General features: G+C 67.8%; 56 protein-coding genes and 1 riboswitch (1 of these 57 running past the window's edge). Of the genes, 49 read left to right on the plus strand and 7 right to left on the minus strand.

Annotation, left to right across the window (positions count from 1 at the left end; translation table 11 throughout):
• Positions 1–81 precede the first annotated feature (81 nt).
• Positions 82–2469 carry a penicillin-binding protein 1A gene (locus ACSHSS_RS18320; protein WP_439954756.1) on the minus strand — a complete coding sequence of 796 codons (2388 nt, stop codon included), beginning with the start codon at positions 2467–2469 and terminating at the stop codon, positions 82–84.
• Positions 2470–2690: 221 nt separating this feature from the next.
• Between ACSHSS_RS18320 and ACSHSS_RS18325 the strand changes: the two genes are divergently transcribed.
• From ACSHSS_RS18325 to ugpQ, 12 genes are all read left to right on the plus strand, one after another.
• A complete protein-coding gene (locus tag ACSHSS_RS18325) occupies positions 2691–3614 on the plus strand; it encodes a hypothetical protein (protein ID WP_043279568.1) in 924 nt (307 codons plus the stop codon).
• On the plus strand, positions 3611–4237 hold the full coding sequence (locus ACSHSS_RS18330) for a fimbrial protein (protein WP_261513212.1): 627 nt from the start codon (positions 3611–3613) through the stop codon (positions 4235–4237). The genes ACSHSS_RS18325 and ACSHSS_RS18330 overlap by 4 nt, the downstream gene beginning before the upstream one ends.
• Positions 4234–5091, plus strand: coding sequence for a pilus assembly protein (locus tag ACSHSS_RS18335; protein WP_261513213.1), 858 nt, complete (start codon positions 4234–4236; stop codon positions 5089–5091). Before ACSHSS_RS18330 ends, ACSHSS_RS18335 begins: the two co-directional genes overlap by 4 nt.
• Positions 5088–6809 (plus strand): type IV pilus secretin PilQ, encoded by a 1722-nt coding sequence (locus tag ACSHSS_RS18340; protein ID WP_261513214.1) that lies wholly within the window; start codon positions 5088–5090, stop codon positions 6807–6809. The genes ACSHSS_RS18335 and ACSHSS_RS18340 overlap by 4 nt, the downstream gene beginning before the upstream one ends.
• Before the next feature lie 40 nt (positions 6810–6849).
• Positions 6850–7404, plus strand: coding sequence for a shikimate kinase (locus ACSHSS_RS18345; protein ID WP_012467729.1), 555 nt, complete (start codon positions 6850–6852; stop codon positions 7402–7404).
• Positions 7401–8480, plus strand: coding sequence for a 3-dehydroquinate synthase (gene aroB, locus ACSHSS_RS18350; RefSeq protein WP_261513215.1), 1080 nt, complete (start codon positions 7401–7403; stop codon positions 8478–8480). Before ACSHSS_RS18345 ends, aroB begins: the two co-directional genes overlap by 4 nt.
• 64 nt (positions 8481–8544) lie before the next feature.
• Entirely contained in the window at positions 8545–9732 is a 1188-nt protein-coding gene (locus ACSHSS_RS18355; RefSeq protein WP_261513250.1) for a deoxyguanosinetriphosphate triphosphohydrolase, read from the plus strand.
• Positions 9733–9820: 88 nt separating this feature from the next.
• Entirely contained in the window at positions 9821–11155 is a 1335-nt protein-coding gene (gene ugpB, locus ACSHSS_RS18360) for a sn-glycerol-3-phosphate ABC transporter substrate-binding protein UgpB (RefSeq protein WP_105841631.1), read from the plus strand.
• A gap of 86 nt (positions 11156–11241) precedes the next feature.
• Complete coding sequence (ugpA, locus tag ACSHSS_RS18365) at positions 11242–12126, plus strand: sn-glycerol-3-phosphate ABC transporter permease UgpA (RefSeq protein ID WP_261513216.1); 885 nt, start codon at positions 11242–11244, stop codon at positions 12124–12126.
• On the plus strand, positions 12123–12968 hold the full coding sequence (gene ugpE / locus ACSHSS_RS18370) for a sn-glycerol-3-phosphate ABC transporter permease UgpE (RefSeq protein WP_006407001.1): 846 nt from the start codon (positions 12123–12125) through the stop codon (positions 12966–12968). The genes ugpA and ugpE overlap by 4 nt, the downstream gene beginning before the upstream one ends.
• Positions 12969–12999: 31 nt before the next feature.
• The gene (locus tag ACSHSS_RS18375) at positions 13000–14085 is read left to right on the plus strand and encodes a sn-glycerol-3-phosphate import ATP-binding protein UgpC (RefSeq protein WP_261513217.1); all 1086 of its coding nucleotides are present in this window, start codon (positions 13000–13002) and stop codon (positions 14083–14085) included.
• A gap of 19 nt (positions 14086–14104) precedes the next feature.
• Entirely contained in the window at positions 14105–14881 is a 777-nt protein-coding gene (gene ugpQ / locus ACSHSS_RS18380) for a glycerophosphodiester phosphodiesterase (RefSeq protein WP_261513218.1), read from the plus strand.
• Positions 14882–15021: 140 nt separating this feature from the next.
• Here the strand turns inward: ugpQ and ACSHSS_RS18385 are convergent, their stop codons facing one another.
• Complete coding sequence (locus ACSHSS_RS18385; protein ID WP_006406998.1) at positions 15022–15753, minus strand: OmpW/AlkL family protein; 732 nt, start codon at positions 15751–15753, stop codon at positions 15022–15024.
• Between the two features lie 192 nt (positions 15754–15945).
• Here ACSHSS_RS18385 and ACSHSS_RS18390 point away from each other — a divergent pair, with 192 nt between their 5' ends.
• From ACSHSS_RS18390 to thpR, 5 genes are all read left to right on the plus strand, one after another.
• Positions 15946–16659, plus strand: a complete 714-nt coding sequence (locus tag ACSHSS_RS18390; protein ID WP_006400610.1) for a transposase — start codon at positions 15946–15948, stop codon at positions 16657–16659.
• Between the two features lie 289 nt (positions 16660–16948).
• Positions 16949–21652 (plus strand): glutamate synthase-related protein, encoded by a 4704-nt coding sequence (locus ACSHSS_RS18395; protein ID WP_445545340.1) that lies wholly within the window; start codon positions 16949–16951, stop codon positions 21650–21652.
• A gap of 85 nt (positions 21653–21737) precedes the next feature.
• Positions 21738–23204 carry a glutamate synthase subunit beta gene (locus ACSHSS_RS18400; RefSeq protein ID WP_006400608.1) on the plus strand — a complete coding sequence of 489 codons (1467 nt, stop codon included), beginning with the start codon at positions 21738–21740 and terminating at the stop codon, positions 23202–23204.
• Between the two features lie 322 nt (positions 23205–23526).
• Complete coding sequence (locus tag ACSHSS_RS18405; protein ID WP_261513220.1) at positions 23527–25014, plus strand: alanine/glycine:cation symporter family protein; 1488 nt, start codon at positions 23527–23529, stop codon at positions 25012–25014.
• Positions 25011–25595 (plus strand): RNA 2',3'-cyclic phosphodiesterase, encoded by a 585-nt coding sequence (gene thpR, locus ACSHSS_RS18410; RefSeq protein ID WP_261513221.1) that lies wholly within the window; start codon positions 25011–25013, stop codon positions 25593–25595. The genes ACSHSS_RS18405 and thpR overlap by 4 nt, the downstream gene beginning before the upstream one ends.
• On the opposite strand, the gene ACSHSS_RS18415 is transcribed toward thpR, so the two are convergent.
• The 4 genes from ACSHSS_RS18415 to ACSHSS_RS18430 form a co-directional block, all read right to left on the minus strand.
• Complete coding sequence (locus ACSHSS_RS18415; protein WP_261513222.1) at positions 25592–26884, minus strand: D-amino acid dehydrogenase; 1293 nt, start codon at positions 26882–26884, stop codon at positions 25592–25594. The genes thpR and ACSHSS_RS18415 overlap by 4 nt on opposite strands.
• Positions 26885–26909: 25 nt before the next feature.
• Positions 26910–28172 carry an MFS transporter gene (locus ACSHSS_RS18420; protein ID WP_006400603.1) on the minus strand — a complete coding sequence of 421 codons (1263 nt, stop codon included), beginning with the start codon at positions 28170–28172 and terminating at the stop codon, positions 26910–26912.
• Positions 28173–28341: 169 nt separating this feature from the next.
• Complete coding sequence (locus tag ACSHSS_RS18425; protein WP_261513223.1) at positions 28342–29109, minus strand: SDR family NAD(P)-dependent oxidoreductase; 768 nt, start codon at positions 29107–29109, stop codon at positions 28342–28344.
• Positions 29106–30875, minus strand: a complete 1770-nt coding sequence (locus ACSHSS_RS18430) for an ABC transporter ATP-binding protein/permease (RefSeq protein WP_006400601.1) — start codon at positions 30873–30875, stop codon at positions 29106–29108. The genes ACSHSS_RS18425 and ACSHSS_RS18430 overlap by 4 nt, the downstream gene beginning before the upstream one ends.
• A gap of 268 nt (positions 30876–31143) precedes the next feature.
• Positions 31144–31265: riboswitch (TPP riboswitch) on the plus strand.
• 221 nt (positions 31266–31486) lie between these two features.
• On the opposite strand from ACSHSS_RS18430, the gene ACSHSS_RS18435 reads away from it, so the two are divergent.
• The 29 genes from ACSHSS_RS18435 to tatC all read left to right on the plus strand — a co-directional run bounded on the left by ACSHSS_RS18435 (position 31487) and on the right by tatC (position 53015).
• A complete protein-coding gene (locus ACSHSS_RS18435) occupies positions 31487–32623 on the plus strand; it encodes an FAD-dependent oxidoreductase (protein ID WP_261513224.1) in 1137 nt (378 codons plus the stop codon).
• A gap of 32 nt (positions 32624–32655) precedes the next feature.
• Entirely contained in the window at positions 32656–32853 is a 198-nt protein-coding gene (thiS, locus tag ACSHSS_RS18440) for a sulfur carrier protein ThiS (protein WP_006400598.1), read from the plus strand.
• Between the two features lie 37 nt (positions 32854–32890).
• Complete coding sequence (locus tag ACSHSS_RS18445) at positions 32891–33706, plus strand: thiazole synthase (RefSeq protein ID WP_105841640.1); 816 nt, start codon at positions 32891–32893, stop codon at positions 33704–33706.
• Positions 33703–34818, plus strand: a complete 1116-nt coding sequence (gene thiE / locus ACSHSS_RS18450) for a thiamine phosphate synthase (protein ID WP_261513225.1) — start codon at positions 33703–33705, stop codon at positions 34816–34818. Before ACSHSS_RS18445 ends, thiE begins: the two co-directional genes overlap by 4 nt.
• A 94-nt stretch (positions 34819–34912) precedes the next feature.
• Positions 34913–35734, plus strand: a complete 822-nt coding sequence (locus ACSHSS_RS18455) for an ABC transporter ATP-binding protein (protein ID WP_006400595.1) — start codon at positions 34913–34915, stop codon at positions 35732–35734.
• Positions 35731–36498, plus strand: coding sequence for a lipid asymmetry maintenance ABC transporter permease subunit MlaE (gene mlaE, locus ACSHSS_RS18460; RefSeq protein ID WP_217262297.1), 768 nt, complete (start codon positions 35731–35733; stop codon positions 36496–36498). Before ACSHSS_RS18455 ends, mlaE begins: the two co-directional genes overlap by 4 nt.
• 24 nt (positions 36499–36522) lie before the next feature.
• The gene (gene mlaD / locus ACSHSS_RS18465) at positions 36523–37092 is read left to right on the plus strand and encodes an outer membrane lipid asymmetry maintenance protein MlaD (RefSeq protein ID WP_006400593.1); all 570 of its coding nucleotides are present in this window, start codon (positions 36523–36525) and stop codon (positions 37090–37092) included.
• A gap of 30 nt (positions 37093–37122) precedes the next feature.
• Entirely contained in the window at positions 37123–38100 is a 978-nt protein-coding gene (locus ACSHSS_RS18470) for an MlaA family lipoprotein (protein WP_006400592.1), read from the plus strand.
• Between the two features lie 111 nt (positions 38101–38211).
• Positions 38212–38841 carry an MlaC/ttg2D family ABC transporter substrate-binding protein gene (locus ACSHSS_RS18475; protein ID WP_012467727.1) on the plus strand — a complete coding sequence of 210 codons (630 nt, stop codon included), beginning with the start codon at positions 38212–38214 and terminating at the stop codon, positions 38839–38841.
• On the plus strand, positions 38838–39113 hold the full coding sequence (locus tag ACSHSS_RS18480; protein WP_006400590.1) for an STAS domain-containing protein: 276 nt from the start codon (positions 38838–38840) through the stop codon (positions 39111–39113). The genes ACSHSS_RS18475 and ACSHSS_RS18480 overlap by 4 nt, the downstream gene beginning before the upstream one ends.
• A gap of 192 nt (positions 39114–39305) precedes the next feature.
• Positions 39306–40232 (plus strand): ABC transporter ATP-binding protein, encoded by a 927-nt coding sequence (locus tag ACSHSS_RS18485; RefSeq protein ID WP_006406984.1) that lies wholly within the window; start codon positions 39306–39308, stop codon positions 40230–40232.
• Positions 40229–41050: an ABC transporter permease gene (locus ACSHSS_RS18490; RefSeq protein ID WP_006400588.1), complete on the plus strand. Its 822-nt coding sequence runs from the start codon at positions 40229–40231 to the stop codon at positions 41048–41050. The genes ACSHSS_RS18485 and ACSHSS_RS18490 overlap by 4 nt, the downstream gene beginning before the upstream one ends.
• A gap of 51 nt (positions 41051–41101) precedes the next feature.
• The gene (locus ACSHSS_RS18495; protein WP_006406983.1) at positions 41102–41341 is read left to right on the plus strand and encodes a BolA family protein; all 240 of its coding nucleotides are present in this window, start codon (positions 41102–41104) and stop codon (positions 41339–41341) included.
• 13 nt (positions 41342–41354) lie between these two features.
• The gene (gene murA, locus ACSHSS_RS18500) at positions 41355–42704 is read left to right on the plus strand and encodes a UDP-N-acetylglucosamine 1-carboxyvinyltransferase (protein ID WP_006400586.1); all 1350 of its coding nucleotides are present in this window, start codon (positions 41355–41357) and stop codon (positions 42702–42704) included.
• A complete protein-coding gene (gene hisG / locus ACSHSS_RS18505; RefSeq protein ID WP_006400585.1) occupies positions 42701–43354 on the plus strand; it encodes an ATP phosphoribosyltransferase in 654 nt (217 codons plus the stop codon). Before murA ends, hisG begins: the two co-directional genes overlap by 4 nt.
• A 24-nt stretch (positions 43355–43378) precedes the next feature.
• Positions 43379–44695, plus strand: coding sequence for a histidinol dehydrogenase (gene hisD / locus ACSHSS_RS18510; protein WP_006400584.1), 1317 nt, complete (start codon positions 43379–43381; stop codon positions 44693–44695).
• A 109-nt stretch (positions 44696–44804) separates the two neighbouring features.
• Positions 44805–45878, plus strand: a complete 1074-nt coding sequence (gene hisC / locus ACSHSS_RS18515; protein ID WP_060183791.1) for a histidinol-phosphate transaminase — start codon at positions 44805–44807, stop codon at positions 45876–45878.
• Between the two features lie 65 nt (positions 45879–45943).
• The gene (gene hisB / locus ACSHSS_RS18520) at positions 45944–46531 is read left to right on the plus strand and encodes an imidazoleglycerol-phosphate dehydratase HisB (protein ID WP_006400582.1); all 588 of its coding nucleotides are present in this window, start codon (positions 45944–45946) and stop codon (positions 46529–46531) included.
• A gap of 58 nt (positions 46532–46589) precedes the next feature.
• Positions 46590–47210 carry a YchE family NAAT transporter gene (locus tag ACSHSS_RS18525; RefSeq protein ID WP_006400581.1) on the plus strand — a complete coding sequence of 207 codons (621 nt, stop codon included), beginning with the start codon at positions 46590–46592 and terminating at the stop codon, positions 47208–47210.
• Positions 47207–47848, plus strand: coding sequence for an imidazole glycerol phosphate synthase subunit HisH (gene hisH / locus ACSHSS_RS18530; protein ID WP_006400580.1), 642 nt, complete (start codon positions 47207–47209; stop codon positions 47846–47848). The genes ACSHSS_RS18525 and hisH overlap by 4 nt, the downstream gene beginning before the upstream one ends.
• Before the next feature lie 163 nt (positions 47849–48011).
• A complete protein-coding gene (gene hisA / locus ACSHSS_RS18535) occupies positions 48012–48767 on the plus strand; it encodes a 1-(5-phosphoribosyl)-5-[(5-phosphoribosylamino)methylideneamino]imidazole-4-carboxamide isomerase (RefSeq protein WP_006400579.1) in 756 nt (251 codons plus the stop codon).
• Positions 48768–48895: 128 nt separating this feature from the next.
• Complete coding sequence (gene hisF, locus ACSHSS_RS18540) at positions 48896–49669, plus strand: imidazole glycerol phosphate synthase subunit HisF (RefSeq protein WP_006400578.1); 774 nt, start codon at positions 48896–48898, stop codon at positions 49667–49669.
• Complete coding sequence (hisI, locus tag ACSHSS_RS18545) at positions 49669–50085, plus strand: phosphoribosyl-AMP cyclohydrolase (RefSeq protein ID WP_006412399.1); 417 nt, start codon at positions 49669–49671, stop codon at positions 50083–50085. Before hisF ends, hisI begins: the two co-directional genes overlap by 1 nt.
• Positions 50082–50447, plus strand: a complete 366-nt coding sequence (locus ACSHSS_RS18550; RefSeq protein ID WP_006400576.1) for a phosphoribosyl-ATP diphosphatase — start codon at positions 50082–50084, stop codon at positions 50445–50447. Before hisI ends, ACSHSS_RS18550 begins: the two co-directional genes overlap by 4 nt.
• Before the next feature lie 71 nt (positions 50448–50518).
• Positions 50519–50911 carry a DUF4870 family protein gene (locus ACSHSS_RS18555; protein ID WP_006400575.1) on the plus strand — a complete coding sequence of 131 codons (393 nt, stop codon included), beginning with the start codon at positions 50519–50521 and terminating at the stop codon, positions 50909–50911.
• Between the two features lie 31 nt (positions 50912–50942).
• Positions 50943–51308 carry a histidine triad nucleotide-binding protein gene (locus ACSHSS_RS18560; protein ID WP_006400574.1) on the plus strand — a complete coding sequence of 122 codons (366 nt, stop codon included), beginning with the start codon at positions 50943–50945 and terminating at the stop codon, positions 51306–51308.
• A gap of 91 nt (positions 51309–51399) precedes the next feature.
• Positions 51400–51630, plus strand: coding sequence for a Sec-independent protein translocase subunit TatA (gene tatA, locus ACSHSS_RS18565; RefSeq protein ID WP_006400573.1), 231 nt, complete (start codon positions 51400–51402; stop codon positions 51628–51630).
• A 24-nt stretch (positions 51631–51654) separates the two neighbouring features.
• Positions 51655–52191, plus strand: coding sequence for a Sec-independent protein translocase protein TatB (gene tatB, locus ACSHSS_RS18570; RefSeq protein ID WP_006400572.1), 537 nt, complete (start codon positions 51655–51657; stop codon positions 52189–52191).
• A gap of 41 nt (positions 52192–52232) precedes the next feature.
• Complete coding sequence (gene tatC / locus ACSHSS_RS18575; protein ID WP_006400571.1) at positions 52233–53015, plus strand: twin-arginine translocase subunit TatC; 783 nt, start codon at positions 52233–52235, stop codon at positions 53013–53015.
• 172 nt (positions 53016–53187) lie between these two features.
• Here the strand turns inward: tatC and ACSHSS_RS18580 are convergent, their stop codons facing one another.
• On the minus strand, positions 53188–54396 hold the full coding sequence (locus tag ACSHSS_RS18580; RefSeq protein WP_006400570.1) for a Do family serine endopeptidase: 1209 nt from the start codon (positions 54394–54396) through the stop codon (positions 53188–53190).
• A gap of 21 nt (positions 54397–54417) precedes the next feature.
• Between ACSHSS_RS18580 and ACSHSS_RS18585 the strand changes: the two genes are divergently transcribed.
• From ACSHSS_RS18585 to ACSHSS_RS18595, 3 genes are all read left to right on the plus strand, one after another.
• The gene (locus tag ACSHSS_RS18585) at positions 54418–55164 is read left to right on the plus strand and encodes a Nif3-like dinuclear metal center hexameric protein (RefSeq protein WP_012212593.1); all 747 of its coding nucleotides are present in this window, start codon (positions 54418–54420) and stop codon (positions 55162–55164) included.
• A 218-nt stretch (positions 55165–55382) separates the two neighbouring features.
• The gene (gene petA, locus ACSHSS_RS18590) at positions 55383–56003 is read left to right on the plus strand and encodes a ubiquinol-cytochrome c reductase iron-sulfur subunit (protein ID WP_006400568.1); all 621 of its coding nucleotides are present in this window, start codon (positions 55383–55385) and stop codon (positions 56001–56003) included.
• A protein-coding gene (locus ACSHSS_RS18595; RefSeq protein ID WP_088924930.1) for a cytochrome b crosses the window boundary here: on the plus strand, positions 56000–56150 show its beginning. 1232 nt of this gene lie beyond the right edge of the window; only the first 151 of its 1383 coding nucleotides appear in the window; it begins with the start codon at positions 56000–56002; its stop codon lies beyond the right edge, outside the window. The genes petA and ACSHSS_RS18595 overlap by 4 nt, the downstream gene beginning before the upstream one ends.

Below are 56150 nucleotides of genomic sequence, written 5' to 3' on the forward strand. Positions count from 1 at the left end.
GAAAAACACCCCAAAGGTTGGATCGGTATCCAACTTTTGGGGTGCAGTTCAAAGGCGCTTTTCTCATGCGGGGGCCGCCGATCAGTGGCCGCGGAACAGGTTCATGATGTCCTGCTTTTCCTGCTCGTCGACATGCGGCACGGCATCGTCGACCTCTTGCGATGCGGGCGCCTGCGGCACGCCGACGGTCGACACGAAGCCGTGGCCGGGCGTGAAGTCGGTGAAATACAGCTCGCCGCCGAGCGATTCGACGCCGTCGGGCATCGTCGGCTTGAAGTCGGGCACGCCCTTGAGCGCCGCACCCATGTAGTCGATCCATACCGGCAGCGCGAGGCCGCCGCCGGTTTCGCGATCGCCGAGACTGCGCGGGTTGTCGTAGCCGATCCACGCGATCGCGGCGAGCGTGTGCTGATAGCCGGCGAACCACGCATCGTGCGAATCGTTGGTCGTGCCGGTCTTGCCCGCGAGATCCGTGCGCTTGAGCACGTTGGTCTTCGCGCCGGTGCCGCGCTGCGCGACGCTCTGCAACAGGCTGTTCATCACGTACGCGTTGCGCGCATCGATCGCGCGCGGCGCATTCTGCTCGGCCATGAGCGGTTGTGCGCGCGCGACGATCGCACCGTTCGGATCGGTGACTTCGGCGATCAGATACGGGTTCACGCGATAGCCGCCGTTCGCGAACACCGAATACGCGCCGGCCATCTGCAGCGGCGTGACGAGGCCGGCGCCGAGCGCCATCGGCAGGTAGGCCGGATGGCGATCGGCGTCGAAGCCGAACCGCGTGATGTACTGCTGCGCGTACTTCGTGCCGATGTGATTGAGGATCCGGATCGACACGAGGTTGCGCGAGCGCTGCAGCGCGGTGCGCATCGACATCGGCCCTTCGAAGCCGCCGCCGTAGTTCTTCGGTTCCCAGGGCTGGCCGCCGGTTTCCGCCGCACTGAAATAGAGCGGCCCGTCGTTGATGATCGTGGCCGGCCCGAGCCCCTTGTCGAGCGATGCCGAATAGATGAACGGCTTGAACGACGAACCGGGTTGCCGCCACGCCTGCGTCACGTGGTTGAACTTGTTCTTGTTGTAGTCGAAGCCGCCGACCAGCGAGCGGATCGCGCCGTCCTGCGGCACGATCGAGATGAACGCGCCTTCGACCTGCGGCAACTGCGTGATCGACCATTTGCCCGCGTCGTTTTTCACGACGCGAACGATTGCGCCCGGACGAATGCGACGGTTCGGCTGCGCGTTCGCCGACAGTGCGCCGGCCGCGAAGCGCAGGTTCTCGCCTTCGACCGTCGCGCTGCTGCCGTCGATGAACGCGACGGTGATCTGGCGCGGGCTCGCGGCCGTGACGACGGCCGCGATCAGCTCGCCGTTGTCCGGGTGCTCGAGCAGCGCGTCGTCGATGGCCTGTTCGCGCTCGTCCGCGCCCGAAGGCAGCTCGATGAAGCCTTCCGGCCCGCGATAGCCGTGGCGCCGCTCGTAATCCATGATGCCCTTGCGCAGCGCGGTATACGCAACCTGCTGATCGGCGGAATCGATCGTCGTGATGACGTTGAAGCCGCGCGTGTAGGTTTCCTCGCGGTATTGCGCATACATCATCTGGCGCACCATTTCCGCGACGTATTCGGCATGCACGCTGTACTCGCGACCCGCGCCCTTGACGACGAGCGGCTGCGCGACGGCTTCGTCGTACTGCTCGCGCGTGATGAAGTTCAGCTCGAGCATCCGCTGCAGGATGTACTCCTGGCGCACCTTCGCGCGCTTCGGATTGACGACCGGGTTGTACGCGGACGGCGCCTTCGGCAGCCCCGCGAGCATCGCCGCTTCGGCGAGCGTGATGTCTTTCAGGTCCTTGCCGAAATAGACGCGCGCGGCGCTCGCGAAGCCGTACGCGCGCTGGCCGAGATAGATCTGATTCATATAGACCTCGAGAATCTGATCCTTCGTGAGCGCGCGCTCGATCCGGTACGCGAGCAGCATCTCGTAGATCTTGCGCGTGTACGTCTTCTCGCTCGACAGGAAGAAGTTGCGCGCGACCTGCATCGTGATCGTGCTCGCGCCCTGTGTCGCGTGGCCGTTCGTCAGCGCGACGACGCCTGCGCGGAGGATGCCGGTGAGGTCGACGCCGCCGTGATCGTAGAAGCGCGCGTCCTCGATCGCGAGGATCGCCTTTTTCAGCGAATCGGGGACGTCCTTGAAATGGACGATGTCGCGGCGTTCCTCGCCGAATTCGCCGATCAGCACGTGATCGGACGTATAGATGCGCAGCGGCACCTTCGGCCGATAGTCGGTCAGCGCGTCGAGCGACGGCATGTTCGGCCATGCGACGACGAGCGCATAGCCGAGCACGAGGCCGCCGGCCACGACGAGCGCCACGCACATCGCGGCGAAGCCGAACAGCGCTTTTTGCCACCAGGGGCGCTTCTTCGGCTCCGGGGATGGAGGCGGGGGCGTAGGAGACGTGGATTGCATAGGCATACCGGAAAACAGTCCCGCGATTATAGCTGCCCGCCGGAGGCGGCCCCGGCGCGGGGGGAGCGGCCGGGCAACCGCGCGACCGTGCCGAGATCAGCATAGCCCGGCGGCCGGCTCGTGCGCCATTGGCCGTTCGGTCGACTGTCGGCGGCGCGCACCGCTCGCCAGAATCGGGCCTCGGATCGCGGCATGGGCTGCGACGATCGCGGGAGGCTGGAATGACAGGACGATGGGCGGCGGCGCGCTTCGTGCCGGGCAGGCACCGATCGACGGGTATCGACGTCGGCGCGGGGGAGGTCAGGATCGTGGTGCTGAGCCGGCGCGGCCGCGTGGCCGACGTGCGGATCGAAGCGCTCGAGCGGGAACCGCTCGCACTGCCGGAGGGCGCCGATGCGCGCTGGGCGGCAGTCGCGCGGGCGCTGTCGGCTGCCGTCGCGCGGCTCACCGGCGCCGGCGTGCGCTGCGACACGCGCGGCGTGATGGCGCTGCGCGACGACGAGATGCGCACGGCCACGCTCGATCTGGCGGGGCGCGACGACGTCGCCGATGCGGCGCGGCAGGCTGCCGAGCGCATCTCGGGGCTTGCGCCGGACAGCATCGCGTTCGACTGGCGGCACGACGACGGCGCGTGCGCGCAGGAGATCGCGGTCGCGGCCGCACCGCTGGCGTTGCTCGAACGGCGGATCGACGTCGCCGCGCAAGCGGGGATCGACCTGACAGCCGTCGATAGCGAATCGGCCGCCGCACTGCGCGCGCTGCGCTACGCGGCGCAGTTCGAGCTCGACGCTCAGGGGCCGTACGCCGCGCTGTGGTTCTCCGACGCGGGCGTGCGCGGCTGGCGCATCGACGGTGCGCTCGCCGCGCCGATGCTCGCGCTGCCCGCCGACATGCCGGGCGCGTTGGCCGATGCGTTGCGCGCGGGTGCGCCGGAGCCGGTCGGCTGCGTGCTGGTAGCGGGCGACGAACGATGTGTCGCGCGCTTCGGCCTGTCGCTGGCCGATATCGGCGACGCGCTCGGCGCGACGTCGGTGCCGTTCGACTGTACCGGGTGGGACGGGCGTCCGATCGCGCCGGCCGGTGTGCCGAGCGCACCGGCGTTCGCGGTCGCGTTCGGGCTTGCGCTGCGCGGGGTGTGGGAATGATCGCGAAGCGCTTGCATGCGGCCGGTCCGCTTCGGCTCGACGGCTTCAACCTGCTGCCGTACCGCGAGCGCGTCGCGCGTGCGCTGCGGCGGCGTCAGGCCGCGCAGTGCGGTGCGGCGATCCTGCTCGCCGCGCTCGGCGTCGGCCTGTGGACCGCGGGCTGCACGTGGCGGCGGCTCGACATGGACGCCGAGCGCCTGCGTCTCGACGTACGGTTGCGGGAACTGGAGCCGCAGGCCGCTGCGGCGAAGCGTGCGGCGCGTACGGCAGGCGCCGTCACGCAGCGCGACGCGCAGGCAGTCGCGCTGGCGGAGCCACACCGGCGCGTGAGCGCGCTGCTCGCGACACTCGCGCAAGTGCGCGACGACACGGTGCGCATCGACGCGCTGCATGCGACGCGTTCCGGCGTCGTGCTCGACGTGCGCGCGGCGAGCTACCGCGCGGGTGCGCGTTGGCTCGCCGGCGTCGCGCGCGAGCAGCGGGACGCGCGAATCGACGTCGACGCATTGAAACCGGCTTCGGCGGCGGCGCCCGTTGCGGCGGGCGCGCCGATCGCATTTTCCGCGCACGTGCGCTGGCGCGACGCGACGCCGCGGCGCGCGACGCCGGGAGACGGCGCATGACGACGATCGCGATCGCAGGCGGGCCGCTCCTCGCGGCATGGCCACGTATCAGGCGGCGCGTGTCGCCGGCCGCCATGCATGCTGCCGGCTGCGCGTTGGCGTTCGCTGCCGTGCTGGCGGGCGGCATTCATCTGTCGAATGCGGCCGACTGGAGCGGGCTCGCGCGCAGCGGCGCGCTTCTGCAGGCGGCGCGGACGCGCGTCGCGGACCTCGAGCGCGTGCTCGAAACGGCCGCGCCGCAGCGAAACGCGAGACAGCTCGCCGCAGCCGGCGACGGTACGCCGCCCGTGCGCGAGTGGGGCGCGCTGATGCTCGAGCTGGCCGACCTCGTTGCATCGAGCGGGCTGCACGTCGTATCGGTCGAGCCGCTGAAGGCCGACCGTGCGGCGGCGGACGGTCGCCGTACGGTGCGGCTCGTCGCGGCCGGCGAACCCGCGGCGCCCGCGCGCGCAATCGGCGCGCTGGCCGATTTTTCGGTGCTCGCGGTACCGGCGACGCTGCGTGTCGAGCGCGGTCCCGATGGCGTGAGGATCGACATGTCGGTCGACGTATTTCCGACCCTGCCCGGCATCGCGGCTAGCGGCGCGGCAACACCTGCCGTGAATGGCGATCCGTTCGGCGGCGCGGAGGCGTTCGCGACGGCCGACGGGCGGTTGCCGCGCCTTGCCGGGCTGATCCGCGACATGCGCAGCGCGCTGGTGCTGTTCGACGACGGCGATGGCGGCTTCACGGCCGTGCGGGCCGGCGACGCGCTCGGTGCGTTGCGCGTTGCGCGCGTCGATGCGGGCGCCGTGACGCTGTCGACGTCGGACGGCCCGCGGCGGCTCGCACTCGAAGACGGAGGCCGCTCGTGACGAAGCTTAACCGGTACGGCATCGCGGTCTGGTGCGGCATCGGAGTCGGCGCCGTCGGCCTCGGCCTCGGCGCGGTTGCGGCGAACGCCGCGTTGCCGCCGCTGCCTGCGGCGTGGCCGGTCGCCTCCACGATGGCTGAAGCGCGCGAGGCGCCGCTGCCGCCGGGCGTGCCGGACGGCGCGATCGATGACGCAATCGACGGTGCGGCCGGTCGCGCGGCGCCCCACGCCCAGACCGACCGCACGCACGAACCCGCCTCACCGGGCGCGAGCCCGCCGCCGTTCGAGCACGCATCCCGCGTCGCGCAGCACGCGCAACCGGCCGCGCCGGCACCGGCGCTCGAAGGGCCGCCGATCCCGCTGCCGCCGCCCGCGCGCATGAACGACGCGGCCGCGCATCGCGCAGGCGACGCGGACGACACGCGCCGCATTTCGCTGAACCTGCAGCGCGCGGACCTGACGGCCGCCTTCGATGCATTCGCACGCTTCACGGGCCTGAACATCGTCGTGAGCGAGCAGGTTCGCGGCACCGTGACCTTGCGTCTGAACAATGTCCGCTGGCGCGATGCATTCGACACGCTGCTCGACACGCACGGGCTCGCGATGTCCCGGCGCGGCGACATCGTCTGGGTGACGCCGGCCGCCGAACTGGCGGTGCGCGAGCGCGAGCGCTTCGAAACGCACGCGCGTGCCGTCGATCTGGAGCCGCTCGAGAGCCGCCGGTTCGAATTGCACTATGCGCGCGCGCAGGACGTGCAGCGGCTGCTGGCCGGCTCGACCGGCCAGCGCCTGCTGTCGAAGCGCGGTGCCGCGGCCGCCGATGCGCGCACGAACCTGCTGTTCGTCACCGATCTCGCGCCGCGCATCGCGCAGATCGCCGATCTGATCGCGGCACTCGACCGGCCGTCGCGGCAGGTGCGCATCGAGGCGCGCATCGTCGAGGGCGAGCAGGGCTTTTCTCGTCATCTCGGCGCCCGGCTCGCGCTGCGCGCGCAAGCGCGGCCGGCGGCGGCCGAAGCTGCCGCATCCCCGGCCGGCGCCCGCACGGCGCTCGATCTGGCCGCGCGGCCGCTCGCCGGCTTCGAGGCGGCGACGGCCGGCTTCACGCTGCTCGCCGCGCCGCTCAGCCGCGTGCTCGACGTCGAGCTGAGCGCGCTGGAGGCGCAGGGGCGCGGCCAGATCGTGTCGAGCCCGCGCGTCGTTACGGCCGATCGCGCGAAGGCGCTCGTCGAGCAGGGCGCGGAGCTGCCGTATCAGGCAAAGGTCGGCAACGGCGTGACGGGCGTGCAGTTCCGCCGCGCGACGCTGAAGCTCGAGGTCGAGCCGCAGATCACGCCGGACGGGCGCGTCGTGCTCGACCTCGACGTGACGAAGGACAGCGTCGGCGAACCGACCGCGGCCGGCCCCGCGATCCATACGAAACACGTGCAGACGCGCGTCGAAGTCGACGACGGCGGCACGGTCGCGATCGGCGGGATCTATGAGCGGCTGCATCGGCACGATGTGACGCGGGTGCCGCTGTTGGGCAAAATACCGGTTCTGGGCGCGCTTTTCCGGCATCGCGCGCAGCGCGAGCAGCGTAGCGAACTGGTCGTATTCATCACGCCGACGATCGTCAGCGCAGGGTGCGGCCCGCCCGGCACAGCCGACGAAAATGCCGAGAAATCGGGGCCGGAAGCGGGTGGCGCAGGCTCGACAAGGCAGTCGCTTTGCCAGTAAGCTGCGCCACACACCAGCAAGATTGAAGCAGAGGAAGCCGTTGCAAGCGCGGGACCCACATGCAAACGTATTTTTCGTCGGCCTTATGGGAGCGGGTAAGACCACCGTGGGCCGTGCGGTCGCGCGCCGGCTCGACAGGACGTTCTTCGACTCCGACCACGAAATCGAGGCCCGCACGGGCGCGCGCATTCCGGTGATCTTCGAGCTGGAGGGCGAGGCCGGGTTTCGCGACCGCGAAGCGCAGATGATCGCCGAGCTCACGCAGCGCGAGAACATCGTGCTGGCGACGGGCGGCGGCGCGGTGCTGCGGGCCGAGAATCGCGCATGCCTGAAAGGCAACGGCATCGTCGTCTATCTGCGCGCCAACCCGCACGATCTGTGGCTTCGCACGCGCAAGGACAAAAATCGTCCGCTGCTGCAGACCGACGATCCGAAGGCCCGTCTCGAAGCGCTCTACGAAGTGCGCGACCCGCTGTACCGCGAATGCGCGGACTTCGTGATCGAAACGGGCCGCCCGTCCGTCAACGGTCTCGTCAACATGGTGCTGATGCAACTCGAACTGGCGGGCGTCGTCGCCAAGCCGCTACAAGCATGATTACTGTCAACGTCGATCTGGGCGACCGCGCCTACCCGATTCACATTGGCGCCGGCCTGATCGGCCGCGCCGAGCTGTTCGCTCCCCACATCAAAGGTTCGTCGGTGACGATCGTCACGAACACGACGGTCGATCCGCTCTACGGCGACGCGCTGCGCGCGGCGCTCGCGCCGCTCGGCAAGCACGTGTCGACGGTCGTGCTGCCCGACGGCGAAGCCTACAAGAACTGGGAAACGCTGAACCTCATTTTCGACGGGCTGCTCGGCGAGCGCGCCGATCGCAAGACGACGCTCGTCGCACTCGGCGGCGGCGTGATCGGCGACATGACGGGCTTTGCCGCCGCCTGCTACATGCGCGGCGTGCCGTTCATCCAGGTGCCGACCACGCTGCTGTCACAGGTCGATTCGTCGGTCGGCGGCAAGACGGGCATCAATCATCCGCTCGGCAAGAACATGATCGGCGCGTTTTACCAGCCGCAGGCGGTGATCGCCGACATCGGCGCGCTGACGACGCTGCCCGAGCGCGAGCTCACGGCCGGCATCGCCGAGGTCATCAAGACCGGCGCGATCGCCGATGCCGCATTCTTCGACTGGATCGAGGCGAACGTCGACGCGCTGAACCGGCGCGATCCCGCGGCGCTCGCGCACGCGGTGAAGCGGTCGTGCGAGATCAAGGCGAGCGTCGTCGCGGCGGACGAGCGCGAGGGCGGCCTGCGCGCGATCCTCAATTTCGGACATACGTTCGGCCACGCGATCGAGGCGGGCCTCGGCTACGGCGAATGGCTGCACGGCGAGGCGGTCGGCTGCGGGATGGTGATGGCAGCCGATCTGTCGGTGCGGCTCGGGCTGCTCGACGACGCGTCGCGGCAGCGGCTCGACGCGGTGATCGCGGCCGCGCATCTGCCGACGCGCGGCCCGGCGCTCGGCGACGCGCGCTACATGGAACTGATGCGCGTCGACAAGAAGGCCGAAGCCGGCGCGATCAAGTTCATCTTGCTGAAGCGCTTCGGCGATACGCTGATCACGCAGGCGCCCGACGAAGCGGTGTTCGCTACACTGGCGCACACGACCCGGTAATCGCGCCCCGGACGCCCGGCGCCCCTGACATGGAGGAGACGTGAGCGAGACATCCAGCCGCCATCTGCCCGAAACCGGCCGCGGCCCAGCCGCCGCCGCCGTCGTCGAGCCGCCCACGCTGGCGGCGCTGGAAGCCCACCTCGCTCCGTATGCCGCGCATGCATCGCAATCGCGCGGCCGCCGCTACCCGGAGGCGCCGCCCGCGGCGCGCACCGAATTCCAGCGCGACCGCGACCGCATCGTTCACTCCACCGCGTTTCGCCGGCTCGAATACAAGACGCAGGTTTTCGTCAATCACGAAGGCGACCTGTTCCGCACACGTCTCACGCATAGCCTCGAAGTCGCGCAGATCGCGCGTTCGGTCGCGCGCAACCTGCGCCTGAACGAGGATCTCGTCGAAGCGATTTCGCTCGCGCACGATCTCGGCCATACGCCGTTCGGCCATGCCGGGCAGGATGCGCTGAACGCCTGCATGCGCGAATATGGCGGCTTCGAACACAACCTGCAGAGCCTCGCGGTCGTCGACGAGCTCGAGGAACACTACGGCGCGTTCAACGGGCTGAACCTGTGTTTCGAAACGCGCGAAGGGATCCTGAAGCATTGCTCGCGCGAGAACGCGCGCAAGCTCGGTGCGCTCGGCGAGCGTTTCCTGCAGGGGCGGCAGCCGTCGCTCGAAGCGCAGCTCGCGAACATCGCGGACGAGATCGCCTACAACAATCACGACGTCGACGACGGTCTGCGCTCGGGGCTGATCACGATCGAGCAGCTCGCGGAGGTCGAGCTGTGGCAGCGCCACTACGAGCAGGCGCTCGCCGAATTTCCCCATCTCGAAGGCCGTCGCCTCGTGCACGAGACGGTGCGCCGCATCATCAACACGCTGATCGTCGACCTGATCGACGAAACGACGCGCAATCTCGCGCGCGTCGCGCCCGCATCGATCGACGACGTGCGCGCGGCGCCGCCGCTCGTGTCGCACAGCGAGCCCGTGGCCGCGCAGGCGGCCGCGCTCAAGCGTTTCCTGTTCAAGAACCTGTATCGCCACTACAAGGTGATGCGCATGGCGAGCAAGGCGCAGCGCGTCGTCACCGGGCTGTTCGATGCGTTCATCGACGATCCGCGCCTGCTGCCGCCGCCCTATCAGTCCGACGATCGCGCGCAGCAGCCGCGTCTCGTCGCGCATTACATCGCCGGGATGACCGACCGCTTCGCGCTGAAGGAGTACCAGCGGCTGTTCGTCGTCAACGACAACTGACTGTCATAAACGATCACTAGACTTCGCCGGTTCAACGGCGACGGGAAGGTTGCACACGCTGTTGGTAACGTTTTCATAGGAGAGGTCGATGAAGAAGAAGCCTGCGGGGACCGTGGTTCGTTCGATCGTGCTCGGCGGCGCGCTGATGTTCGGTGTGCAGCATGCGGCATTCGCGGTGACGGAGATCCAGTTCTGGCACGCGATGGAAGCCGCGCTCGGCGAGCGCGTGAACGAGCTGGCGACGCAATTCAACGCGTCGCAGAGCGATTACAAGATCGTGCCGGTCTTCAAGGGCACCTACGACCAGACGCTCGCGGCCGGCATCGCCGCCTATCGCAGCGGCAACGCGCCGGCGATCCTGCAGGTGTACGAAGTCGGCACGGCCACGATGATGCAGGCGAAGAAGGCCGTCGTGCCGGTGTACGACGTGTTCAAGCAGGCCGGCGTGCCGCTCGACGAAAAGGCGTTCGTGCCGACCATCGCGAGCTACTACAGCGACGCGAAGACGGGCCATCTCGTGTCGATGCCGTTCAACAGTTCGACGCCGGTGCTGTACTACAACAAGGACGCGTTCAAGAAGGCCGGGCTCGACCCGAACCAGCCGCCGAAGACCTGGGCGGACGTGAAGGCCGATTCGGAGAAGCTGCGCAAGGCCGGCATGACGTGCGGCTTCACGACGGGCTGGCAGGGCTGGATCCAGCTCGAGAACTACAGCGCGTGGCATGCGCTGCCGTTCGCGAGCCGCAACAACGGCTTCGACGGCGCGGACGCGGTGCTAGAGTTCAACAAGCCGCAGCAGATCGCGCACGTCGCGTTCCTGCAAGAGATGGCGAAGGACGGCACGTTCACGTACGCGGGCCGCAAGGACGAGGCATCAGCGAAGTTCTATAGCGGCGACTGCGGGATCATGACGACGTCGTCGGGCGCGCTCGCGAACGTGCAGAAATTCGCGAAGTTCAGCTACGGGACGGGGATGATGCCGTACGACGCGAACGTGAAGGGCGCGCCGCAGAACGCGATCATCGGCGGCGCCAGTTTGTGGGTGCTGGCCGGCAAGGATCCGGCGACGTACAAGGGTGTCGCGAAATTCCTCGCGTTCCTCGCGTCGCCGCCGATCGCCGCGAAATGGCACCAGGAGACGGGCTACCTGCCGGTCACGACCGCCGCCTACGACCTCACGCGCCAGCAGGGCTTCTATGCGAAGAATCCGAGCGCCGAAACCGCGATCAAGCAGATGCTGAACAAGCCGCCGCTGCCCTACACGAAGGGGCTGCGCCTCGGCAACATGCCGCAGATCCGTACCGTCGTCGACGAAGAGCTCGAGCAGGTGTGGGCGCAGAAGAAGTCGCCGAAGGACGCGCTCGACGCGGCGGCGTCGCGCGGCAACGAACTGCTGCGCCGCTTCGAGAAGTCGGGCGGCTGAGCCCGTCTCGCGCCGTGCCGCGGCTGCGTCGCACATGCGGCGCGCGGCGCGGCTTCGTTTCCGTTTCGTCTGACCGGATCTCCGCGATGCAATCCCGTTCCCGTTTCGGCACGAGCCTGCTGCCGTATCTGCTGATCGCGCCGCAACTCGCGATCACCGCCGTGTTCTTCCTCTGGCCGGCCGGCGTCGCGCTGTGGCAGTCGACGCAGATGCAGGACGCGTTCGGCACGTCGAGCGAGTTCGTCGGCCTCGCGAACTTCACGCATCTGTTCGCCGATCCGCTCTATCTCGACTCGTTTCGCACGACGCTGGTATTCAGTGCGCTCGTCACGGTGAGCGGGCTGATCGTGTCGCTGCTGCTCGCCGCATGCGCGGATCGCGTGACGCGCGGCGCGCGCGCGTATCGCACGCTGCTGATCTGGCCGTACGCGGTCGCGCCGACGATCGCGGCCGTGCTGTGGGCGTTCCTGTTCAACCCGAGCATCGGGCTTGTCACGTATGCGCTCGCGAAGCAGGGCGTCGTGTGGAACCACGCGCTGAACGGCGGTCAGGCGATGTTCCTCGTCGTGCTCGCGTCGGTGTGGAAGCAGGTCAGCTACAACTTCCTGTTCTTCTACGCGGGGCTGCAGGCGATCCCGCGTTCGCTGATCGAGGCGGCCGCGATCGACGGCGCGGGCCCGGTGCGGCGCTTTTTCAACATCGTGCTGCCGCTGCTGTCGCCGACGAGCTTTTTCCTGCTCGTCGTGAACCTCGTCTACGCCTTCTTCGACACGTTCCCGGTGATCGATGCCGCCACCGGCGGCGGCCCGGCGCAGAGCACGAAGACGCTGATCTACAAGATCTTCGCGGAAGGCTTTCAGGGCCTCGACATCGGTAGCTCCGGCGCGCAGTCGGTCGTGCTGATGATCATCGTGGTCGGGCTCACCGTGATCCAGTTCCGCTTCGTCGAACGCAGGGTGCAATACGCATGATCGAAAATCGCAAGGGCTTCGACCTGTTCTGCCACGCGGTGCTGATCGCCGGCGTCGTGCTGATCGTGTTTCCGGTGTACGTGGCGTTCTGCGCGGCGACGATGAACGCGCAGGAAGTATTCACGGTGCCGCTGTCGCTCGTGCCGAGCACGCATCTGTTCGAGAACGTCGCGTACATCTGGGGGCACGGCAGCGGCGGCACGACCGCGCCGTTCGGCCGACTGCTGCTGAACAGCTTCGCGATGGCGCTCGGGATCGCGGTCGGCAAGATCGCGGTGTCGATCCTGTCCGCGTACGCGATCGTCTATTTCCGCTTTCCGTTTCGCAACGCCGCGTTCTGGCTGATCTTCGTCACGCTGATGCTGCCGGTCGAAGTGCGGATCTTTCCGACCGTGCAGGTCGTGTCGACGCTGCATCTGACGAACAGCTATGCGGGGCTCACGCTGCCGCTGATCGCGTCGGCGACCGCGACCTTCCTGTTCCGCCAGTTCTTCATGACGCTGCCCGACGAGCTGATGGACGCCGCGCGCATCGACGGCGCGGGCCCGCTGCGCTTTTTCTGGGACGTCGTGCTGCCGCTGTCGAAGACGAGCATCGCCGCGCTGTTCGTGATCACGTTCATCTACGGCTGGAACCAGTATCTGTGGCCGATCCTGATCACGACGGAGGCGTCGCTGTCGACGGCGGTGGTCGGGATCAAGACGATGATCGCGAGCGGCGACGCGGCGACCGAATGGCAATACGTGATGGCGGCGACGCTGCTGGCGATGGTGCCGCCGCTCGTCGTCGTGCTGGCGATGCAGCGCTGGTTCGTGCGCGGCCTCGTCGACTCCGAAAAATGAACGACGCACGCAAACGGGAGATGGATCGGGTATGGCTGCGCTGAGCTTGAAGGGCGTCAGGAAATCGTACGACGGCAAGCAGCACGTGCTGCACGGCATCGACGTGGAGATCGCCGACGGCGAATTCATCGTGCTGGTGGGCCCGTCGGGTTGCGGCAAGTCGACGCTGCTGCGGATGATCGCGGGGCTCGAGTCCGTGACCGACGGCGAGATCGCGATCGGCGGGCGCGTCGTGAACGCGCTGGAGCCAAAGGATCGCGATATCGCGATGGTGTTTCAGAACTATGCGCTGTATCCGCACATGACGGTCGCGCAGAACATGGGCTACGGGCTGAAGATCCGCGGCATCGACCGCGCGACGATCGACGCGCGCGTCGCCGCGGCCGCGAAGATCCTCGAGCTCGAACCGCTGCTCGCGCGCCGGCCGCGCGAGCTGTCGGGCGGACAGCGCCAGCGCGTCGCGATGGGCCGTGCGATCGTGCGCGAGCCGTCGGTGTTTCTGTTCGACGAGCCGCTCTCGAATCTCGACGCGAAGCTGCGCGTGCAGATGCGGCTCGAGATCCAGCGGCTGCACGCGCGCCTCGCGACGACGAGCGTCTACGTGACGCACGACCAGATCGAGGCGATGACGCTCGCGCAGCGCGTGATCGTGATGAACCGCGGCTATGCGGAGCAGATCGGCGCGCCGGTCGACGTGTACGAACGGCCGGCGACGGTGTTCGTCGCGGGCTTCATCGGATCGCCGGCGATGAATCTACTGCAGGGCCGGCTGTCGGACGACGGCGCGACGTTTGCCGTCGCGGGCGGCGGGCCGGCGCTGCCGGTGGCCGGCGCGCCCGGCATCGGCGGCGCGATCGCGAGCGGCCGCGACTGGGTGCTCGGCGTGCGTCCGGAACACATGACGCCGCAGCCCGGCGTCCCGCACGCGACGCTGCCGGTCGATTCGTGCGAACTGCTCGGCGCCGACAATCTCGCGCACGGCCGCTGGGGCAGTCACGACGTCGCGGTGCGGCTGCCGCACGCGGAGCGTCCGGCGCGCGGCAGCGCGCTCGCGGTCGCCTTGCCTGCGCACCGGTTGCATTTCTTCGATCCCGAAACCGGCCGGCGCGCCGACTGAATCCGCAGAGAGGCTGACGATGACTTCCCGCTTCGACTGGCCCTATCCGCGCGTGGTCGCGCACCGCGGCGGCGGCACGCTCGCGCCCGAGAACACGCTCGCGGCGCTCGACGAAGGCGCGCGGCGCGGCCATCGAATGGTCGAGTTCGACGCGAAGCTGTCGGCCGACGACGTCACGTTCCTGCTGCACGACGACACGGTCGAGCGCACCTCGAACGGCCGGGGCGCCGCCGCGGGCATGCGCTATGCGGCGCTCGCGGCGCTCGACGCGGGCGCGTGGCGCGACGCGCGCTTTGCCGGCGAGCGGATGCCGACGCTCGAGGCGGCGGCTGCTCGCTGCATCGCGCTCGGTCTCGCGGCGAACGTCGAGATCAAGCCGTGCCCGGGCCGCGAGCGCGACACCGGGCGGCGCGTGGCCGCCGACGCGGCCGCATACTGGCGCGGCGCGGCGGTGCCGCCGCTGCTGTCGTCGTTCTCGTTCGAGGCGCTGCGCGAGGCGCGTGAGACGGCGCCCGAGCTGCCGCGCGGGATGCTGTACGAAACGGTGCCGCCGGACTGGCACGCGCAAGTCGTCGACGCGCTCGGCTGCGTGTCGCTGCACGCCGACCATACGCATCTCGACGAAACGCAGGTGCGCGCGATCAAGGCGGCCGGGCTGCGCATCCTGGTTTACACGGTGAACGACCTCGCGCGGGCGCGCGAGCTGGTGCGCTGGGGTGTCGACGCGGTCTGCACGGACCGGATCGACCTGATCGGGCCGCACGCGCTCGACGACGTCGTGCAGGGCGCGGCCTAGCGCGCCAACGAGCCTGACGCGAAAAGACGACGCCCCGGCGCGGTTTGGCCGGGGCGTTTTGCATCGCGGAGACGTTACGGCGGGAAAATTCCGCTACAAATTGCAGCGGCATTAACCATTCCCCAAATATTCGACTACGCTTAGAAACGGTAGCCGACGTTCAGGTACGTGACGATCGGGTTCAGCGAGATGTGGGCTTTCGAGGTTTCGGTCAGCGTGCCGACCTGCGTGCGGCGAGCGGTGGTGAAAGTCGCGGTGACGCTCACCGGCACGTACGAAATCGACAGGCCGGCGAACCAGTGCTTCGTGAAGTTGTACGTGAAGCCTGCGTTGAAGACCGGGGCCCACTGATTGCTCGTCGTTGCACTGGTGGGGCCGCCGAGCACGCCGTTCTCGAACGCGGTGTTCGTGATCTTCGCGCCGGTGAACCAGACGTACGTCGCGCCGATGCCGACATACGGGCGGAATTTCGCGTTCGCGTCGTTGAAGTGGTAGCGCAGCAGCAGTGCGGGGCTCCACTGATACGCGCGGCCGAGCACGCCGAAGTTCGCGAACTGACCTTTTCCGGTGATGTCGAACTTCGGCGGCACACCGAGGACGAATTCGGTGGAAATGTGGTCGGTGAGGAAGTAGCCGGTCGCCAGGCCGAGCGTGTCGGCATCGTTGATGCCCGCACCGGTGTTGGGAACGGACTGATTGACGGGCGTGCCGCCGACGCCATAGACAAAGAGCGGGTCGCTGCTGTCCTGCGGGGACAGGTGAAACCAGCCGGTGCTGACGTAAAAACTACCTGCAGATTGTGCGTGTGCCGTGCCGCCCGCCAGTGCGAATGCGAGCGCCGCGGCCCCCGTAATGGCCAGTTTTCGTTTCATTGTGTCTCCTCCGATCAAAGGCGTGCTCATTATGACGACTGCGTTTAAAACCAAACAAGCTCGTAAGCTAGAGTTTTCTCCCTAGGTTTAGTACGACCGTACGCTTTCGCGCACCGCCGCGCGGGCATTCCACGCAGGTGCGCACATTCGGACCCCCGGGTATTTCCTAACGCGTTCAAACGGACATTCAGCATGGCACGGTTAGCACGACTCTACGTACCCGACCAGCCGCAGCACGTGATACTGCGCGGCCTGGATCAGCAACCCGCGTTCGTTGACGACCAGGACTACGAACTCTTCATCGATTGTCTGAAGGCCGCCGCACGCGATCATCACCTCTCGGTGCACGCCTACGTGCTGCTGCCGCGTCAGGTTCAGCTGCTCGTCACGCCGAGCGACGAGGCGAGCCTGCCGAAGGCGATGCAGGCGGTGGGGCGCCGCTACGTCGCCCATTTCAACCGGCGCTACTCGCGGCGCGGCACGCTGTGGGAAGGCCGCTACCGCGCGACCGTCATCGAAGGCGAACGCTATTTCCTGCTCGCGAGCCGCGTGGTGGAGTTGAGCCCGGTGCGCGCGCAGCTCGTCGCGACGCCCGACGCATACCGATGGTCGAGCTACCGGCATCACGTCGGGCTCACCGTCGACAGCCTGATCACCGACCATCCGCTCTACTGGGCGCTCGGCAACACGCCGTTCGAGCGGCAGCGCGCCTACAAGGAGCTGTGCGAGCAGCCGCTCGACGAGCGTCAGGCCGACCAGCTGCAGCAGGCGACGCTGAAGGGCTGGGTGCTCGGCGGCGAAACCTACCGCGAGTGGGCGGCGCGCACCGCCAACCGGCGCGTGTCGCCGCTGCCGCGCGGACGCCCCAGAAAGGTGCGCGAGAACACGCCGCCGATCCAGCAGTAAGGGCCGACGGCGGCCAGGGAAGCGGCGCTGCGGGCGCCGCTTCTTTTTGCACCAAAACGATACGTCCCCAATAAAACGGCACCAGATCGAGGCGCGCTTTTAAATGGGGTTCGATCAAGCGGTTTTTGTTGCTATTCCTTTGATTCGTCGCGTATATTCCGAATTCCGGTGGCCCGGGCGAAGCGCGCCCTTCCATCGTCGGCCGCGCCGTCTCCCGCCGGGAGCGGGATCGGCGGCAAACAACAAAATGGTTCAACGGCCCTCCGGGCCCCTTTACGACGGTGTCCCCATGAACGACCACCAGCAGCCGCTCGCCGCGGTGCCCGCCGCACAAGGTCTCTACGACCCGCAAAACGAACACGACGCCTGCGGCGTCGGCTTCGTCGCCCACATCAAGGGCAAGAAGAGCCACGAGATCATTCAGCAAGGGCTGAAGATCCTCGAGAACCTCGATCACCGCGGCGCGGTCGGCGCCGATCCGCTGATGGGCGACGGCGCGGGCATCCTGATTCAGATTCCCGACGCGTTCTATCGCGAGGAGATGGCGAAGCAGGGCGTGACGCTGCCGCCGGCCGGCGAATACGGGGTGGGGATGATCTTCCTGCCGAAGGAAAACGCCTCGCGTCTCGCGTGCGAGCAGGAGCTCGAGCGCACGGTGAAGGCCGAAGGGCAGGTCGTGCTCGGCTGGCGCGACGTGCCGGTCGACCACACGATGCCGATTTCGCCGGCCGTGAAGGCGAGCGAGCCGCTGATCCGCCAGATCTTCATCGGCCGCGGCAAGGACATCATGGTGACCGACGCGCTCGAGCGGAAGCTGTACGTGATCCGCAAGACCGCGAGCCACCGCATCCAGGCGCTCAAGCTCAAGCACGGCAAGGAATACTTCGTGCCGTCGATGTCGGCGCGCACGGTCGTCTACAAGGGGCTGCTGCTCGCGGGCCAGGTCGGCGTGTACTACCGCGACCTGCAGGACGAGCGCGTCGTGTCGGCGCTCGCACTCGTGCACCAGCGCTTCTCGACCAACACGTTCCCCGCGTGGGAACTGGCTCACCCGTACCGGATGATCGCGCACAACGGCGAGATCAACACGGTGAAGGGCAACGTGAACTGGCTGAACGCGCGCACCGGCGCGATCGCCTCGCACGTGCTCGGCGACGATCTGCCGAAGCTCTGGCCGCTGATCTATCCGGGCCAGTCGGACACCGCATCGTTCGACAACTGTCTCGAACTGCTCGTGATGGCCGGCTATCCGCTCGTGCACGCGGTGATGATGATGATCCCGGAAGCGTGGGAACAGCACACGCTGATGGACGAGAACCGCCGCGCGTTCTACGAATACCACGCCGCGATGATGGAGCCGTGGGACGGCCCGGCCGCGATCGCGTTCACCGACGGCCGCCAGATCGGCGCGACGCTCGACCGTAACGGGCTGCGTCCGGCGCGCTACATCGTCACCGACGACGACCTCGTCATCATGGCGTCGGAAGCCGGCACACTGCCGATTCCGGAATCGAAGATCGTCAAGAAATGGCGTCTGCAGCCGGGCAAGATGTTCCTGATCGACATGGAACACGGCCGCATCATCGACGACAAGGAGCTCAAGGACAACCTCGCGAACGCGAAGCCGTACAAGAGCTGGATCGACGCCGTGCGCATCAAGCTCGACGAGATCGAGCCGAAGGCCGAGGAAGTCGCGGCCGGCCGCGCGCAGGGCGCGTCGCTGCTCGACCGCCAGCAGGCGTTCGGCTACACGCAGGAAGACCTGAAGTTCCTGATGGCGCCGATGGCGCAGCAGGGCGAGGAAGCGGTCGGCTCGATGGGCAACGACTCGCCGCTCGCGGTGATGTCGAACAAGAACAAGACGCTCTATCACTACTTCAAGCAGCTGTTCGCGCAGGTCACGAACCCGCCGATCGACCCGATCCGCGAGAACATGGTGATGTCGCTCGTGTCGTTCATCGGCCCGAAGCCGAACCTGCTCGACACGAACAACATCAACCCGCCGATGCGTCTCGAAGTGTCGCAGCCGGTGCTCGACTTCAAGGACATCGCGAAGATCCGCGCGATCGATCAATACACAGGCGGCAAGTTCAGCGCGTATGAACTGAACATCTGCTACCCGGTCGCGTGGGGCAAGGAAGGCATCGAGGCGCGTCTTGCGTCGCTGTGCGCGGAAGCCGTCGACGCCGTGAAGTCCGGCTACAACATCCTGATCGTGTCGGACCGCAAGACGGATGCCGAGCATGTCGCGATTCCGGCGCTGCTCGCTACTTCGGCGATCCACACGCACCTCGTCCAGCAAGGGCTGCGCACGAGCACGGGCCTCGTCGTCGAGACGGGCTCGGCGCGCGAAACGCATCACTTCGCGCTGCTCGCCGGCTACGGCGCGGAAGCCGTGCATCCGTACCTCGCGATGGAGACGCTCGCGAAGATGGCTGAAGGGCTGTCGGGCGACCTGTCGCCGGAGAAGGCGATCTACAACTTCACGAAGGCGATCGGCAAGGGCCTGCAGAAAGTGATGTCGAAGATGGGCATCTCGACGTACATGTCGTACACGGGCGCGCAGATTTTCGAAGCGCTCGGCCTGTCGAGCGACCTCGTCGAGAAGTACTTCAAGGGCACCGCATCGAAGGTCGGCGGGATCGGCCTGTTCGAAGTCGCGGAAGAGGCGATCCGCCTGCACCGCGACGCGTTCGGCGACAACCCGGTCCTGCGCGACATGCTCGACGCGGGCGGCGAGTACGCGTACCGCGTGCGCGGCGAAGACCACATGTGGACGCCCGACTCGATCGCGAAGCTGCAGCACGCGACGCGCAGCAACTCGTACCAGACGTACAAGGAGTACGCGCATCTGATCAACGATCAGACCAAGCGTCACATGACGTTCCGCGGGCTGTTCGAGTTCAAGGTCCAGCCGACCAAGGCGATCCCGATCGACGACGTCGAACCGGCGAAGGAAATCGTCAAGCGCTTCGCGACGGGCGCGATGTCGCTCGGCTCGATCAGCACCGAAGCGCACGCGACGCTCGCGATCGCGATGAACCGGATCGGCGGCAAGTCGAACACCGGCGAAGGCGGCGAAGACGAGAACCGCTATCGCAACGAGCTGCGCGGCATTCCGATCAAGGCCGGCGAGACGCTGAAGTCGGTGATCGGCGACGAAGTCGTCTCCGACATTCCGCTGAAGGAAGGCGATTCGCTGCGCTCGAAGATCAAGCAGGTCGCGTCGGGCCGCTTCGGCGTGACGGCCGAGTATCTCGCGTCGGCCGACCAGATCCAGATCAAGATGGCGCAGGGCGCGAAGCCGGGCGAAGGCGGCCAGCTGCCGGGCCACAAGGTGTCCGAGTACATCGGCAAGCTGCGTTACTCGGTGCCGGGCGTCGGCCTGATCTCGCCGCCGCCGCACCACGACATCTACTCGATCGAGGATCTCGCGCAGCTGATTCACGACCTGAAGAACGTGAATCCGGCCGCGAGCATCTCGGTGAAGCTCGTGTCGGAGGTGGGCGTCGGCACGGTCGCGGCAGGCGTCGCGAAGGCGAAGGCCGATCACGTCGTGATCGCCGGCCATGACGGCGGCACCGGCGCATCGCCGCTGTCGTCGGTCAAGCATGCGGGCACGCCGTGGGAGCTCGGCCTCGCGGAAACGCAGCAGACGCTCGTGCTGAACCGCCTGCGCGGCCGTATCCGCGTGCAGGCCGACGGCCAGATGAAGACGGGCCGCGACGTCGTGATCGGCGCGCTGCTCGGCGCGGACGAATTCGGCTTCGCGACGGCGCCGCTCGTCGTCGAAGGCTGCATCATGATGCGCAAGTGCCACCTGAACACGTGCCCGGTCGGCGTCGCGACGCAGGATCCGGTGCTGCGCGCGAAGTTCAAGGGCCAGCCCGAGCACGTCGTCAACTACTTCTTCTTCGTCGCCGAGGAAGTGCGCGAGATCATGGCGCAGCTCGGCATCGCGAAGTTCGACGACCTGATCGGCCGCGCGGATCTGCTCGACATGCGCAAGGGCGTCGAGCACTGGAAGGCGAAGGGGCTCGACTTCTCGCGCGTGTTCTACCAGCCGGAAGGCTGCGAGGAGGTCGCCCGCCGCCACGTCGAAAGCCAGGATCACGGGCTCGAGCGCGCGCTCGACCACGTGCTGATCGAGAAGGCGAAGGCGGCGATCGAGAACGGCGAGCATGTGTCGTTCATCCAGCCGGTGCGCAACGTGAACCGCACGGTCGGCGCGATGCTGTCGGGTGTGATCGCCAAGAAGCACGGCCACGACGGCCTTGCGGACGACGCCGTGCACATCCAGCTGAAGGGCACGGCCGGCCAGAGCTTCGGTGCGTTCCTCGCGAAGGGCGTCACGCTCGATCTCGTCGGCGACGGCAACGACTACGTCGGCAAGGGTCTGTCGGGCGGCCGCATCATCATTCGTCCGACCAACGACTTCCGCGGCAAGTCCGAGGAAAACATCATCTGCGGCAACACGGTGATGTACGGCGCGCTCGAAGGCGAAGCCTTCTTCCGCGGCGTCGCGGGCGAACGCTTCTGCGTGCGCAACTCGGGCGCGACGGCGGTCGTCGAGGGCACGGGCGACCACGGCTGCGAATACATGACGGGCGGCACGGTCGTCGTGCTCGGCGAGACGGGGCGCAACTTCGCGGCCGGCATGTCGGGCGGCGTGGCCTACGTGTACGACCCGGACGGCACGTTCGCCGCGAAGTGCAACAAGTCGATGGTCGCGCTCGATCCGGTGCTGCAGCAGGCCGAGCAGGAGCGCACGGTCGACCGCGCGCTCTGGCATGCGGGCATGACCGACGAAGCGTTGCTCAAGGGGCTCGTCGAGCGTCACTTCCAGTTCACCGGCTCGCCGCGCGCGAAGTCGCTGCTGGAAAACTGGGACGCGGCGCGGCGCCAGTTCGTGAAGGTGTTCCCGCACGAATACAAGCGCGCGCTGGGCGAGATCGGTGCGAAGAAGGCGGCGAAGGAAGCGCTGGCCGCCTGAGCGACGAACGACATAGCGAAGGCCGCGCGCGCATGAACGCCGCGCGCGGCTCCCCCACCCGATACATCGAACAGAAGAGCACCTTATGGGCAAGGCAACCGGTTTTCTGGAGTTCGAACGCCGCCACGAGGCGTACGAAGCACCGCTCACGCGCGTGAAGCACTACAAGGAATTCGTCGCGGCGCTGTCCGACGCGGACGCGAAGATCCAGGGCGCGCGCTGCATGGACTGCGGCATCCCGTTCTGCAACAACGGCTGCCCGGTCAACAACATCATTCCGGACTTCAACGATCTCGTTTACCGCCAGGACTGGCAGCAGGCGATCGAAGTCCTGCATTCGACGAACAACTTCCCCGAGTTCACGGGCCGCATCTGCCCGGCGCCGTGCGAAGCGGCCTGCACGCTCGGCATCAACAACGATCCGGTCGGCATCAAGTCGATCGAGCACGCGATCATCGACAAGGCGTGGGCCGAAGGCTGGGTGAAGCCGCAGCCGGCCGCGCACAAGACGGGCAAGAAGGTCGCCGTCGTCGGCTCGGGCCCGGCGGGCCTCGCGGCTGCGCAGCAGCTCGCGCGCGCGGGCCACGACGTGACGGTGTTCGAGAAGAACGACCGGATCGGCGGCCTGCTGCGTTACGGGATTCCCGATTTCAAGCTCGAGAAGTGGCTGATCGATCGCCGGATGCGCCAGATGGAAGCGGAAGGCGTGACGTTCCGCACGAGCGTGTTCATTGGCAAGGATCCGCTGCCCGAGTCGATCGGCAATCTCGCGAAGGAAACGATCTCGCCGGAGACGCTGAAGGAGGAGTTCGACGCGGTCGTGATCGCGGGCGGCTCCGAGACGCCGCGCGATCTGCCGGTGCCGGGCCGCGAACTGGCCGGCATCCATTTCGCGATGGACTTCCTGCCGCAGCAGAACCGCGTGAACGCCGGCGACAAGCTCGTCGATCAGTTGCTCGCGAAGGGCAAGCACGTCGTCGTGATCGGCGGCGGCGACACCGGCTCGGACTGCGTCGGCACCTCGAACCGCCACGGCGCGAAGCACGTCACGCAGTTCGAACTGCTGCCGCAGCCGCCGGAAGAGGAAAACAAGCCGCTCGTGTGGCCGTACTGGCCGATCAAGCTGCGCACGTCGTCGTCGCACGAGGAAGGCTGCGAGCGCGACTGGGCAGTCGCGACGAAGCGCTTCGAAGGCAAGAACGGCAAGGTCGAGAAGCTCGTCGCGGCGCGCGTCGAGTGGAAGGACGGCAAGATGCAGGAAGTGCCGGGCTCCGAGTTCGAGATGAAGGCCGATCTCGTGCTGCTCGCGATGGGCTTCACGCAGCCGGCCGCGCCGGTGCTCGAGGCGTTCGGCGTCGCGAAGGACGCACGCGGCAACGCGCGCGCGGCGACCGAAGGCGATCGCGCGTACTACACGTCGGTCGACAAGGTGTTCGCGGCCGGCGACATGCGCCGCGGCCAGTCGCTCGTCGTCTGGGCGATCCGCGAAGGCCGCCAGTGCGCGCGCTCGGTCGACGCGTACCTGATGGGGCATTCGGAACTGCCGCGCTGAGCACCGCGAGCGGGTTTCGATGAAGCCGGGCGTCCGAGAGGGCGCCCGGTTTTTTTTCGGCCGCGCGCCTGCGTGCATGCGGCTTCTTGAGCGCGTTTCTTCGGCTTCGGCAAGCTTCGCCTCGCCGCCAGCGCGCCGCGCCCGCACGCGACGAGCGCCGCATTTTCGCGAAGCGTCGCCTAACCTGATCACATTCGAAGGCTATTTTTCGCGATCGCGAATCCTTTCGTTTTGTAATGATCCTCGCAAACTGTCATATCATGTCGCCCCTCGGCCGCTCGCGGCCGCTGCATGTTACTGACCCTATTTGTAAGGACACTGGATGGAAGCACTCGTGCATGGGCTGATCGATGCCGTCAACGGCGTGCTGTGGAACTACGTGCTGATTGCGCTGCTGCTCGGCGTGGGCGCGTGGTTCACGCTGCGGTTCCGGATGATTCAGCTGAAGGCGCTGTTCCTCAGCATCCGGCTCGTCGGCAGCAAGGGCGAACCGGGCAGCATCTCGTCGTTCCAGGCATTCGCGACGGGGCTGGCGAGCCGCGTCGGCACCGGCAACATCGCGGGCGTCGCGGTCGCGCTGACGGTCGGCGGGCCGGGCGCGATCTTCTGGATGTGGATGACGGCGCTGGTCGGGATGTCGTCGGCATTCGTCGAGGCGACGCTCGCGCAGATCTTCAAGGTGTCGCACCCGGACGGCTCGTATCGCGGCGGCCCCGCGTACTACATCCAGACCGGGCTGCGCTCGCGCGGCTTCGGCGTGCTGTTCTCGCTCTCGCTGATCCTCGCGTTCGGCTTCGTGTTCAACGCGGTGCAGGCCAATGCGATTGCCGATGCGTTCAACACGTCGTTCGGCTGGCGCCGCGAGACCGTCGGCCTCGGCCTCGTGCTGCTGACCGCGCCGATCATCTTCGGCGGGATCCGACGCATCGCGTCCGTCGCGCAGGTGATCGTGCCGGTGATGGCGATCGGCTATCTCGCGCTCGCCGTCTACGCGGTCGCGACGCATCTCGCGCTCGTGCCGGACGTGATCGCGCTGATCGTGAAGAGCGCGTTCGGCGTCGGGCAGGCGGCGGGCGGCGTGACGGGCTATGCGGTCAGCCAGGCGATCGCGATCGGCGTGAAGCGCGGGCTGTTCTCGAACGAGGCCGGCATGGGCAGCGCGCCGAACGCGGCCGCGACGGCGAGCACGCGGCATCCGGTGACGCAGGGGCTGATCCAGATGCTCGGCGTGTTCGTCGACACGATCGTGATCTGCAGCGCGACCGCGTTCGTGATCCTGCTGTCGGGCCAGTATGAGCTCGGCACCGGCATGGAAGGCGCGGCGCTGACGCAGCGTGCGATCTCGAGCCACGTCGGCGACTGGGGCGGCATCTACATGGCCGTTGCGATCTTCTTCCTCGCGTTCTCGTCGGTGATCGGCAATTACGCGTATGCGGAAGGCAACGTCGACTTCATCACGAAGCGGCGCGGCGTGCTGCCGCTGTTCCGCATTGCGGTGCTCGGCATGGTGATGTTCGGCAGCGTCGGGCAGCTGCCGCTCGTCTGGGCGATGGCCGATACGAGCATGGGGCTGATGGCGATCATCAACCTGATCGCGATCGTCGCGCTCGGCAAGTACGCGCATGCCGCGTGGCGAGACTATCGTCGCCAGCGTGCGGCAGGCGTCGCCGATCCGGTCTTCACGCGCAACACGATTCCCGAACTCGCGCGTGTGCTGCCGGCGGACGTATGGGGCGAGCACGGGCCGCTGCCGCAGCGTCCGGCGGCCGAGGCGGTCAGCGAGCCGCGCGTGGCCGTCCGCGAATCATGAACGGCGACCGGCTGCGCGTGTTCGTCGCGCTGATGCCCGATGCGGCATCGCGCGATGCGCTGCACGCGTTGCCGGTCACACGCGGCGCGCGGCGCACGCTCGCCGCGCAATTGCACGTGACGCTCGCGTTCATCGGCGCGATCGAGCGCGATCGATGCGACGCGCTCGCGGCGCGTCTGCCGGTGCTGGCCGCCGCGCATCCGCTGCCGCCGCAGCCGGTCGAGCGCATCGCGTGGTGGCCGAGCCTGCCGCGGGCGCGGCTGATCGTCGCCGAACTCGCGCGCGAGCCTGCCTGTGCGGCGCTGAACGCGGCGCTGGCGGCGTCGCTCGCCGAACTCGGCCTGCCGGCCGATCCGCGCCCGTTCCGGCCGCACGTGACGCTCGCGCGATTGCCGCGCGATGCGGTCGGGCAGCCGGCGCACGGCGGCGCGCCGGGGCGGCCGGTCGCGCTGCGCTTCGATGCGCTGACGCTGTTCGAAAGCCGGCTGTCGCACGAAGGCGTATCGCATCGGCCGATCGTGTCGGCGCCGATCGCGTGCCTCGAGCACCGCGGGCCCGGCGAGCCCGGCGAGCGGACCTAACGCGCGTAGCGCGCGAGCGTCAGGCCGGACAGATCGATCTCCGGTTCGCGGCCGGTCACGAGATCCGCGAGTACCTTGCCCGATCCCATCGACATCGCCCAGCCGGTCGAACCGTGGCCGACGTTCAGCCAGAGACCGTCGATTCCGCTCGCGCCGAGCAGCGGCGGCCCGTCGGGCGTCATCGGCCGGCGGCCGGCCCAGAAGCGTACCGACGCGCGGTCCGCCGCATGCGGAAACCAGTCGTCGAGCACGGTCAGCAGTGTGTCGAGCGCGCGCTGCCGCAGTGCCGCGCGCCGGTTGCCGAGTTCCGCGGTGCCGGCCACGCGCAGCGTCGGGCCGAAGCGCGTGATCGCCGTCTTGAGCGACTCGTCCATCAGCGCGGCCCGCGGCGCGCGTTCGTCGTCGACGACGGAAAGCGTCGCCGAATAGCCCTTCACCGGATACAGCGGCACGTCGATGCTGTACCGGCCCAGCAGATCGGCACTGTCGACGCCGAGCGCGACGACGATCGCATCGGCGGCGAGCACCGCATCGCCGCGAGCGTCGCCGTTGCCGCCGTGCGGACCGGCCGGCGCGATGCACACGCCGCGCGCACGCCGGCCGGCGACGTCGAGCGCACGCACGTCGGTGCCGAAGCGAAATGCCACGCCGTTCGCTTCGCAGAGCGCCCGCAGTTCGCGCGTGAAGCGCGCGCAGTCGCCGGCTTCGTCGTCGGGCAGATGGATGCCGCCGACGGGCGCCTGCCGCGCCCAGCGCAGCCCCGGTTCGACCGCGATGCAGCCGGCCGCGTCGAGCTCGCGAAACGCGATGCCGGCATCGCGCAGCACGTTCAGCGCGGGCTGCACCATGTCGACGTCGAATGCGCTGCGCAGCAGCTGCAGATAGCCGCGGCTCGCGCCGTAGTCGAACGGATGCCGCTCGCGAAACGCATGGAGGCACGCGCGGCTGTAATACGCGATGCGCTGCATCCGCTGCTTGTTCGCGCGGAACCGTTCGAATTCGCATTCGCGCAGCCAGCGTGCGATCCAGCGCCATTGCGCGGGATCGAGCGTCGGACGGAAGATCAGCGGCGACGCGGGCCGAAACAGGTATTTGACGAGCTTGCCCGGCATCCCGGGCGCGGCCCACGGCGTCACGTAGCCGGGCGCGATCACGCCCGCGTTGCCGAAGCTCGTCGCCTGCGCGACGTCGGCCTCGCGTTCGATCACGGTGACGTCGCAGCCCGCTTCGCGCAGGTGCCACGCGGTAGCGACGCCGATCACGCCGGCGCCGAGGACGATCACATGCATGCGGTACCCGGGGCGAAACGGCGGTTCACGATGCGACGGCCGGATCGTCGGCCAGCGACTTGCCGCGCGTTTCCGGCAGCACGAGCGCGGCGACGATCACGAGCAGATAGCCGCCGCCGGCGACGAATCCGATCGCCTTCACGAGCGACATCGACTGCGACAGCGAGCCGACGAGGATCGGGAAGAACGAGCCGAGCCCGCGGCCGAGGTTGTAGCAGAAGCCCTGGCCCGAGCCGCGGATCGCACCGGGATAGAGTTCGGACAGATACGCGCCGACGCCCGCGAAGATGCCCTGCACGACGATGCCGAGCGGAAAGCCGAGCGCGAGCATCGCGGTGTCGGTGATCGGCAGCATCGTATAGGCCATCCCGAGCGTGAAAGATCCGATCGCGAACAGGATGAACGAGGCGCGGCGACCGAGCCGGTCGGACAGGATCGCGCCGACCACGTAGCCGACGAACGATCCGACGATCAGCACGACCAGATAGCCGCTCGTGTTGAAGACGGACAGGTGCCGGACGGTTTTCAGATAGGTGGGCAGCCAGGTCGTGATCGCGTAGTAGCCGCCGAGCATGCCGGTGCACAGTGCGCTGCCGAACAGCGTCGCGCGTAGATGCGGCGGCGAGAAGATCTCGAGGAAGTGGCCCGACACGCGGCCTTCGTCGCGCGCGCGGCGCGTGGCCGTGTAGATGTCGGGATCGCTGACGTTGCGGCGGATATACAGGATCCACAGCGCGGGCGCGATGCCGATCCAGAAGCACGCGCGCCACGCGACCTGCTCCGGCAGCAGCGCGAAGAAGGCCCAGTAGAGAATCGCGGCCGCGGCCCAGCCGAACGACCAGCTGCTCTGCACGGTGCCGACCGCCTTCGCGCGATGCTCGGGCGAGCGAATCGTTTCGGCCATCATGATCGTCACGACCGACCACTCGCCGCCGAAGCCGAAGCCCTGCAGCGTGCGCGTCGCGAGCAGCTGCCAGAACGAGTGCGTGAAGCCGGACAGGCACGTGAACAGCGCGAACGTCGCGATCGTCCACTGCAGCACGCGCACGCGGCCGTAGCGGTCGGCGAGGATGCCGGCGACCCAGCCGCCGATCGCGGACGAGATCAGCGAGCTCGTCGCGATCATGCCGGCCTCGCTCTTCGTCATGCCCCAGGTCGCGATCAGCGTCGGAATCAGGAACGAGTAGATCATGAAGTCGAACGCGTCGACCGCATAGCCGCCGAAGCCTGCATACAGCGTGCGGCGCTCGCGCGACGACAGTTCTCGAAACCACTGGATTGCCTGCATGCCGCTGTCTCCCGTCCCGTTCGTCATCGTGGTGCCGTGTGGCGGCTATTGTACGGGCGGGACCGCGTGTGCCAAAAAGGCTGACGCGAGGCGGTGCGATCGGCGAGGCGGGAAGGCGGGACGGCGGGATAAGACCAAACCGTTGCGAGCGCAACGGTACACGCGCACGTCAGAGCGTCAGGCCGCCGTCGACATGCACGACCTGACCGGTGATCTGTCGCGCCGCATCGGACAGCAGAAACGCGATCAGCGCGGCGACGTCGTCGGGTTCGGCGATCCGGCCGAGCGGCGTCGCGTGTGCTGCGTGCGCCCACGCGCCGGCGTTGTCGGCGCTCGGCCCGCGATCCTTGCGCGTGAAGCCGGGCGCGACCGCATTGACGGTGATCGCGGCTGGCGCGAATTCGGCGGCCGCGCTGCGCACGAGCGATTCGAGCGCGGCCTTCGCCGCCGCCGTCGCGGCGAACGGCGTGTCAGCGCGATAGCGGTGTGCGACGAACGAGCTGACCGCGACGATCCGCGCCGCGGCCGACGCTTCGAGCAGCGGCCGCGCACGCGATGCGAGCGTCGCGAATGCACCCGGCATTGCCGCAAACGCGGACGCGAGCGCATCGGCGGATAGATCGGACACCGACTGCCGCGCCGCGAAGCCGGCGTTCGCGACCAGATGGTCGAGCCCGCCGAATTGCGCGGCCGTCGTATCGACGAGCCGGGCCGCGACGCCCGGATCGGCGAGATCGCCGGTCAGTGCGATGCATTGTGCCCCGGCCGACGTGCACGCGTGCACGACGTCGGCGAGCCGCGTACGCGACGCGTCGTCCGCGCCGCGCGCGTGCAGCGCGAGCGCGACGCCCGGTGCGGCGAGCCGCCGCGCGAGCGCCGCGCCGATCCCCGAACCGGCGCCGGTGATCAGTGCGATGCGCGCCGCGCGCGCACTCACGCGGCCACCTTGTCGCTGTCGTTCACGCGCTCGACGTTGATCGTACCGCCGTGGAACGCGGCCAGCGATTCGCGGTGCGCGATGCTGACGATCGCGGCCTTCGGCAGCCGCTCGGCGAACAGGCGATAGAGCCGCGCCTCGTTGTCGGCATCGAGCGCGCTCGTCGCTTCGTCGAGGAACAGGAAATCGGGCTTGTGCAGCAGCACGCGCGCGCCGGCGAGACGCTGCTGTTCGCCGGGCGACAGCACGCGCGTCCAGTGCGCGGTTTCGTCGAGCCGGTCGACGTAGTCTTCGAGGTGGCATGCGCGCAGCGCATCGCGGCACGCGTCGTCGCCGAACGCGTCGGGCGCCGACGGATAGGCGAGCGCCGCCTTCAGCGTGCCGATCGGCAGATAGCTCGATTGCGGCACGAACATCATGCGCGCGCCGACCGGTGCGTCGATCGCGCCGTCGCCGAACGGCCACAGCCCGGCGAGCGCGCGCATGAACGTGCTCTTGCCGGAGCCCGACTTGCCGACCACGAGCCAGCGCGAACCGGGCTCGATCGTCACGCTGCCGATGTTGGCGAGCGCGTTGCCGTTCGGCAGCGCGAGCTTCAGCGACGACGTCGACAGCTTCGCCGCATTCACGTAGTGCAGGTTGATGCCGCCGTGCTCGGTCGCGGGCGACAGGCTCTCCTTCAGATGCGAGGTGCGCATCACGCGCTTGAATTCGCGCAGACGGTTGACGGTCGCGCGCCACTCGACCAGCGTGCGATAGCTGTTGAGGAACCACGAGAACGAGTCGCTGACCGTGCCGAATGCGGACGAGATCTGCATCAGCACGCCGAGCGTGAAGGCGCCCGCGAAGTAGCGCGGCGCCGCGACGACGAACGGGAAGATGATCGCGATCTGTCCGTAGAACGCGTTCACGAACGTCAGGCGCTTCGTGTATTTCATGACGCGCCACCAGTTGTCGCGGATGCGCAGGAAGAGGCCCTGCGCATTGCGGTTTTCGGTGTCTTCGCCGTCGTAGAACGCGATCTGCTCGGCATTTTCGCGCACGCGGATCAGGCCGAAGCGGAAGTCCGCCTCGACGCGCTGCTGCTGGTAGTTGATCGACACGAGCGGGCGGCCGACCTTCTGGATCACGAGCGAGCCGATCACCGCATAGAGCGCGGCCGCCCACACCATGTAGCCGGGGATCGAGACGGGCGTGGCGCCGAGCGACAGCGTCAGCGCGCCGCCGAGCGTCCAGAGGATCGTGATGAACGACGCGAGCGTGACGACCGTCGAGAGCAGATCGAGCGACAGCGACAGCGTCGTCGTCGCGAACGCCTGCAGGTCGTCGGCCACGCGCTGGTCGGGGTTGTCGGCGAGGCGGTCGCGTTCGATCCGGTAGAACGCGCGGTCGCCGAGCCATTCGCCGAGAAAGCGGTCGGTCAGCCACTGGCGCCAGCGGAAGCCGAGCATCTGCCGCAAGTACAGCCCGTACACCGCGAGGATGATGAAGCCGAACGCGAGCATCGAGAACTGCATCATCAGATGCGGGAAATCGTGCACGTTCTTGGTCTGCAGCGCGTTATAGAACTGCGCGTTCCACTTGTTCAGCTGGACGTTGATCCAGACGACGCAGAGATTGATCGCGATGATCGTGACGAGCAGCGCCCACGCGACTTTCCATTCGGACGACACCCAGTAGGGCTTGATGAGGCTCCATGCGGATACCGGGCGCTCGTCCTGCGGCGCGTCGGAGGCGGAGCGGACGGGATCGATCGATTGGGTCATGTGCTTCCTGATGAGTGGCCGGCGCACGGGCCGGGCGAAGCCGGGCGCGCGCCGCGAGACGGCATGCCGGGACGAGTGCTCGCCGACGGCGGGCGTCCGGATGGTGACCCGCGCGTCTTAAACGGCACTTAAAGGCCGGCGGTGGCGCAACAACCGGCCGCTCGCGCGGCCGGCCTGCCGGGCATTGTGCCAGAGCGGCGCCGCGCGACGTCGATTTGCCGAAAGGGGACAGTTTGCGACGTTTTCCGCTTTTATGGTCTAATGGCCGACGACGAAACAGGGGTGCTTCGTGCGCGGCCGGCGATGTTCCGGGCGGCGCGGCGAGGCTGAGAAAGACCCTTCGCACCCGATCCGGGTAATACCGGCGAGGGAAGTTTCTGATCCCGCCGGGCCGCGCTGGCCGCCATCCCATTGTCAGCGCCCGAGTCCCGCCCGGCCGGCCTTTGCTGCCGGTTTCGTCCTTTTGGGTACGCGCGCCGCGCGTTACGGAAGGAACCGATGACCGATCAATCTTCAGTTGTTTCAGTCTGTCGCGCGGGTTCGCGCGCCGCTTCGCCGCATGCGTCGGCGTGCGCCGGGCGCGCGCGGGCGGCGGGCGCGGAGGGCGCGCGATGAACGTTCACGATTCGCGGCCCGACTTCGCGATCCTCGGCGGCGGCCTCGTCGGCCGGCTGATCGCGTGGCGGCTCGCGGGCGACGGGCATCGCGTCGCGCTGTACGAGCGCGGCGGCCCGGACGGCGAGCGCTCGGCGGCGTGGATCGCGGCCGCGATGCTCGCGCCGCTCGCCGAAGCGGCCAGCGCCGAACTGCTGATCACCGAGCTCGGCGTCGCGTCGCTGGCGCGCTGGCCGCAGTGGCTCGCCGAACTGCCCGAACCGGTGTTCTTCCAGCAGCACGGCACGCTCGTCGTCTGGCATCACGCGGACCGCGCGGAAGCGCCGCTGTTCGAGCGCCGCGTGCGCGCGAATGCGCCGGCCGACCTGTTCGACGGCGGCTTCGTCACGCTCGCGGGTGCGCAGGTCGACGCGGCCGAGCCCGCGCTCGCGGGCCGTTTCGCACGCGGCCTGCTGCTGCCGCGCGAAGGCCAGCTCGACAACCGGCAGGCGCTGCACGCGCTCGCCGCAGGGCTCGCAGAACGCGGCGTGGACACGCACTGGCACGCGGCGGTCGACGACGGCCACCTGCCGGATGCGCATTTCACGATCGACTGCCGCGGGCTCGGCGCGAAACCGGCGCTGCCGGCGTTGCGCGGCATCCGCGGCGAAGTCGCGCGCGTGCATGCGCCGGGCATCGGGCTCACGCGTCCGGTGCGGCTGCTGCATCCGCGCTACCCGCTGTACATCGCGCCGAAGCAGGACGATCTCTATGTGATCGGCGCGACCGAAGTGGAGGGCGAGGACATGTCGCCCGTCAGCGTGCGTTCCGCGCTCGAGCTGCTGAGCGCCGCGTTCTCCGTGCATCCCGCATTCGGCGAGGCGCGCATCCTCGAGCTGAACGCGCAGTGCCGGCCGACGCTGCCCGATCATCGCCCGGCCGTGATCTGGGACGGCGCATCGACGCTGGCCGTCAACGGCCTGTACCGGCACGGCTTCATGATCGCGCCGGAAGTCGCGCATGCGGCCGTCGCGCTCGCGCAGGCCGCGCTCGACGGCACGCTGCGCGATCCCGACGCGTTCGCCGCATGGCGCGACGCGGCGCGCTGGCCGACGCTCCTTCATCACCGCGACGACGCGCGCCAGCCGGCCTGACGCACGCCGCCGCCCGATTCCGACGAAGCCTCATGGACATCCAGATCAACCAACAGACCCTGACGCTGCCCGACGGCGCGACGGTCGCCGACGCGCTGGCCGCGTACGGCGCGCGCCCGCCGTACGCGGTCGCGGTGAACGGCAACTTCGTCGCGCGCACGCAGCATGCGGCGCGCACGCTCGCGGCGGGCGACCGGCTCGACGTCGTGCACCCCGTCGCGGGCGGCTGAACGCCGCCGGTTCGTCCCGCTCTTCCAGGAAAACGACATGACGTCCCTCACCCCCGCCGACGCGCTGACGCTGTACGGCGAAACCTTCGCAAGCCGCGTGCTGCTCGGCACGTCGCGCTATCCGTCGCTGCAGTCGCTGTCCGATTCGATCGCCGCGTCGCGGCCGGGCATGGTCACGGTCGCGCTGCGCCGCCAGATGACGGGCGGCACGGCCGAAGCCGGCTTCTTCGATCTGCTGAAGCGCCATGCGGTGCCGCTGCTGCCGAACACGGCCGGCTGCCAGACCGTCGCCGAGGCCGTGACGACCGCGCACATGGCGCGCGAAGTATTCGAAACCGACTGGATCAAGCTCGAACTGATCGGCGACGACTACACGCTGCAGCCGGATCCGGTCGGGCTGATCGAGGCGGCCGCGCAGCTGATCAAGGACGGCTTCAAGGTGCTGCCGTACTGCACCGAGGATCTCGTGATCGGCCGCCGCCTGCTCGAGGTCGGCTGCGAGGCGCTGATGCCGTGGGGCGCGCCGATCGGCACCGGCAAGGGCGTCGTCAATCCGTACGGCCTGCGCGTGCTGCGCGAGCGGTTGCCCGACGTGCCGCTGATCGTCGACGCGGGGCTCGGCGTGCCGTCGCACGCCTGTCAGGTGATGGAGTGGGGTTTCGACGGCGTGCTGCTGAACACGGCCGTGTCGCAGGCGACGCACCCGGAAATCATGGCGCGCGCGTTCGCGCAGGGCGTCGAGGCCGGCCGCGCCGCCTATCTCGCCGGCCCGATGGACGCACGCGAGACTGCGCACGCGAGCACGCCGGTCGTCGGGATGCCGTTCTGGCATCAGGACGGAGGCGGCGCATGAGCGCGCGCTTTGCCGACGCCTTCTGGCCGCCCGCCGACGAGCTCGCCGACGCGGCCGAACGCATCCGCGCGCGGCTCGGCGACTGGCCGCGCGCCGCTGCGCCGTGGCGGCTCTGCATGACCGCGCCCGACGCGCCGGCCGACGGCGACGTGCTGATCGTGTCGCGCGGCGATCGCGCGGGGCAGGCGCGCGCATCGGCCGTGTCGCGGCCCGCATCGCCGAACGCCGTCGCGATCGAATTCGACGAGCGCGGCGCGGCGCTGCACGCGGCCGGCGCGCGCTACGCGCTCGACGCCGCGCATGCGCTCGCGGACGACTGGATCGCGGCGCTCGCGGCGTTTCTCGATTGCGGTTTCGCGCCGCTCGACGCGCTGGTGCTCGCGCTCGCGTGGCGCGACGGCGACGAGACGCGCGCCGACGACGCATGGCCCGTCGACGCCGCGCAGTTTCCGCGCGTGTCCGGGCTGCCTGCCGCCGCCGAGCCGGCATTCGCGCCGTGCCCGGCGCGCCTCGGCCTCTATCCGGTCGTACCGGACGCCGAGTGGGTCGAACGCGTACTCGACTGCGGCGTGCAGACGGTACAGTTGCGCGTGAAGGGCGCGGCGCCGGACGCGCTGCGCCGCGAAATCGCGCGCGCGGTCGCGGCGGGCCGCCGCTATCCGGATGCGCGCGTGTTCATCAACGATCACTGGCAGATCGCGGCAGATGAGGGCGCGTACGGCGTACATCTCGGTCAGGAAGATCTCGAAACGGCCGATCTCGCCGCGCTCGCACGCGCGGGGCTGCGGCTCGGGCTGTCGAGCCACGGCTATTACGAGATGCTGCGCGCGCTGCACGAACGGCCGAGCTACCTCGCGCTCGGCCCCGTGTTCGCGACCGCGACCAAGGCCGTCGCCGCGCCGCCGCAGGGGCTCGCGCGGATCGCACGCTACGCGCGCTTCGCCGGCCCGAGCGTGCCGCTCGTCGCGATCGGCGGCGTCGGGCTCGACGCCTTGCCGGCCGTGCTCGCGACCGGCGTCGGCAGCGTCGCGGTGGTCAGCGCGGTGACCGGCGCGGGCGATTACCGCGCGGCGATCGCGGCGCTGCAGCGGTGCTTTGCGTCCCCTATTTGACAATCGTTGACCGCGCGGTCGGGAAAGGCGTCACGACATCATTCCGAGGCAGGCCCTATAATTCGGCGTTCTGCGTAAAAGGACTGTCCGCTCCGTGAGCCCCTCTCCTACCGAGACACTGCTGGAACTTCGCGACGTCGACTTTGGCTACGGCGACCGCCTCGTGCTGTCGAACCTGAACATGCGCTTCGGGCGCGGGCAGGTGGTCGCGGTGATGGGCGGGTCGGGTTGCGGCAAGACGACCGTGCTGCGCCTGATCGGCGGGCTCGTGCGCGCGCGCCGCGGCCAGGTGCTGTTCGACGGCGCCGACGTCGGCGCGCAGACGCGCGACGGCCTGTACGCGCTGCGCCGCAAGATGGGGATGCTGTTCCAGTTCGGCGCGCTGTTTACCGACATGTCGGTATTCGACAACGTCGCGTTCGCGCTGCGCGAGCACACCGACCTGCCCGAAGAGCTGATCCGCGACCTCGTGCTGATGAAGCTGAACGCGGTCGGCCTGCGCGGCGCGCGCGACCTGATGCCGTCCGAGGTGTCGGGCGGCATGGCGCGCCGCATCGCGCTCGCGCGCGCGATCGCGCTCGATCCGCAACTGATCATGTACGACGAGCCGTTCGCGGGCCTCGACCCGATCTCGCTCGGCATCACCGCGAACCTGATCCGCACGCTGAACCAGGCGCTCGGCGCGACGTCGATCCTCGTCACGCACGACGTGCCGGAATCGTTCGCGATCGCCGACTACGTCTACTTCCTCGCCAACGGCGGCGTGCTCGCGCAGGGCACGCCCGACGAGCTGCGCGCCTCGACCGATCCGAGCGTGCGTCAGTTCATCGACGGCGCGCCGGACGGCCCGTTCAAATTTCATTACACGAGCCCGCCGCTGGCGGCGGATTTCGGGCTCGGCGGAGGGCGCGCATGATCAGCACGATCGGACGTTACGTCATCGGCGGCCTCGAGCGCGCGGGCTACGGCACGCGGCTGTTCGTGCGCCTCGTGCTCGAATTCTTCCCGCTGCTGCGTCGGCCGCGGCTCGTCACGAAGCAGATCCACTTCCTCGGCAACTATTCGTTCGTGATCATCGCCGTGTCGGGGCTGTTCGTCGGCTTCGTGCTCGGGCTGCAGGGCTATTACACGCTGAACCGCTACGGCTCCGAGCAGGCGCTCGGGCTGCTCGTCGCGCTGTCGCTCGTGCGCGAGCTCGGCCCGGTCGTCACCGCGCTGCTGTTCGCGGGCCGCGCGGGCACGTCGCTGACCGCCGAGATCGGGCTGATGAAGGCCGGCGAGCAGCTGACCGCGCTCGAAATGATGGCCGTCGATCCGATCAAGACGGTGATCGCGCCGCGCATGTGGGCCGGGATCATCACGATGCCGCTGCTCGCGGCGATTTTCAACGCGGTCGGCGTGCTCGGCGGCTATTTCGTCGGCGTCGTGCTGATCGGCGTCGATCCGGGCGCGTTCTGGTCGCAGATGCAGGGCGGCGTCGAAGTGTGGGCCGACGTCGGCAACGGCGTGCTGAAAAGCATCGTGTTCGGCTTCGCGGTGACCTTCATTGCACTGTTTCAAGGGTACGAGGCGAAGCCCACGCCCGAGGGCGTGTCGCGTGCGACGACCAAGACCGTCGTGTTCGCATCGCTTGCCGTACTCGGTCTCGATTTCCTGCTGACCGCGCTGATGTTCAGCTAAGCCTCAGCCAAGCCAAATTTTGGGATGACGATGAAAAAGACTGCTCTCGACTTCTGGGTCGGCCTGTTCGTGGTGGTGGGGTTCGTTGCGCTGCTGTTCCTTGCGCTGAAGGTCGGCAACATGAGCTCGCTGTCGTTTCAGCCGACGTACTCGGTGAGGATGAAGTTCGACAACATCGGCGGGCTGAAGCCGCGTGCGGCCGTGAAGAGCGCCGGCGTCGTGGTCGGCCGCGTGAAGTCGATCGGCTTCGATCCGAACACCTATCAGGCGGTCGTGACGGTCGATCTCGACAGCCAGTATCCGTTTCCGAAGGATTCGTCCGCGAAGATCCTGACGTCGGGCCTGCTCGGCGAGCAATATATCGGGCTCGATCCGGGCGGCGACACCGAGATGCTGAAGTCGGGCGACACGATCGCGATGACGCAGTCGGCGATCGTGCTCGAAAACCTGATCGGGCAATTCCTGTACAGCAAGGCGGCCGACGCGGGCGGCTCGAAGCCGGCTGCAGGCGCAGCGGGGGCGCCCGGCGCGCCGGCCGCACCGGCTCCCGTGCCGGTGCCGGCGTCGGCGGTCGCGGGTTCGGCCGCACAATAAACACACAAGAGAACAAAGAGGGTAACCAACATGCAGACGATCCGGATCAGGCACGCCGCGCTCGCGGCTGCGGCGGTCGCCGCGTTGAGCGGCTGCGCGACCGTGCAGACGCCGACCAAGGGCGATCCGCTCGAAGGCTTCAACCGCACGATGTACAAGTTCAACGACACCGTCGACACGTACGCGCTGAAGCCGGTCGCGAAGGGCTATCAGTACGTGGTGCCGCAGCCGGTGCGCGACAGCGTGACGAACTTCTTCTCGAACATCGGCGACGTCTATATCGCGGCGAACAACCTCGTGCAGCTGCGCATTGCCGACGGCGTCGGCGACCTGATGCGTGTCGTGATCAACACGGTGTTCGGCGTCGGCGGCCTGTTCGATGTCGCGACGATCGCGAAGCTGCCGAAGCACACGGCCGATTTCGGGATCACGATGGGCCGCTACGGCGTGCCGTCGGGCCCGTACCTCGTGCTGCCGCTGCTCGGCCCGAGCACGCTGCGCGATGCGGCCGGCCTCGGCGTCGACTACGTCGGCAATCCGCTCACCTACGTGAAGCCGGACAGCGTGAGCTGGGGGCTGTACGGCGTGAACCTCGTCAACACGCGCGCGAACCTGCTCGGCGCGGGCGATGTGCTCGATGCCGCGGCGCTCGACAAGTATTCGTTCGTGCGTAACGCCTATCTGCAGCGCCGTCAGATGCTGATCAACAACGCACGCGGCGAGGCCGGCGCGCCGGCGTCGAACGACGCGCTGCCGCAGTACGAACTGCCGGAAGACACGGCGGCGCCGGCGGCAGCCGGCGCCGCAGGCAGCGCGGGTGCTGCGGCGGCCGGCAGCGCCGGTGCCGCGGCGGTCGGCGGCGCAGCCGCGCCCGCGGGCGCATCGGCTGCCGAGCCGGCTTCCGGCGCAGCCGCGCCGAACCCGGCCAGCGCAACGACGGTGCCGCCGATGCAGGTGACGCCGCCGGCGCCGGGCGGCCTGCGCCTGCCGAGCTTCCGGCTGCACTGACCGGCTTACATTCGTTACAGCCGGAAACGATTCAGTCGGTAGCGCACGCGAACTTGCGCGTAAGCTACCGGCTCCAACCTTCGCATCGACTCATTCATGCAGGTCACTATGATGAAAAAACTGTTCCTGATCCCCGTTTTCGCGGCGCTGTTCTCGTTCGGCAGCGCAGCCCACGCGCAAGTCGACCAGTCGAACCCGCAGGCGCTGATCAAGACGGCGACCCAGCAGGTCCTCGATGAAGTGAAGCAGCAGACGATCAAGCCGGGCGATACGAATCGCATCATCTCGATCGTCAACAAGGACATCCTGCCGTACACGGATTTCCGCCGCACCACGCAACTCGCGATGGGCCGCAACTGGCGCACGGCGACGCCCGAGCAGCAACAGCAGGTGCAGGAGCAGTTCAAGCTGCTGCTGATCCGCACGTACTCGGGCGCGCTCGCGCAGCTGAAGCCGGATCAGCAGATCCAGTATCCGCCGTTCCGCGCCGATCCGGCCGATACCGATGTCGTCGTGCGTACGGTCGCGATGAACAACGGCCAGCCGGTGCAGATCGACTACCGTCTGTACAAGACGGCGAACGGCTGGAAGGTGTATGACCTGAACGTGCTCGGCGCGTGGCTGATCCAGACGTATCAGCAGCAGTTCAACGAGAAGATCCAGCAAAGCGGCGTCGACGGCCTGATCAAGTTCCTGACGCAGCGCAACCAGGAGCTTGCCGCCGGCAAGCAGGCATCGTGAGCGGCTTCGAAGCCGGCCCGTCGCTGACCGTCGCGAGCGCGAAGACCGCGCTCGCGGCCGGTCTCGCACACGTCGCCGCGGGCGCCACCGCGGTCGACTGCGCATCGCTCGCGCAGTTCGATTCGTCCGCGCTCGCGGTGCTGCTCGCATGGCAGCGCGCCGCGAAAGCGCGCGGCGCCACCCTCGACATCCTCCATCTCCCGCCGAAGCTCGCCAGCCTCGCGCGCGCATACGGCGTCGACGCCCTGATCGACGGCAACGCGCGACATTGACGCTGTCCGACCGGAGCCTGCCGCGCCGCCCGGCGCGCGCATGCTCGACGCGGCGCGCCCGCCGCATCGGCTTCGCCAGCCGGTTTGCCCTATAATCAAGCGTTTTGCGGGGCTGCCAATCGGCGTCCGTCCCCCATTTTCTTTCGCAGCAAGCACAGAATAGGCGTCGCGGCCGATGCGCCGCGCACAGTCATGTCAGCCATAGAAATCCGTCACGTCAAGAAGCGCTACAAGTCGCTTCAGGCGCTCAAGGGCGTCAGCCTGTCGGTCGAGGAGGGCGAGTTCTTCGGTCTGCTCGGCCCCAACGGCGCCGGCAAGACCACGCTCATCAGCATCCTCGCCGGGCTCGCCCGCGCCGACGAAGGCAGCATCTCGGTGCGCGGCCACGACGTCGTCAAGGACTTCCGCGGCGCGCGCCTTGCGCTCGGTGTCGTCCCGCAGGAGCTCGTGTTCGATCCGTTCTTCACCGTGCGCGAGACGCTGCGGATCCAGTCCGGCTATTTCGGGCTGCGCCGCAACGACGACTGGATCGACGAAGTGATGGCGAACCTCGATCTGACCGAAAAGGCCGACGCGAACATGCGTGCGCTGTCGGGCGGCATGAAGCGCCGCGTGCTGGTCGCGCAGGCGCTCGTGCACCGGCCGCCGGTGATCGTGCTCGACGAGCCGACGGCCGGCGTCGACGTCGAGCTGCGCCAGACACTGTGGAAATTCATCTCGCGGCTGAACCGCGAAGGTCACACGATCGTGCTGACGACGCACTATCTCGAGGAAGCGCAGTCGCTTTGCGACCGCATCGCGATGCTGCGGCGCGGCGAGGTGGTCGCGCTCGATCGCACCGACGCGCTGCTGCGGCGCTTCGCGGGGCTGCAGCTGTATCTGCGCTTCGCGACCGGCGCGCTGCCGGCCGAGCTGCGCGGGCTCGAGACCGATCCGGCCGCGCGTGCGCCGCGCGAGCATCTGCTGCGGCTGTCGAGCTACGACGATGTGGAACGGATTCTCGCGCAGTGCCGCGCGGCCGGCTGCACGTTCGACGAGATCGAGGTCCGCAAGGCCGACCTCGAGGATGTGTTCGTTCAGGTGATGAACGGCGGCGAGGTGATCGAGGGACTGGCATGAAACAACAACCGACGCAGCCGCTGCGCGCACTGCCCGCCGACGCGGCGGCCCGGCAGGTCGCCGGAAGCGGCTTTCGCACGCTGTTCTACAAGGAGCTGCTGCGCTTCTGGAAGGTATCGTTCCAGACGGTGCTCGCGCCCGTCGTCACCGCGCTGCTGTATCTGACGATCTTCGGCCACGCGCTGTCGGGCCGCGTCGAGGTGTATCCGGGCGTCGAATACGTGAGCTTCCTCGTGCCGGGCCTCGTGATGATGAGCGTGCTGCAGAACGCGTTCGCGAACAGCTCGTCGTCGCTGATCCAGTCGAAGATCACCGGCAATCTCGTGTTCGTGCTGCTGCCGCCGCTGTCGTACCGCGACATCTTCGGCGCCTACGTGCTTGCGTCGGTGGTGCGCGGGCTGACGGTCGGCGCGGGCGTGTTCGTCGTGACGATCTGGTTCATCCCGATGCATTTCGCGGCGCCGCTGTTCATCGTCGCGTTCGCGCTGCTCGGCTCCGCGATCCTCGGCACGCTCGGGCTGATCGCCGGCATCTGGGCCGAGAAGTTCGACCAGCTCGCCGCGTTCCAGAACTTCCTGATCATGCCGCTGACGTTCCTGTCCGGCGTGTTCTATTCGACGCACTCGCTGCCGCCCGTGTGGCGCGAGGTCTCGCGTCTGAATCCGTTTTTCTACATGATCGACGGCTTCCGCTACGGGTTCTTCGGCGCGTCCGACATCCACCCGTTCACGAGCCTCGCGATCGTCGCCGGTTTCTTCGTGCTGCTCGCGATGTTCGCGATGCGGCTGCTCGCGACCGGCTACAAGCTGCGTCATTGATATCGAATGGCAGCGGCCGCCGCGGGCGGCGCGCGCCGACAGGAGCCTTTCATGTTGCCGACTCCCGAACAGGTCAAGCAATACATCGCAGGCGGGCTCGCCTGCACGCATCTGGAAGTCGAAGGTGACGGCCAGCACTTCTTCGCGACGATCGTGTCGCCGGCCTTCGAAGGCAAGCGGCCGATCCAGCGCCATCAGCTCGTGTATGCGGCGCTCGGCGACCGCATGAAGCAGGAAATTCACGCGCTCAGCATGAAGACGCTGACGCCCGCCGAATGGCAGAACGCATAACCGGAAAAACTGAGTGCAAGTCACCGTCAACGAGCGCGACGCCGTGCAGAGCGTCGCGACGGCACACCCGGCCGCCAACGGGGAAACGCAGGGGCAGGGGATGGACAAGCTCGTGATCGAAGGCGGCCGCCGGCTCGCGGGCGAGATCGTCGTGTCGGGCGCGAAGAACGCGGCGCTGCCGATTCTGTGCGCGGGGCTGCTGAGCGCCGAGCCCGTGCACCTCGACAACGTGCCGAATCTGCAGGACGTGCGCACCACGCTGAAGGTGCTCGGCCAGATGGGCGTGAAGAGCGAGACCGACGGCTGCCGTGTGCAGCTCGACGCGTCGCGTGTCGACAACCTCGTCGCGCCGTACGAGCTCGTGAAGACGATGCGCGCGTCGATCCTCGTGCTCGGCCCGCTGCTCGCGCGCTTCGGCGAGGCGAAGGTATCGCTGCCCGGCGGCTGCGCGATCGGTGCGCGGCCCGTCGACCAGCACATCAAGGGGCTGCAGGCGATGGGCGCCGAGATCAGCATCGAGCACGGCTTCATCGAGGCGCGCGCGAAGCGTCTGAAGGGCGCGCGCATCGTGACCGACATGATCACCGTGACGGGCACCGAAAACCTGCTGATGGCCGCCACGCTCGCCGACGGCGAGACCGTGATCGAAAACGCGGCGCGCGAACCGGAAGTGAGCGATCTCGCACACTTGCTGGTCGCGATGGGCGCGAAAATCGACGGCATCGGCACCGACCGCCTCGTGATCCAGGGCGTCGAGCGCCTGCACGGCGCGCACCACGCGGTGATTCCGGACCGCATCGAGGCCGGCACGTTCCTGTGCGCGGTCGCGGCGGCGGGCGGCGACGTGACGCTGACCGGCGTGCGTCCGCACATCCTCGACGCGGTGATTGACAAGCTTCGTGAAGCCGGCGTGACGGTCGAGGAAGGCGATCGCTGGCTGCGCGTGAAGATGGATCGCCGGCCGAACGCGGTGACGATCCGCACGTCCGAATACCCGGCGTTTCCGACCGACATGCAGGCACAGTTCATGGCGCTCAATTCGGTGGCGACCGGCACCGCGCAGGTCGTCGAAACGATCTTCGAGAACCGCTTCATGCACGTGCAGGAGCTGAACCGCCTCGGCGCGAACATCACGGTCGACGGCAATACGGCGCTCGTGACGGGCGTCGACAAGCTGTCGGGTGCGAACGTGATGGCGACCGACCTGCGCGCGTCCGCGAGCCTCGTGATCGCCGGGCTGCGCGCCGAAGGCGAGACGCGCGTCGACCGCATCTATCACCTCGATCGCGGCTACGACCGCATGGAAGCCAAACTGACCGCCGTCGGCGCGAACGTGCGCCGCGTCTCCGGGAGCCAAGCATGACCGCGCCGCTGACCCTCGCCCTGTCGAAGGGCCGCATTTTCGAGGAAACCCTGCCGCTGCTGGCCGCAGCCGGCGTGCAGGTCGCCGAGGATCCGGAAACGTCGCGCAAGCTGATCCTGCCGACGACCGACCCGAACCTGCGCGTGATCATCGTGCGCGCGAGCGACGTGCCGACCTACGTCGAATACGGCGCGGCCGATTTCGGCGTGGCCGGCAAGGACGTGCTCGTCGAGCACGGCGGCTCGGGGCTGTACCAGCCGATCGATCTGAACATTGCGCGTTGCCGGATGTCGGTCGCGGTGCCGGCCGGCTTCGATTACGCGAACGCGGTGCGCCAGGGCGCGCGGCTGCGCGTCGCGACGAAGTACGTCGAAACGGCGCGCGAACACTTCGCCGCAAAGGGCGTGCACGTCGACCTGATCAAGCTGTACGGCTCGATGGAGCTCGCGCCGCTCGTCGGCCTCGCGGACGCGATCGTCGATCTGGTCAGCTCGGGCGGCACGCTGAAGGCGAACAATCTGGTCGAGGTCGAGGAGATCATGGCGATCTCGTCGCGTCTCGTCGTGAACCAGGCTGCGCTGAAGTTGAAGCGCGCGGCGCTCAAGCCGTTCCTCGACGCGTTCGAACGCGCGTCGCAGAATGGCGTATGAGCGCATCACCGTAACGGAACTCCCATGTCCATCACCATCCGCAAACTCGATTCGACGAGCGAAGGCTTCGACGCCGCGCTGCGTGCGGTGCTCGCGTTCGAAGCGAGCGAAGACGAGGCGATCGAGCGCTCGGTCGCGCAGATCCTCGCCGACGTGAAGTCGCGCGGCGACGCCGCGGTGCTCGAGTACACGAACCGCTTCGACCGGCTGAACGCGGACAGCGTCGCCGCGCTCGAGCTGCCGCAGGACGCGCTGCAGGCCGCGCTGGACGGCCTCGAGCCGAAGGCGCGCGCCGCGCTGGAAGCGGCTGCCGCGCGTGTGCGCGGGTACCACGAGAAGCAGAAGATCGAATGCGGCACGCATAGCTGGCAGTACACGGAAAGCGACGGCACGGTGCTCGGCCAGAAGATCACGCCGCTCGATCGCGTCGGCCTCTACGTGCCGGGCGGCAAGGCCGCGTATCCGTCGTCGGTGCTGATGAATGCGATTCCCGCGCGCGTCGCGGGCGTCGGCGAGATCGTGATGGTGGTCCCGACCCCGGATGGCGTGAAGAACGACCTCGTGCTCGCCGCAGCGCTGCTCGGCGGCGTCGACCGCGTGTTCACGATCGGCGGCGCGCAGGCCGTCGGCGCGCTCGCGTACGGCACGGCGACCGTGCCGGCCGTCGACAAGATCTGCGGGCCCGGCAATGCGTACGTCGCGTCGGCGAAGCGCCGCGTGTTCGGCACGGTCGGCATCGACATGATCGCCGGCCCGTCGGAGATCCTCGTGCTGTGCGACGGCACGACCGATCCGAGCTGGGTGGCGATGGACCTGTTCTCGCAGGCCGAGCACGACGAACTCGCGCAGTCGATCCTGCTCTGCCCGGACGCGTCGTTCATCGAGCGCGTCGAGAAGGCGATCGCCGAGCTGCTGCCGTCGATGCCGCGCCAGGACGTGATCCGCGCGTCGCTCGAAGGGCGCGGCGCGCTGATCAAGGTGCGCGACATGACCGAAGCGTGCCGGATCGCCAACGACATCGCGCCCGAGCACCTCGAGATTTCGGCGCTCGAGCCGCAGCAATGGAGCCAGCAGATCCGCCACGCGGGCGCGATCTTCCTCGGCCGCTACACGAGCGAGAGCCTCGGCGACTACTGCGCGGGGCCGAACCACGTGCTGCCGACGTCGCGCACGGCGCGCTTCTCGTCGCCGCTCGGCGTGTACGACTTCATCAAGCGCTCGAGCCTGATCGAGGTCAGCGCGGAAGGCGCGCATACGCTCGGCGAAATTGCGGCCGAACTCGCGTACGGCGAGGGCCTGCAGGCGCACGCGAAGAGCGCCGAGTTCCGGATGAAGGGGTGACCGGCCGCCGGAACCCCGTTCCGGCGCCGCGCAGGAGACGAGCGCAGGGCGGCAGCCGCCGCCTTGCCGACCATTTGACGCCGGCGCGATGCACGCCGGCTTGCCTACCATGACGACGCCACAAGACATCATCCGCCGCGACGTGCTCGCCATGACGAGCTATCCGGTGCCGGACGCGAGCGGGTTCGTGAAGCTCGACGCGATGGAGAACCCGTACCCGCTGCCCGAGCCGCTCGCCGCGGCGCTCGGCGAACGGCTCGCGCGGGTCGCGCTGAACCGCTATCCGGCGCCGCGCCCGGCCGCGCTGCTCGACAAGCTGCGCCACGCGATGGGCGTGCCCGGCACGTGCGACGTGCTGCTCGGCAACGGTTCCGACGAAATCATCAGCATGATCTCGATCGCGTGCGCGAAACCGGGTGCGAAGGTGCTCGCGCCCGTGCCGGGCTTCGTGATGTACGAACTGTCCGCGCGATTCGCGCAGCTCGACTTCGTCGGCGTGCCGCTGAAGGCCGACCTGACGCTCGACGTCGACGCGATGCTCGCGGCGATCGCCGAACATCGGCCGGCCATCGTGTATCTCGCGTATCCGAACAATCCGACGGGCACGCTGTACGACGATGCCGACATCGAGCGCATCCTGCGCGCCGCGACGCACAGCCTGATCGTGATCGACGAGGCGTACCAGCCGTTCGCGCAGCACAGCTGGCTGCCGCGCGCGGGCGAGTTCGACAACGTCGTCGTGATGCGCACGGTGTCGAAGCTGGGCCTCGCGGGGATCCGGCTCGGCTACCTGGTCGGCCGGCCTGCATGGCTGAACGAATTCGACAAGGTGCGCCCGCCGTACAACATCAACGTGCTGACGCAGGCGACCGCCGATTTCCTGCTCGACCATCTCGACGTGCTCGACGCACAGGCGGCCGAATTGCGCGCCGAACGCGCGCGGCTCGCGCAGGCGGTGGCCGCGCTGCCGGGCGCGACGGTGTTCCCGAGCGCCGGCAATTTCCTGCTGGTGCGCGTGCCCGACGCGGCTGCCGTGTTCGACGCGCTGCTCACCGAGCGGGTGCTCGTCAAAAACGTGAGTAAAATGCATCCGTTGCTGGCCGAATGCGTGCGGCTGACCGTCGGTTCTCCCGACGAAAACGCGCGCCTGCTGGCTGCCCTGAAACTCGCGCTGCCCGATTGACGCCACGGCGCGGCGGCGCGCGACGATCAATCCCCATTTACATCAGACTCATTCAAGGAATTGCCATGCGTGTGGCGGAAGTCGTTCGCAATACCAGCGAAACGCAGATCCGTGTGAAGCTCGATCTCGACGGCACCGGCCGGCAGAAGCTGGCCACCGGCGTGCCGTTTCTCGACCATATGCTCGACCAGATCGCGCGACACGGTCTGGTCGACCTCGAGGTCGAAGCGCATGGCGACACGCATATCGACGATCACCACACGGTCGAGGACGTCGGCATCACGCTCGGGCAAGCCGTCGCAAAGGCGATCGGCGACAAGAAGGGCATCCGCCGCTACGGCCACGCGTACGTGCCGCTCGACGAAGCGCTGTCGCGCGTCGTGATCGACTTCTCGGGCCGTCCCGGCCTCGAATTCCACGTGCCGTTCACGCGTGCGCGGATCGGCACGTTCGACGTCGATCTGTCGATCGAATTCTTCCGCGGCTTCGTGAACCACGCGGGCGTCACGCTGCATATCGACAACCTGCGCGGCATCAACGCGCACCATCAGCTCGAGACGGTGTTCAAGGCGTTCGGCCGCGCGCTGCGCGCGGCGGTCGAACTGGACGAGCGCGCGGCCGGGCAGATTCCGTCGACCAAGGGCAGCCTCTGAACTGACGACCGGACGGCGACGACAAGCTCACGGCTTCGGCGCAACGCGCCGGCTTGCGATGGATCTGCTCAAATCGTTCATTTCGCTGCTCGCGCTGATCAATCCGGTCGGCGCGGTGCCGTTCTTCCTGAGCCTGACCGCGCAGCAGAACGAAGCGGAGCGGCGCCGCACGATCCGGATCGCGTCGGTATCGGTGTTCTGCGTGATGACGGTGACGGTGCTGCTCGGGCAGCAGATCATCCGCTTCTTCGGGATTTCGGTCGGCTCGCTTGAAGTCGGCGGCGGGATCATCATGTTGCTGATGGCGATCAGCATGCTGAACGCGCAGATCGGCAACACGCGCTCGACGCCGGAGGAGCGCGACGAGGCCGAACTGAAGGACAACATCGCGGTGGTGCCGCTCGCGATCCCGCTGCTCACGGGCCCCGGCTCGATCAGCACGGCGATCGTGTATGCGGCGAATGCGCATCACTGGTATGAGCGGGCCGGGCTCGTCGCGATCGGCGCGATTCTGGCCCTGCTGTGTTTCGTTGCGATGCGGCTCGCGGAGCCGATCGCGAACTGGATCGGCCGCACCGGCATCAACATCGCCACGCGGCTGATGGGTCTGATGCTGTCGGCGCTGGCGGTGGAATTCATCGTCAACGGACTGAGGGCGCTATTGCCTGCACTGAGATGAAAACTTCGATTGCGATTGTGGATTATGGGATGGGCAACCTGCGCTCGGTCGCGCAGGCGCTCAAGAAGGCCGAGCCGGCCGCCGACGTGGCGATCGTCGATACGCCGGCCGCGATTCGCGCAGCCGACCGCGTCGTGCTGCCGGGCCAGGGCGCGATGCCGGACTGCATGCGCTGCCTCGGCGAATCGGGCCTGCAGGAGGCCGTCGTCGAAGCGTCGCGCACGAAGCCGCTGCTCGGCGTGTGCGTCGGCGAGCAGATGCTGTTCGACTGGAGCGCGGAAGGCGACACGAAGGGGCTCGGGCTGCTGCCCGGCAAGGTCGTGCGCTTCGAACTCGACGGCCGGCTGCAGGACGACGGCTCGCGCTTCAAGGTGCCGCAGATGGGCTGGAACCGCGTGCGACAGTCGCGCGCGCACGCGCTGTGGGACGGCGTGCCCGACGATGCGTATTTCTATTTCGTGCACAGCTATTACGTGATGCCGGACGATCCGGCGCATACGGTCGGCGAAACGGCGTACGGCGCGCCGTTTACGTCCGCGGTCGCGCGCGACAACATCTTCGCGACCCAATTCCACCCGGAAAAAAGCGCGGAGGTCGGGTTGCGTCTGTATCGCAACTTCGTACACTGGAAACCGTAAACGTGGTGCGCGAACCACAGTCGACGGGCCGGAAACGCCCGTCGTACGGGGCTCGCGCGCGTAGGCGCCGAAAGAGTTGTACTAAACTAGCGAGACGGCGCGGCACCGGTTTGGCCGGTACGCGCCGGATTCTTTTCTTTTTCCACGACGACACCCGATTGCTATGCTGCTGATTCCGGCCATCGATCTCAAAGACGGTCAGTGTGTGCGCCTCAAACAGGGCGATATGGACCAGGCCACGATTTTCTCCGAGGACCCGGCGGCGATGGCCCGCAAGTGGGTCGATCTCGGCGCCCGGCGGCTGCATCTCGTCGACCTGAACGGCGCGTTCGCCGGCAAGCCGAAGAATCTCGATGCGATCGAAGCGATCCTCGACGAAGTCGGCGATGAAATCCCGGTGCAGCTCGGCGGCGGCATTCGCAGCCTCGAGACGATCGAGAAGTATCTCGACGCGGGCCTGTCGTACGTGATCATCGGCACGGCGGCCGTGAAGGATCCGGGCTTTCTGCGCGACGCCTGCACGGCGTTCCAGGGCAACATCATCGTCGGCCTCGACGCGAAGGACGGCAAGGTCGCGACCGACGGCTGGAGCAAGCTGACCGGCCACGAAGTGATCGATCTCGCGCAGAAGTTCGAGGATTACGGTGTCGAATCGATCGTCTACACCGACATCGGCCGCGACGGGATGCTGCAGGGCATCAACATCGATGCGACCGTGAAGCTCGCGCAGGCGGTCGGCATTCCGGTGATCGCGAGCGGCGGCCTGTCGAACCTCGAAGACATCGACAAGCTCTGCGAAGTGGAAGAAGAAGGTGTCGAAGGCGTGATCTGCGGTCGCGCGATCTACTCCGGCGATCTCGATTTCGCGGCCGCGCAACGGCGTGCCGATGAACTGAACGGCGAGCTCGACGACGCCTGAGCGCGTTCTTCGCTTTCGCCGGGGCCGCCTGCGGGCGGCCCGACCGGGCGTCTCATGCGAGACGTCCGCAACCGGCCGCCCGACCGGCCGTAACCGGCCGTCCCCGTCGCGGCATTTGGCGCAACATCATGGCTCTAGCTAAACGCATCATCCCCTGCCTGGACGTGACTGCCGGGCGTGTCGTCAAGGGCGTCAACTTCGTCGAACTGCGCGACGCGGGCGACCCCGTCGAGATCGCCCGCCGCTACGACGAGCAGGGCGCCGACGAACTGACGTTCCTCGACATCACCGCGACGTCCGACCAGCGCGACCTGATCCTGCCGATCATCGAGGCCGTCGCGTCGCAGGTCTTCATCCCGCTGACGGTCGGCGGCGGCGTGCGCGCCGTCGAGGACGTGCGGCGCCTGCTCAACGCGGGCGCGGACAAGGTCAGCATGAATTCGTCGGCGGTCGCGAATCCGCAGCTCGTGCGCGACGCGGCCGACAAGTACGGTTCGCAGTGCATCGTCGTCGCGATCGACGCGAAGCGCGTGTCGGCCGACGGCGAAGCGCCGCGCTGGGAAGTATTCACGCACGGCGGCCGCAAGGGCACAGGGCTCGACGCGATCGAATGGGCGCGCAAGATGGCCGAGTTCGGCGCGGGCGAGATCCTGCTCACGAGCATGGACCGCGACGGCACGAAGTCGGGCTTCGACTTGGCGCTCACGCGCGGCGTCTCCGACGCGGTGCCGGTGCCGGTGATCGCATCGGGCGGCGTCGGCTCGCTGCAGGATCTGGCCGACGGCATCAAGGACGGCCGTGCGGATGCGGTGCTCGCCGCGAGCATCTTCCACTACGGCGAGCACACGGTCGGCGAAGCGAAGCGCTTCATGGCCGAGCAGGGCATTCCGGTGAGGCTGTGATGAATACCGAAACGAAACCGCTGCCCGCGTGGCTCGACAAGGTCCGCTGGGACGACAACGGCCTCGTGCCGGTGATCGCACAGGAAGCGTCGACGAACGACGTGCTGATGTTCGCGTGGATGAACCGCGAAGCACTGGCGAAGACGATCGAGACGCGGCGCGCGGTCTATTATTCGCGCTCGCGCAAGCGCCTGTGGTTCAAGGGCGAGGAGTCGGGCCACGTGCAGCACGTGCACGAGGTGCGGCTCGACTGCGACGAAGACGTCGTACTGCTGAAGGTCGAGCAGGTGTCGGGCATTGCATGCCACACCGGCCGGCATTCGTGCTTCTTCCAGAAATTCGAAGGCACCGTCGACGCAGGCGAGTGGGTCGCGGTCGATCCGGTGCTGAAAGACCCCGAACATATCTACAAATGACGCAATCGACCGAAGACACGCTGCTGCGCCTCGCCGGCGTGATCGACAGCCGCAAGGGCGGCGATCCCGAACAATCGTACGTATCGCGCCTGTTCCACAAGGGCGACGACGCGGTGCTGAAGAAGATCGGCGAAGAGGCGACCGAAGTCGTGCTGGCCGCGAAGGACGTGCGCCAGGGCGGCGCGCCGTCCGCGCTGGTCGGCGAGGTGGCCGACCTCTGGTTCCACTGCCTCGTGATGCTGTCGCATTTCGATCTGAGCCCGGCCGACGTGATCGCCGAGCTCGAGCGGCGCGAAGGGCTGTCGGGGATCGAGGAGAAGGCGTTGCGCAAGCGCCGTGAGCGCGAAGCAAACGGCGGGTGACGTATTCCGGCCCGCGCCGATGGCGGTCGTGCGGTAAGCTGTAAGAATTGTCATCTGACGGGGGTAGCATCATGACCGATACGTCGAGCCAGTTTCCGCCGCCGGCGGTGTCCGCCGCGGCGGAGGCCGAGCGCCTGAAGGGGCTGCGCACGCTCACGCACGTGCTGTACGCGCTGTACGCGATCCATTGGCTGACCGGCGGGATCACGGGCATCATCGCGATCATCATCAACTACGTGAAGCGTGGCGACGTGGCCGGCACGCCGTACGCCGATCACTTCGAGTGGCAGATCCGCACGTTCTGGCGCGCGCTGATCGCTTACGTGATCGGATTCGCGCTCGCGTTCGTGGCGGTCGGGTTCGCGGTGATGTTTGTCACGTGGATTTGGACGCTGTACCGTATCATCAAGGGTTGGCTGTACCTGAACGACAACAAGGCGCTCGATCCGCAGGCCTGGTTCTGACGGGCCGCGTGCGGGCACCAGCAGGAGCAACATGAGTCACGATCCGAATTGCCTGTTCTGCAAGATCGCGGCAGGCGAAATCCCGAGCACGAAAGTGCACGAGGACGACGAATTCGTCGCGTTCCGCGACATCCGCCCGGCGGCCGACACGCACGTGCTCGTGATCCCGCGTCGCCATCTGCCGACGCTGTCGGCGGCGACCGACGACGACGCGCCGATGCTCGGCCGGCTGATGGTGCTCGTCGCGCGGCTTGCCGATCAGCTGGGCGTCGCGTATACGGGCGGCGAAACGGGTTTCCGCACCGTGATCAACACGGGCCCCGGCGGCGGGCAGGAGGTTTACCATCTGCACGCGCACATCCTGGCCGGCCCGCGTCCGTGGCAGCGGATGGGTTGACGGCGCGGGGCATTTTCCGCATTGACAGTCGAAGCCGGCGCGTCGCCGGCGATTTGCGCCGCACGCGGCGTGGTTGAGGAGAGGTTTCATCATGGGTGGATTGAGCATTTGGCACTGGCTGATCGTGCTGCTGATCGTCGCGCTGGTTTTCGGCACGAAGAAGCTGCGCAACATCGGCAACGATCTCGGCAGCGCGGTGAAGGGTTTCAAGGACGGCATGAAGGACGGCGATGCGCCGGCCGACGCGCAGCAGCTGCCGCGCTCGGGCACGGTGGACGTGAACGCGAAGGAAGCGACGCGTTCCGATTCGAACAAGGCGTAACGCCGGCGCTGACAGGCATTCGCGATGCTGGATCTCGGTCTTTCGAAGATGGCGCTGATCGGCGTCGTCGCGCTCGTGGTGCTCGGCCCCGAGCGCCTGCCGCGCGTTGCCCGCACGGCCGGCGCGCTGTTCGGCCGCGCGCAGCGCTACATCAACGACGTGAAGGCCGAGGTCTCGCGCGAAATCGAGCTCGATGCGCTGCGCACGATGAAAAGCGATTTCGAGACGGCGGCGCGCAACGTCGAGACGACGATTCACGACAATCTGCGCGAGCACGAGAAGGAGCTCAACGAATCGTGGAATGCGGCGATCGGCGGTCTGAACGATGCGGTGCACGGCACGTCGGCTTCGTCGGAATCCGAGCCGCAGCCGGCCGCTCCGGCATGGCGCGGCAGCGTCGCGGCGTCGGCGCCGAAGCGGCGCAACTGGCGCGTGAAGCAGAGCGCGACGCCGGTCTGGTACAAGCGCGCCACGACGCGCCGCACGCACGTGCAATCGGGCGCGGCGCGCGTCGCGCGGCACCAGCCGGCCAGCCTGCGCCGGCCGGCGCGCTTCTTCTGAGCTGAGCGCATGCGCGCTCGTCAATCCTACCGAGGGCCGGTGTGAGCGACCCCCAGCAGAATCCGGACGACGCTCCGGAAGAAACCTTCATTTCCCATCTCGTCGAGCTCCGCGATCGCATCATCCGCGCGGGGCTGGCCGTCATCGTCGTGTTTCTCGGGCTCGTCTACTGGGCGCCCGACATCTTCCGGCTGCTCGCGCGGCCGCTGATGGAGAACCTGCCGAAGGGCGGCAAGATGATCGTCACCGACGTGACGGGCTCGTTCTTCGTGCCGATGAAGGTCACGATGCTCGTCGCGCTCGTGATCGCGCTGCCGGTCGTGCTGTACCAGATCTGGGCATTCGTCGCGCCGGGGCTGTACCAGCACGAGAAGAAGCTCGTCGCGCCGCTCGTCGGCAGCAGCTACGTGCTGTTCCTCTGCGGGATGGCGTTCGCGTACTTCCTCGTGTTCCCGACGATCTTCCGCGTGATGGCGCACTACAACGCCCCGCTCGGCGCGGAGATGTCGACCGATATCGACAACTACCTGAGTTTCGTGCTCGGGATGTTCATCGCGTTCGGCGTCACGTTCGAAGTGCCGATCGTCGTCGTGCTGCTCGTGCGGATGGGCGTGCTGACGCTGCAGAAGCTGAAGGAAATCCGGCCGTACGTGATCGTCGGCGCGTTCGTCGTCGCGGCGGTCGTCACGCCGCCGGACGTGTTCTCGCAACTGATGCTCGCGTTGCCGCTCGTCGTGCTGTACGAGGCCGGCATTCTCGCCGCGCGATTCTTCGTGCCGAAGCCGAGCGCCGAGGCCGAAGCGGAGAACGGCGCCGCGAGCTGATCGGCGGGCCGGTAATACCCGGCCGACGTGCGGCGCGTCGCTTGCACGTCGCGCTCGAAAGTAGAAAGGGCAGCCTGCCGGCTGCCCTTTTTTGTTGCGTGTCCGCCGTTTGCGGTCGCGGCGGCTGCCGGCCCACGCCGCTGTGCGCCATGCCGGCCGCGCGGCGCGCGCGTTACTCGGTGTCGCTGTCCTGATCGTCGAGCGTCTGCTTCGGCGGCGGCGGGCGCTTGCCGATCACGACGTTGACGTCGAACTGCTTGCCCTTGCGCACCACGTGCACCTTCGTCGACGTGCCGGGCTTGATCTGCGCGACGACGTTCAGCAGCTTCGTCGTATCGGTGATGTCCTCGCCGTTGACCGTCACGAGGATGTCGCCCGGCTTGATGCCGGCCTTGTCGGCCGGGCCGCCCTGGAGCACGCCCGCGACGATCGCGCCCGATTTCTGCTGAAGTCCGAACGACTCGGCGATTTCCGGCGTCACGTCCTGCGGTTCGACGCCGATCCAGCCGCGCGTGACCGAGCCCGTCGTGATGATGCTCTCGAGCACCGTGCGCGCGGTCGACACCGGAATCGCAAAGCCGATGCCGAGCGAGCCGCCCGAGCGCGAGTAGATCGCGGTATTGATCCCGAGCAGGTTGCCGTTCACGTCGACGAGCGCACCGCCCGAGTTGCCGGGGTTGATCGGCGCGTCGGTCTGGATGAAGTTCTCGAACGTGTTGATGCCGAGGTGGTTGCGGCCGAGCGCGCTGATGATGCCCATCGTGACCGTCTGGCCGACGCCGAACGGGTTGCCGATCGCGAGCACGACATCGCCGACGCGCGCCTGGTCCGAGCGGCCGAGCGTGATCGTCGGCAGGTTCGTCATGTTGATCTTCAGCACCGCGAGATCGGTTTCGGGATCGCTGCCGATCACCTTCGCGGTGGCGGTACGGCCGTCGGCGAGCGCGACTTCGATCTGGTCGGCGCCGTCGACGACGTGCTGGTTCGTTAGAATGTAACCTTCCGGGCTCACGATGACGCCCGAGCCGAGATTGGCCGCCGGTTCGTCCTGCTGCTTGCGCGCGTTGCGGTCGCCGAAGAAATAGCGAAACAGCGGATCTTTCGCGCGCGGATCGGGCGGCAGCGAGCCGTCTTTGCTCGAGAATACGTTGACGACTGCCGGCATCGCCTTTTGCGCGGCATCGGCGTACGACGTGGTCGCCGCTGCGCCGCCGATGCTGCCCGGCGCGACTTCGCGCAGCGCGACGATCGGCGTGGCGAGCTGCTTGCCGAGCTGTCCCTGACGTTGCAGCCATTGCGGCTTGAGCGTCACGACGATGAACATCAGCGCGAGCAGCACCGTGACCGCTTGCGCGAAGAACAGCCAGAAGCGTCTAAGCATCTGAATGGATTAGAGGTTTATATGGATCGGATCGAACTTGAATTGTACTTGAACAATACCCTCGAAACCGCGCGCTTCAAGGACTATTGCCCGAACGGGCTGCAGGTCGAGGGGCGCCGCAAGATCGAGAAGATCGCGACCGGCGTGACGGCTTCGGTCGCGTTTCTCGAAGCGGCGCTCGAGTGGGGCGCCGATGCGGTCCTAGTCCATCACGGCTATTTCTGGCGCAACGAGGCGCCGCAGATCACCGGCCGCAAGTACCAGCGCCTGAAGCTGCTGCTCGCGAACGACCTGAACCTGTTCGCGTTCCATCTGCCGCTCGACGCGCATCCGGAGTTCGGCAACAACGCGCAGCTCGGTGCGAAGCTCGGCCTGATCGGCGAGTCGCATTTCGGCGACGGCGATCTCGGCTGGATGGCCACGCTGCCGATGCCCGTCACGCTCGAGCACTTCGTCGCGAAGGTCGAAAACACGCTCGGCCGCGCACCGCTCGTGCTCGGTGATCGCGACATGCAGCTGCGCCGCATCGCATGGTGCACCGGCGCCGCACAGAGCTATTTCGACGCGGCGATCGAGGCCGGCGCCGACGTGTACCTGACCGGCGAGGTATCGGAATTCGTCACGCATACGGTCGCGGAGAGCGGCGTTGCCTATGTTGCGGCAGGGCACCATGCGACGGAACGCTACGGAATCCAGGCGCTCGGTACGCATTTGTCCGAGCAATTCGACCTCGAACACCTGTTTATCGATATTCACAATCCGGTCTGACGGCCGGAATTGCGGCGGTGCATCGAAACGCGTCTATGAAGCGCTCGCTTAAAACGCCTATGAGTTAACTGCTCCTATAGTGGGGGAAAACCCTTAACTATCAATCACTTCGAGGGGATTTTTGCCGCCGGGCCTTGTAAATGGCGACTCCATTCGCGCAAACTAGCGGCGGAATGGAAAGTCGTGACGGTAAATCCAACTCAGAAGTGGGGCGTGTGATGCGAGACAAGGAAGAGAAACGCGTCGACAGCGGCCGCCGTACCTGGCTGATTGCGACATCCGTAGCAGGTGGCGTAGGAGGCGTTGCCACTGTCATACCTTTCGCGGCGTCGCTGGCGCCGTCCGCGAAAGCCAAAGCGGCCGGGGCGCCGGTCGAGGTCGACATCAGCGGCCTGAAGCCCGGCGAAATGATCACCGTGCCGTGGCGCGGCAAGCCCGTGTGGGTCCTCAATCGTACCGACGCGATGCTGGCCGACGTCGTCAAGGCCGACAAGGAAGTCGCCGACCCCAACACGAAATCCCCGTATTCGATGCCGTTGCCCGCGTACTGCGCGAACGAATATCGCTCGCGGGCCGATCGCAAGAACATTCTCGTCGTGATGGCCGTGTGCACGCACCTCGGCTGCACGCCGAGCCAGCGCTTCACGCCGGGTCCGCAGCCGAACCTGCCGGACGACTGGCCGGGCGGTTTCCTCTGCCCGTGCCACGGTTCGACGTACGACCTTGCCGGCCGCGTGTTCAAGAACAAGCCGGCGCCTCAGAATCTCGACATCCCGCCCTATATGTTCACGTCGGCGACGACCCTCGTGATCGGCAAGGACGAGAAAGGAGAAGCGTGATGGCCGACAACAAGGAAGTCTCCACGACAGGTCTCACCGGCTGGATCGACCAGCGCTTCCCGCTGACGACCACCTGGAAGAAGCACGTTTCCGAATACTACGCGCCGAAGAACTTTAACTTCTGGTACTTCTTCGGCTCGCTCGCGC

This window comes from Burkholderia sp. BC1 (genome assembly GCF_052683555.1).

What these genes read in the sequence shown, in the direction of transcription:
- ACSHSS_RS18320 (WP_439954756.1), bottom strand. Translation starts at nt 2,469, where the DNA reads ATGCAATCCACGTCTCCTACGCCCCCGCCTCCATCCCCGGAGCCGAAG.
- ACSHSS_RS18325 (WP_043279568.1), top strand. Translation starts at nt 2,691, where the DNA reads ATGACAGGACGATGGGCGGCGGCGCGCTTCGTGCCGGGCAGGCACCGA.
- ACSHSS_RS18330 (WP_261513212.1), top strand. Translation starts at nt 3,611, where the DNA reads ATGATCGCGAAGCGCTTGCATGCGGCCGGTCCGCTTCGGCTCGACGGC.
- ACSHSS_RS18335 (WP_261513213.1), top strand. Translation starts at nt 4,234, where the DNA reads ATGACGACGATCGCGATCGCAGGCGGGCCGCTCCTCGCGGCATGGCCA.
- aroB (WP_261513215.1), top strand. Translation starts at nt 7,401, where the DNA reads ATGATTACTGTCAACGTCGATCTGGGCGACCGCGCCTACCCGATTCAC.
- ugpB (WP_105841631.1), top strand. Translation starts at nt 9,821, where the DNA reads ATGAAGAAGAAGCCTGCGGGGACCGTGGTTCGTTCGATCGTGCTCGGC.
- ugpA (WP_261513216.1), top strand. Translation starts at nt 11,242, where the DNA reads ATGCAATCCCGTTCCCGTTTCGGCACGAGCCTGCTGCCGTATCTGCTG.
- ugpE (WP_006407001.1), top strand. Translation starts at nt 12,123, where the DNA reads ATGATCGAAAATCGCAAGGGCTTCGACCTGTTCTGCCACGCGGTGCTG.
- ACSHSS_RS18375 (WP_261513217.1), top strand. Translation starts at nt 13,000, where the DNA reads ATGGCTGCGCTGAGCTTGAAGGGCGTCAGGAAATCGTACGACGGCAAG.
- ugpQ (WP_261513218.1), top strand. Translation starts at nt 14,105, where the DNA reads ATGACTTCCCGCTTCGACTGGCCCTATCCGCGCGTGGTCGCGCACCGC.
- ACSHSS_RS18385 (WP_006406998.1), bottom strand. Translation starts at nt 15,753, where the DNA reads ATGAAACGAAAACTGGCCATTACGGGGGCCGCGGCGCTCGCATTCGCA.
- ACSHSS_RS18390 (WP_006400610.1), top strand. Translation starts at nt 15,946, where the DNA reads ATGGCACGGTTAGCACGACTCTACGTACCCGACCAGCCGCAGCACGTG.
- ACSHSS_RS18395 (WP_445545340.1), top strand. Translation starts at nt 16,949, where the DNA reads ATGAACGACCACCAGCAGCCGCTCGCCGCGGTGCCCGCCGCACAAGGT.
- ACSHSS_RS18400 (WP_006400608.1), top strand. Translation starts at nt 21,738, where the DNA reads ATGGGCAAGGCAACCGGTTTTCTGGAGTTCGAACGCCGCCACGAGGCG.
- ACSHSS_RS18405 (WP_261513220.1), top strand. Translation starts at nt 23,527, where the DNA reads ATGGAAGCACTCGTGCATGGGCTGATCGATGCCGTCAACGGCGTGCTG.
- thpR (WP_261513221.1), top strand. Translation starts at nt 25,011, where the DNA reads ATGAACGGCGACCGGCTGCGCGTGTTCGTCGCGCTGATGCCCGATGCG.
- ACSHSS_RS18415 (WP_261513222.1), bottom strand. Translation starts at nt 26,884, where the DNA reads ATGCATGTGATCGTCCTCGGCGCCGGCGTGATCGGCGTCGCTACCGCG.
- ACSHSS_RS18420 (WP_006400603.1), bottom strand. Translation starts at nt 28,172, where the DNA reads ATGCAGGCAATCCAGTGGTTTCGAGAACTGTCGTCGCGCGAGCGCCGC.
- ACSHSS_RS18430 (WP_006400601.1), bottom strand. Translation starts at nt 30,875, where the DNA reads ATGACCCAATCGATCGATCCCGTCCGCTCCGCCTCCGACGCGCCGCAG.
- ACSHSS_RS18435 (WP_261513224.1), top strand. Translation starts at nt 31,487, where the DNA reads ATGAACGTTCACGATTCGCGGCCCGACTTCGCGATCCTCGGCGGCGGC.
- thiS (WP_006400598.1), top strand. Translation starts at nt 32,656, where the DNA reads ATGGACATCCAGATCAACCAACAGACCCTGACGCTGCCCGACGGCGCG.
- ACSHSS_RS18445 (WP_105841640.1), top strand. Translation starts at nt 32,891, where the DNA reads ATGACGTCCCTCACCCCCGCCGACGCGCTGACGCTGTACGGCGAAACC.
- thiE (WP_261513225.1), top strand. Translation starts at nt 33,703, where the DNA reads ATGAGCGCGCGCTTTGCCGACGCCTTCTGGCCGCCCGCCGACGAGCTC.
- mlaE (WP_217262297.1), top strand. Translation starts at nt 35,731, where the DNA reads ATGATCAGCACGATCGGACGTTACGTCATCGGCGGCCTCGAGCGCGCG.
- mlaD (WP_006400593.1), top strand. Translation starts at nt 36,523, where the DNA reads ATGACGATGAAAAAGACTGCTCTCGACTTCTGGGTCGGCCTGTTCGTG.
- ACSHSS_RS18470 (WP_006400592.1), top strand. Translation starts at nt 37,123, where the DNA reads ATGCAGACGATCCGGATCAGGCACGCCGCGCTCGCGGCTGCGGCGGTC.
- ACSHSS_RS18475 (WP_012467727.1), top strand. Translation starts at nt 38,212, where the DNA reads ATGAAAAAACTGTTCCTGATCCCCGTTTTCGCGGCGCTGTTCTCGTTC.
- ACSHSS_RS18485 (WP_006406984.1), top strand. Translation starts at nt 39,306, where the DNA reads ATGTCAGCCATAGAAATCCGTCACGTCAAGAAGCGCTACAAGTCGCTT.
- ACSHSS_RS18490 (WP_006400588.1), top strand. Translation starts at nt 40,229, where the DNA reads ATGAAACAACAACCGACGCAGCCGCTGCGCGCACTGCCCGCCGACGCG.
- ACSHSS_RS18495 (WP_006406983.1), top strand. Translation starts at nt 41,102, where the DNA reads ATGTTGCCGACTCCCGAACAGGTCAAGCAATACATCGCAGGCGGGCTC.
- hisG (WP_006400585.1), top strand. Translation starts at nt 42,701, where the DNA reads ATGACCGCGCCGCTGACCCTCGCCCTGTCGAAGGGCCGCATTTTCGAG.
- hisD (WP_006400584.1), top strand. Translation starts at nt 43,379, where the DNA reads ATGTCCATCACCATCCGCAAACTCGATTCGACGAGCGAAGGCTTCGAC.
- hisC (WP_060183791.1), top strand. Translation starts at nt 44,805, where the DNA reads ATGACGACGCCACAAGACATCATCCGCCGCGACGTGCTCGCCATGACG.
- hisB (WP_006400582.1), top strand. Translation starts at nt 45,944, where the DNA reads ATGCGTGTGGCGGAAGTCGTTCGCAATACCAGCGAAACGCAGATCCGT.
- ACSHSS_RS18525 (WP_006400581.1), top strand. Translation starts at nt 46,590, where the DNA reads ATGGATCTGCTCAAATCGTTCATTTCGCTGCTCGCGCTGATCAATCCG.
- hisH (WP_006400580.1), top strand. Translation starts at nt 47,207, where the DNA reads ATGAAAACTTCGATTGCGATTGTGGATTATGGGATGGGCAACCTGCGC.
- hisA (WP_006400579.1), top strand. Translation starts at nt 48,012, where the DNA reads ATGCTGCTGATTCCGGCCATCGATCTCAAAGACGGTCAGTGTGTGCGC.
- hisF (WP_006400578.1), top strand. Translation starts at nt 48,896, where the DNA reads ATGGCTCTAGCTAAACGCATCATCCCCTGCCTGGACGTGACTGCCGGG.
- hisI (WP_006412399.1), top strand. Translation starts at nt 49,669, where the DNA reads ATGAATACCGAAACGAAACCGCTGCCCGCGTGGCTCGACAAGGTCCGC.
- ACSHSS_RS18550 (WP_006400576.1), top strand. Translation starts at nt 50,082, where the DNA reads ATGACGCAATCGACCGAAGACACGCTGCTGCGCCTCGCCGGCGTGATC.
- ACSHSS_RS18555 (WP_006400575.1), top strand. Translation starts at nt 50,519, where the DNA reads ATGACCGATACGTCGAGCCAGTTTCCGCCGCCGGCGGTGTCCGCCGCG.
- ACSHSS_RS18560 (WP_006400574.1), top strand. Translation starts at nt 50,943, where the DNA reads ATGAGTCACGATCCGAATTGCCTGTTCTGCAAGATCGCGGCAGGCGAA.
- tatA (WP_006400573.1), top strand. Translation starts at nt 51,400, where the DNA reads ATGGGTGGATTGAGCATTTGGCACTGGCTGATCGTGCTGCTGATCGTC.
- tatB (WP_006400572.1), top strand. Translation starts at nt 51,655, where the DNA reads ATGCTGGATCTCGGTCTTTCGAAGATGGCGCTGATCGGCGTCGTCGCG.
- ACSHSS_RS18580 (WP_006400570.1), bottom strand. Translation starts at nt 54,396, where the DNA reads ATGCTTAGACGCTTCTGGCTGTTCTTCGCGCAAGCGGTCACGGTGCTG.
- ACSHSS_RS18585 (WP_012212593.1), top strand. Translation starts at nt 54,418, where the DNA reads ATGGATCGGATCGAACTTGAATTGTACTTGAACAATACCCTCGAAACC.
- petA (WP_006400568.1), top strand. Translation starts at nt 55,383, where the DNA reads ATGCGAGACAAGGAAGAGAAACGCGTCGACAGCGGCCGCCGTACCTGG.